Here is a 54,122-nt window from a genome sequence, read left to right as displayed (position 1 = left end):
CGATGCCGCCGATCTGCTCTCGGTGGCCCGCGCCATCGTCGAGCACATCGACCGGGCACTCGAACTGAAATACGCCGACCGCGCCCATGCCCTGCGCCTGGCCGCCGGCAAGGACACCGGCATCGTGCATTTCGATGACGGCCACGTGCGCGTCACTGCCGACCTACCCAAGCGGGTCGAGTGGGATCAGCGGCGCCTTGCCGAGGTCGTTCGCCGCATCGCCAACGGCGGCGAGGACCCGGCCGAGTACGTCGAGATCAGCTATCGCGTCTCGGAAACCAAGTTCAACGCCTGGCCGGAGTCGCTGAAGAGCGCCTTCGCGCCCGCACGCACGCTCAAGACCGGCAAGCCCGGCTTCCGCCTCGCCCTGATGAAGGAGTGACCGCCATGTTCAAGAACCGCACTTTGCTCGAGAAGCTGAAGAACAAGCATCCCTACCTGCTGGACGAGTTGCCGGCCACGGTCCGCGTGGATGGTATCGAGATGCCGCTCGAAAGCGCCACCCTGGACCAGATCGCCTTCGCCGTCATCGCCCTCGAAAACGAGGTCCGGCCCATCAGCCGCCGCATGAACGCTCTGCGGGAGCTCTACGACCTCGCCCGCAAACACGGCGCACTCGGCGCACACCGGATCGGACACGCGTTCGCCGACAAAGGAGGCCGCTCATGAGCCTCCCCATCATCTCCGCCGACCAGCGTCTGGCCGAGAAGCGCGGCGTGAAAGGCGTGCTGGTCGGCAAGAGCGGCATCGGCAAGACCTCGCAGCTCTGGACCCTGGCGCCCGAGGCCACCTTGTTCTTCGACCTCGAGGCGGGCGACCTCGCCGTCGAGGGGTGGGCCGGCGACACCATCCGCCCGCGCACCTGGCAGGAGTGCCGCGACTTCGCGGTGTTCATCGGCGGTCCGAACCCGGCGCTGCGCGAGGACCAGCCCTTCAGCCAGGCCCACTTCGATGCCGTCTGCGCGCGCTTCGGCGACCCGTCCGTGCTCGACCGCTACGACACGGTGTTCGTCGACTCGATCACCGTCGCCGGGCGCCTGTGCCTGCAATGGTGCAAGGGCCAGCCGCAGGCCTACTCGGAGAAGACCGGCAAGCCGGACACACGCGGCGCTTACGGCCTGATGGGCCAGGAGATGATCGCCTGGCTCACCCACCTACAGCACACCCGCGGCAAGAACGTGTGGTTCGTCGGCATCCTCGACGAGCGTCTCGACGACTTCAATCGCCGCGTCTTCCAGCTGCAGATCGACGGCTCCAAGACCGGGCTCGAGCTGCCCGGCATCGTCGACGAGGTGGTGACGCTGGCCGAGCTCAAGGCCGACGACGGCAGCGCCTACCGCGCCTTCGTCTGCCACACGCTCAACCCCTGGGGCTACCCCGCCAAGGACCGCTCCGGCCGCCTCGACCAGATCGAGGAACCGCACCTCGGCCGGCTGATGGCCAAGATCGCCAGCCCCGCGCGCCCCGCCCTCGAACGCCTCGACTTCGCGCGCCCCGCGCCTTCCGAACCCGTACAGCAATAAGGAGCCACGACCATGAGTTATTTCGATTTCAACGATGCCAACGAGCAGTCTTCGTTCGACCTGATCCCCAAGGGCACGCTGGTGCGCGTGCGCATGACCATTCGCCCGGGCGGCTTCGACGATGCGAGCCAGGGCTGGACCGGCGGCTACGCCACCCGCAACGACAACACCGGCTCGGTGTACCTCAACTGCGAGTTCGTGGTGATGGAGGGTGAGTACGCCCGTCGCAAGCTGTGGTCGCTGATCGGTCTCTACAGCCCCAAGGGTCCCGAGTGGGCCAACATGGGCCGCGCCTTCGTCAAGGCGATCCTGAACTCCGCGCGCGGCGTCCATCCGGGCGACGCCAGCCCCCAGGCCCAGAACGCGCGGCGCATCGCCGGGTTCGCCGACCTCGACGGCATCGAGTTCCTCGGTAAGGTCGATTGGGAGAAGGATCAGAACGGCCAGGACAAGGCCGTCATCAAGCAGGCGATCCAGCCCGATCACAAGGACTACGCCGCGCTGATGGGGGCACCGCGTGCGCCGGCGCCTTCGGCCACCACGCCCAACGCATATGCCCAAGCCACGGGTCGCGCTCCGGTCACGGGCCGTCCGAGCTGGGCGCAGTAAGGGGGACTGCCGGCATGATGCTTCGTCCCCGTCAGGCCCTGCTGGTGGAGCGCTCGCTCGCCGCGCTCTACCTGCACGGCAACACCCTGGCCATCGGCCCGACCGGCTCCGGCAAGACCATCATGCTGTCGGCGGTCGCCGGCGGCGTGTTGGAGGAGCCCGACGCGAAGGCCTGCATCCTCGCGCACCGCGATGAGCTCACCGCCCAGAACCGGGAGAAGTTCGGCCGGGTCAATCCGGGCGTCGCGACCTCGGTGTTCGATGCCAAGGAGAAGTCCTGGGCCGGGCGCGCCACCTTCGCGATGGTGCAGACGCTCTCACGCGACGCGCATCTCGACGCGATGCCCACGCTCGATCTGCTGGTGGTCGACGAGGCGCACCATGCCGCCTCGCCGTCCTATCGGCGCGTGATAGATCGCGTGCTGTCGCGCAACCCCAGGGCGCTGATCTTCGGCGCCACGGCCACGCCCGCACGCAGCGACGGCAAGGGGCTGCGGGAGGTCTTCAGCAACGTGGCCGACCAGATCACCCTGGGCGAGCTCATCGCCTCCGGCCATCTGGTGCCGCCGCGCACCTTCGTCATCGATGTCGGCGCGCAATCGGCCCTCGCCCAGGTGCGCCGCACCGCCACCGACTTCGACATGACCGAGGTGGAGGCGATCCTCAACAGGACGCCGATCACCGACGCGGTGATCCGTCACTGGCGCGAGAAGGCGGGCGAGCGCAAGACCATCGTGTTCTGCTCCACCGTGGCCCACGCGCAGTGCGTGGCCGACGCGTTTGTCGCCGCCAGCATCCGCGCCGTGCTCATCCACGGCGAGTTGTCGGACGCCGAGCGCAAGGTCCGGCTCGCCGAATATGAAAGCGGCGAGGCACAAGTAGTCGTCAACGTGGCGGTGCTGACTGAAGGCTACGATTACACACCCACCTCCTGCGTGGTGCTGCTGCGCCCGAGCTCGCACAAGTCGACGCTGACCCAGATGATCGGGCGGGGGCTGCGCACCGTCGATCCGGCCGAGCATCCCGGCGTGGTCAAGACCGATTGCATCGTCCTCGACTTCGGCACCGCGACCCTCATGCACGGCTCGCTGGAGCAGGAGGCCAACCTGGACGGCCACCAGCACCAGGGGCAGGCGCCCACCAAGGAGTGCCCCTCCTGCGAGGCGACGGTGCCGCTCGGCTGCCGCGAATGCCCACTGTGCGGCTTCGAGTGGACCATTGATCCGGCCGAGCAGGCGGAAGCCATGGACGACTTCGTCATGACGGAGATCGACCTGCTCAAGCGCTCCAACTTCCGCTGGTGCGATCTCTTCGGCTGCGACGATGCCTTGATGGCCACCGGCCTCCAAGCCTGGGGCGGCATCTTCTTCCTCAACGGGCGCTGGCACGCGGTCGGTGGCGGCCGGAGTCTTCCGCCCCGTCTGCTGGCGGTCGGCGACCGCAGCGTCTGCATGGCCAAGGCGGACGACTGGCTCAACGACAACGAGTCCCTCGACACCGCCCACAAGACCCGCCGCTGGCTCAACGAACCGCCCACCGAGAAGCAGCTGCGCTACCTGCCGCAGGCCATGCGCGCCGACTTCGGGCTCACCCGCTACCAGGCCTCGGCGCTGCTCGCGTTCCAGTTCAACAAGTCGTCGATCCATCGCCTTGTGCTGGCAGCCAACGACGAACACCGGAGGGCGGCGTGATATGCGCGATCTGCGGACGAGAGGGACGCGGCTTCTGCTGGCTGTCGCCGAGGAACGGCTCGCGTGCGCCGGACGGCAAGCGCCTGTTCAAGCGCTTCTGCTCCATGCGCTGCCAGGACATTCATCTGCAACGACTGAAGGCGGGAGGCGGTGTCGTGATCGATCCCACCCATAACGAGAAGGCCGCGATGGAGGCGGTCCTGCCCTCGCTCGGCGAGTACGTGGCGTCCATCGGCATGGACCGGTCGCTCGCGAGCTACACCCGGGAAGAGGTCCTGCAACTGGTCGATGTGGTGCTCACCGCCTACTTCGACAACCTGCGGGAGCGCACGCCCGACGATGTGCCGTTTTGAGGAGGCGGTGATGCTCGATTACAACCACCGCCCCAGGTTCCACGAGCGCGTCAACGCTGTCATCGACGAAGCGCTGGCGCGTGAACGGGCAGCACAGGTATCTCGGACCTACCTCGGTGCCTCCCGGCTCGGCGTGGCCTGCGAGCGCGCCCTGCAGTACGAGTACGCCCAGGCCGCGGTCGATCCGGGGCGCGAGCTGCCCGGGCGGGTTTTGCGGGTGTTCGAGGTCGGCCATGCCCTGGAGGATCTGGCGATCCGCTGGCTGCGCCTCGCCGGCTTCGAGCTCTACACCCGCAGGGCCGATGGGGAGCAGTTCGGTTTCTCCGTCGCCGGCGGACGCATCCAGGGGCACGTCGACGGGATTCTCGCCGCCGGCCCTGCCGACATCGAGCTTGCTTATCCCGCGCTGTGGGAGTGCAAGACGATGAACGACAAGTCCTGGCGCGAAACCGTCAAGCAGGGTGTGGCGCGCGCCAAGCCGATCTATGCCGCGCAGATCGCCGTCTACCAGGCCTACATGGAAGGCGCCGTGCCGGGCATCGCGAGCAATCCCGCGCTGTTCACCGCCATCAACAAGGACAGCGAGGAGATCTGGTTCGAACTCGTACCGTTCGATGGCGGGCTCGCGCAGCGCATGTCGGATCGGGCCGTGCGCGTCATCACCGCCACCGAGGCGGGCGAGCTGCTGCCCCGGCACGCCACTACGCCGACCCATGTCACATGCAAGTCGTGCCCTTGGCAGGACCGGTGTTGGGGGTCGGCTTGATGGCAGACGTCATTTGGCTCGACTACAACGACGCACCCGAACAGCAGGGAATGGCACTCCCCGATACCGATTCGCTGCGCCGAGGCCTGCTCGAGCGCCTGGAGGCGGTGCTGCTCTACCTGTTCCCGCAGGGCCGCATCCGCGGCGGTAAATTCTATGTCGGCGATATCGACGGCAATCGCGGCAAGAGCCTGGTGGTCGAGCTCGATGGTGAACGGCGTGGGCTGTGGAAGGATTTTGCGACCGACGAAGGCGGCGACGTCATCGATCTGTGGGCCCGTTCCCGTGGACTCTCCGCCCGGCACGACTTCCCCCGGATCGCGGAGGAAATCCGTCAATGGCTCGGGCTTGCACCATCCATCGGTCACACCCCGGAGCGATCGAATGCCCGCAGCGCCCCCGTCGACGAACTCGGCCCTTATACCGCCAAGTGGGACTACCTCACGGCGGATGGCAGACTGATCGCCTGCGTCTACCGCTACGACCCGCCCACCGGCAAGGAGTACCGCCCCTGGGACGTGCGCGCCCGCATGTGGCGCGCCCCCGATCCGCGTCCGCTCTACAACCTGCCGGCCGTGGCCAATGCGCGTGACGTGGTGCTGGTCGAGGGCGAGAAGGCGGCTTGCGCCCTGATCGGGACGGGCATCACGGCGACCACGGCCATGAACGGCGCGCGGGCGCCGATCGACAAGACCGACTGGACGCCGCTCGCGGGCAAGCACGTGCTGGTCTGGCCGGATCGCGACGTCCCGGGCTGGGACTACGCGGAGAACGCCGCCCGTGCCTGCGTGACGGCGGGCGCGGCGTCGGTCGCCATCCTCGTGCCGCCCATGGATAAACCGGACAAGTGGGACGCGGCCGATGCCGTGGCCGAGGGCTTCGACTGCGCCACCTTCATTCGTGAGGGCGAGCGCAGGGTCGTCAAGGGGGCGGCGCCGACACTGCCGACCTTCACCCTGGGTGCGCTGCTCGACGACGACTCGCCGTTGCCGCCCGATCTCATCGCACCGCGCGTGCTCACACCCGGCGGCCTGCTGGTGTTCGGCGGTGCGCCCAAGGTCGGCAAGAGTGACTTTCTGCTCGCATGGCTCACGCACATGGCGGCGGGCGCCACCTTCCTCGCCATGACGCCGCCGCGCCCGCTGCGGGTGTTCTATCTGCAAGCCGAGGTGCAGTACCACTACCTGCGCGAGCGTGTGAAGGAGATCCGCCTACCGCCCAGTCGCATCGGTGAAGCGCGCGTCAACTTCGTCGCCACGCCGCAGCTGCGGCTGATCCTGGACGACGCCGGCCTCGCCCAGGTCATCCCCGCGATCAAGCAGGCCTTCGGCGACGAGCTGCCGGACATCATCGCCATCGACCCCATCCGCAACGTCTTCGACGGCGGGGAGTCCGGCGGCGAGAACGACAACGCGGCGATGCTCTACTTCCTGTCGCAGCGGGTCGAACGCCTGCGCGATGCGGTGAACCCGGACGCCGGCATCGTGCTGGCCCACCACACCAAAAAACTCGGCAAGAAGCAGTTCGAGGAGGACCCGTTCCAGGCGCTGGCCGGGGCCGGCAGCCTGCGCGGTTACTACACCACCGGCATGCTGCTGTTTCGACCGGACGAAACGCGAACCACGCGCCAGCTCTTCTTCGAGCTGCGCAACGGTGCCGCCATCCCGTCGATGCACGTGGACAAGATCCGGGGCGAGTGGCGGGAGGTGGATGCCAACGCGCGGCTGGTGATGAGGGACTATGGCGAGCGCCTCGATGCCGAGCGCCGGCGCAAGCGCGACGCCATCCTGCAGATCCTGTTCGACGAGGCGGCCCAGGGGCGCTGCTACACCGCCAACCAGTTCGCGGAAAGCTTCGAGGGCAAGGCGGGGCTCGGTGGCGAGCGCACCATCCGCGAGCGCCTCTCTGCGCTTTCGACCCAGGGTTACATCAAGTACTTCCGCAACGCACAGGACTATGGCCTGCCACGCATCGGCCGCACCAAGTACGGCTACCTGTGCGTCGAGGGCATGGTGCTGCGCATACCGGCGGGCGAGCCCGATCCCGACACCGGCGAAGTGCCGCTGCGCGAGCTACCGGTATTACCTACCCACTTCAAATGCCCGCAATCGGGGGCCGCATTGCCGGTCGAGAACCCCGAGGTGTGGGTTTACCAAGACGACTTCATCGACCCGCAGGAGGACGCATGAACACGCGCAGGCAAGTTGGCAAAAATTCTGCCAACTGGAACCCGAATTTTGCCAACTGGATTCAGTTGGCAAACGTCTGCCAACTGGAAAATCAAAAAAATCAATGCATTACAGATCAGTCGGCAAGTTGGCAGTTGGCAACGCCTGCCAATTTGCCAACTGAGCTAACACCATGTTTTTACTTACCTTTCGGGGATTTCCCAGTTGGCGAAAACTCCCTCCCCCCTTCGGGGGGAGAGGACCACGTCGTGTCCTCTCCCCCGACCCGAAGGGGTCTGCCCGGCATCGACGGTCGGGATCGTGAACCGGGCACGGCCATCCTGAGCCTCGACCTCGGCACGCGGACCGGCTGGGCGCTGCTCGGCCGTGACGGCTCCATCACCAGCGGCTCGGAGTCCTTCAAGCCCCAGCGCTTCGAGGGCGGCGGCATGCGCTACCTGCGCTTCAAGCGCTGGCTCACCGAGGTCAAACAATCGGCGGACGGGCTGGATGCGGTGTACTTCGAGGAGGTCCGCCGCCACGCCGGAGTGGATGCCGCCCACGCCTACGGCGGCTTCATGGCCCAGCTGACCGCCTGGTGCGAGCACCACGGCATCCCGTACCAGGGCGTGCCGGTGGGCACGATCAAGAAGCACGCCACCGGCAAGGGCAACGCCGGCAAGCAAGCGATGGTGGCCGCCATGCAGGCCCTGGGTTTCCGGCCCGAGGACGACAACGAGGCCGACGCACTGGCGCTGTTGCTCTGGGCCCTCGAGCTTCACGACGCGGCGCAGGAGGACTGAGATGATTGTTCCGACCCCTCGCTACCGCTGCCCGCTCGGCCGGCTGCAACCCGAGTCGATGGACGTGGAGGCCGTCAAACGCCGCGGCTGGCGCGAGCAACGCCTGCTCGTCGTCTGCCTCGACGACGACCGGCTCGACTGGATGGAACGCGAGCTGATCCGCCGAATCGGCGAGCGGCTCTACGGTGCACGGGAGGCGCGCCATGGCTGAGTGGACCGTCGAGCGTGTGGCCGAACGCTTCCGGGAGGCGGCCATCACCGCCCACCGCCTGCCGCCCGTGCGCGTGCAGGGCTACTTCAACACCTGGCCCGCGATCCGGCGCATGCCCTGGGAGACGCTGGGGGCCGAACCCTCGATCCGGCGCTTCCCGCCCGCACCCGAGACGGTCGAGCGGATGCTCGAGACCATGCGCTGGGTCTTGTGGCTGGAGGAAGAGGAACGGCATCTCGTGTGGATGCGCGCCGAGCACCACCGCTGGCGCGACATCTGCGCCCGCTTCGGCTGCGACCGCACTACGGCCTGGCGGCGGTGGCAGAAGGCGCTCGACATCGTCGCCTGCCGTCTGAACGAGCAGACCCGCCGGACCGTGGCCAGCCTTTCATGAGTGAAGTTGCGGGTCGTTTCCAAAGTGATCCAAGCCATGCGGGCGGATGCGGAACGATGCCGGTTTCGAGCCATTTTGGACGTGCAACACTTCACCCGTTTTTGCGCTAGGATTTCGCTAACCTCGCGAGAGAAGCATGTGCGAAGGCCACGGAGCGATCCGTGGTCTTCGTCGTTTCTGCCTTCGCGATCCGACCCGCCGAGCGCGATGGGTCCTTCCTGGCCGAAAAGCCATGCGGGGGGCGCGAGCGCGGCGCTTCGATAGCGTCAGGGTGCAAACCGAGGTTTGCAGGGTTTGCGGTTTGCAGCCCTCCAGCCCGAGACCTTCTCCCCGACACTCCCAGCCCGCCCACGGTCCGCCGTCGGCGGGCTTCTTCGTTTCCGAGGCACCGATTCTGGACACGCTCGCCGTCACGTACCGCAAGGTCGAGACGCTGATCCCCTACGCCCGCAATCCGCGCACGCACAGCGACGAGCAGATCGCGCGCATCGCCGCCAGCATCGCCGAGTTCGGCTGGACCAACCCGATCCTGGTCGATGGCGAGCACGGTGTGATCGCCGGTCACGGCCGGCTGCTGGCCGCACGCAAGCTGGGGCTCGCCGAGGTGCCGGTGATCGAGCTTGCGCACCTGACGCCTGCGCAGAAGCGCGCCTACGTGATCGCCGACAACCGGCTCGCGCTCGATGCCGGCTGGGACCAGGCGATGTTGGCGCTGGAGTTCGCCGAACTGGCCGACGCCGGCTTCGATCTGGACCTGACCGGCTTCTCTGCCTCCGAGATCGAAGGCCTGCTCGACCACATCGAGGAGACGGAACCGTCCGCCGATGAGGACGAGCGTGCGCCGGAAGGCGACGCGGACGAGGACGACGTCACGCCGCCCACGGTTGCGGTCACGCGGCCCGGCGACTTGTGGCTGCTGGGCGAACACCGGCTGCTCTGCGCCGACAGCAGCGACGCGGCCGCCGTCGCGCGCCTCATCAATGGCGAGCGCGCTCACCTGCTCTTTACCAGCCCGCCCTACGCGAACCAGCGCGACTACACCACCGGCGGAATCGTTGACTGGAACGCGCTCATGCAGGGCGTGTTCGGCGCCGCCCGCAGCGCGCTGCACGAGGACGCGCAAATCCTGGTCAACCTCGGCCTGGTCCATCGCGACGGCGAGTGGCAGCCGTACTGGGACGGCTGGATCGAATGGATGCGCACTCAGGGCTGGCGCCGCTTCGGCTGGTACGTCTGGGATCAGTCGGTGACCGTGCCCGGCGACTGGGCCGGGCGCCTCGCGCCGCGCCACGAGTTCGTGTTCCACTTCAACCGCCAGGCGCGCAAGCCGAACAAGATCGTGCCCTGCAAGTGGGCCGGTCACGAGACGCATCTGCGCGCCGATGGGTCATCCACCGCGATGCGCGCCAAGGATGGCAAGGTCGGCGAATGGAACCACGCCGGACAGCCCACGCAGGAGTTCCGCATCCCGGATTCCGTCGTCGAGGTGACGCGCCAGCGCGGCCGCATCGGTGATGGTATCGACCATCCGGCCGTATTCCCGCTGGGCCTGCCGAAGTTCTTCATCGAGGCCTACACCGACGTGGGCGAGATCGTCTTCGAGCCGTTCTCCGGCGGCGGCACCACGCTGCTGGCCGGGCAACTCACCGACCGCAGGGTCCGCGCCATCGAGCTCGCGCCCGAGTACGTCGACGTCGCGCTGCGCCGCTGGCTGCAGCACCACCCGGGCATGGAGCCCGTGCTCGCGGCCACCGGCCAGCCCTTCGCCGAGGTCTCGGCCGAGCGCTTGGGCGAGACGGCGGAGGCGGCCGCGTGAACTGGTTCGCCGAGCGCATCGAGCACTGGCCGATCGACAAGCTACTGCCCTACGCGCGGAACGCCCGCCAGCACTCGGACGAGCAGATCGCCCAGATCGCGGCCTCCATCGCCGAGTTCGGCTTCGTCAATCCCTGCCTGGTCGGCGCCGACGGTGTGCTGGTCGCGGGCCATGGGCGGCTCGCCGCCGCGCGCAAGCTGGGCCTGTCCACCGTGCCGGTGGTGGTGCTCGATCACCTGACGCCGACGCAGCGCCGGGCGCTGGTCCTCGCCGATAACCGGCTCGCGGAGCTCTCGACCTGGGACGATGTGCTACTGCGCATCGAACTTGAGGCACTGCAGGACGAAGGCTTCGACCTCGATTTGACCGGTTTCGATGCCGATGCGTTGGCCGAGCTACTGGCCGGTGAGGAGCCAGAGCACGAAGGCCAGACCGAGGACGACGCCGTCCCGGAGATTCCGGAAGAGCCGGTGTCCAAGCCGGGCGACGTCTGGCGGCTCGGGCCGCACCGCCTGGTCTGCGGGGACGCGACCACCACCGAGGCCTACGCGCGCCTGTTTCCGGACGGCGAGCGGGCGGACATGGTCTTCACCGATCCGCCCTACAACGTGAACTACGCCAACAGCGCGAAGGACAAGCGGCGGGGCAAGCACCGCCCCATCCTCAACGATGCGCTGGGCGAAGGCTTCTACGATTTCATCTACGACGCGCTGGCGCTGATCATGGCGCACACCCGAGGCGCGATCTACGTCGCCATGTCCTCCAGCGAACTGGACACCCTGCAGGCGGCGTTCCGCGCCGCCGGCGGTCATTGGTCCACGTTCATCATCTGGGCGAAGAACACCTTCACGCTGGGCCGCTCGGACTACCAGCGCCAGTACGAGCCGATCCTCTACGGCTGGCCCGAAGGCGCGACGCGCCACTGGTGCGGCGACCGCGACCAGGGCGACGTCTGGCAGATCAAGAAGCCAGCGAAGAACGATCTGCACCCGACCATGAAGCCGGTGGATCTGGTCGAGCGGGCCATCCGCAACTCCAGCCGCCCCGGCGACGTGGTGCTCGACCCCTTCGGCGGTTCCGGAACGACACTGATCGCGGCCGAGAAGGCCGGGCGCGTGGCGCGGCTGATCGAGCTCGACCCGAAGTATGCGGACGTGATCGTGCGGCGCTGGCAGGACTGGACGGGCAAGCAGACCACCCGCGAATCGGATGGCCTGGCGTTCGATCAGGCGGCGACTTCCTCCTCGACGATCTCGCAGTGAATCACGAACCCGGTCAGATAAGGAAGCCCGCGCGGGATACCGTAGTCCTTACTGGTGCGGCGTCCGATGGTCCATTCCATCCACTGCCGGGTGGCGGCGCGGATCGCGTCGTGGAGGGCATGGCCCGCATGCTTGCGGTTGAGGACTTCGTCCGCGAAGTGGCGTCCGTGGCGGCTGTCGAGGAAGGCCCGCACCGCTTCGAAGGGCTGTCCCGTGGCGTCGGAGATGGCGTTCATCGCGATGGGCCAGGCGGATTGCGCGTGCGCGTCCATCGTGCCCCAGAAGCCCCAGGCTTCGTTGCGGGTGGCGGGGATCGTTTTGGCTGTGGTCATCGTTGTCTCCTTCGTTGATCGTTGCGACACACGTATGAACGCGCTGTTCGATCAGGAAGCCAAGCTCAATCTCAATCATCTCGCGTCGTCTGTTGGCGACCGGTTACGGCGGCCAGCTTGGCGCGGGCCGACGCGCTTTCCCAGTGGCAGGGTCCGTTGCCGTGCGCAGCCTCTTCGCTCCAGCGGGCCAGGATTTCGTCATCGCTCCAGCCCTTGGCGGTGAGGTAGGCGTAGTCGTCGGCGTCGTAGTTGCTGTGGGTGAGGATGGCGCGGGTGGGTTTCATGCTGTGCTCCTTGGCGTGGATGGTTGCGACACCCGTATGAACGCGCTGCCGGCGCGGGAAGCCAAGCGTTTTCTGCTTGGCTTCCCTTTCCGCTCGAATCACGCGATCCGGTAGATGCGCTCGCCGTCCTCGGGCTTGTCCGAGGTGATGGTGAGGCCCAACTTCTTCTTGAAGGCGTTGGCGAAGGTGCCGCGCACCGTGTGCGCCTGCCAGCCGGTGAGTTCGCAGATCTGGCGTACCGTCGCGCCCTCCGGGCGCCGGAGCATCGCGATGACTTGGGCCTGTTTGCTGTTCTCGCGGGTGCGGGGCTTGGTCTCGGCGCGCTGCTGTGCCCAGGTGGCTTCGGCGGCTGCGACCTCCGCCTCGAGATCCGCATCTGCCTCCACCGAGGCCGGCGCGGGACGCGGGCGCCCCAGGGCTTCGTAACCTTCGGCGGCGACGGACCAGTCGGTGCCGTCGGTGGTGATCAGGGCCCGATTGCAGAGACCGTCCAGTACCTTCTTGCGGGCGCCGCCTTTCACGTTGTCGGGGAACCACTCGATCTTGCCACCGGTGTGCTCGACGGCGTAGGCCAGGATGGCGTGCTGGGCGGGGGTGAGTTGGATGGTGCTCATTCGATGCTCCTTCGTGGTGGTTGATGGTGTGGTCATGAACGCGCTGTTCTCTGGAGAAGCCAAGCGCTTTCCGCTGCTTTCTCAGCCCTGCCGCGCGGCCTGCCGGCCCGCCTGGTAGGCGGCCATCAAGGCGCTCTTGACTGCCCAGACGCTGACCTCGTGGAAGTCCAGCCGGTCGCTGTTGCGGGTTTCCAGGGTGTCGATGAACAGGTGATCCAGCGCGATCTGCTGCAGCTGCCGGTCGATGTCCTTTTCGGCTTGCTCGGTCATGTGCTTCTCCTCGGGGTGTCGTTGATGGTGATGACATGAACGCGCTGTTCCCGAGCGAAGCCAAGCGGAATCCGAGCGGGACGGCGCCAATGCTTGATGGAGACCATGGGACTGTCGATTCGCGCCTACGCCCGCCACCGTGGGGTGTCGGACACCGCCGTACACAAGGCCATCCGCGCCGGGCGCATCACGCCCGAGGCGGACGGCACGATCGATCCGGACAAGGCCGACCGCGACTGGGCAAGGAACTCCGAGCCGCCCAAGGAAGGAACGAGCGCCAAAGCCGCGAAGGTGCGGGTGTCGGACGATCCGGCCCCGAACCTCGCCGCCGGGCTACCCGCGGGCGGCACCTCGCTCTTACAGGCGCGCACGGTCAACGAGGTGGTCAAGGCGCAGACCAACAAGGTGCGCCTCGCCCGCCTCAAGGGCGAGCTGGTCGATCGCAACCAGGCCATCGCGCATGTGTTCAAGCTCGCCCGTACGGAGCGCGACGCTTGGCTCAACTGGCCGGCGCGGATCTCGGCGCAGATGGCGGCCCGGCTCGGCGTGGAGGCTCACACCCTGCACGTGGCCCTGGATGCCGCCGTGCGCGAGCACCTCGCCGAGCTCGGGGAACTCAAGGTTCGGGTCGATTGATGGACGAGTTCGCCTATGAGGGCTGGGACGTCATCGAGCGCGCTTGGCGCGAGGGCCTCACGCCGGACCCGCTGCTCACCGTCTCCGAATGGGCCGACCGTCACCGGGTGCTGTCGAGCAAGGCCTCGAGCGAGCCGGGGCGCTGGCGCACCAGCCGCACGCCGTATCTGAAGGCGATCATGGACTGCCTGTCGCCGACCTCGCCCATCGAGCGCGTGGTGTTCATGAAGGGCGCGCAGGTGGGCGCGACCGAGACCGGCTCGAACTGGATCGGCTACGTGATCCACCACGCCCCCGGGCCGATGATGGCGGTGTGGCCCACCGTGGAGATGGCCAAGCGCAACTCCAAGCAGCGCATCGACCCGCTGATCGAGGAGTCGCCGGTGCTCTGCGAACTCATCGCCCCGGCGAGAAGCCGCGACTCGGGCAACACCATTCTGGCCAAGGAGTTTCGCGGCGGTGTGCTGGTGATGACGGGCGCGAACAGCGCGGTGGGCCTGCGCTCGATGCCGGTGCGCTATCTCTTTCTCGACGAGGTGGACGGCTACCCGCTCGACGTCGAGGGCGAAGGCGATGCGATCTCGCTGGCCGAGGCGCGCACCCGCACCTTTGCGCGGCGCAAGATCTTCATCGTCTCGACGCCGACGATTGCGGGTGCCTCGGCCATCGAGCGCGAGTACGAGGCCAGCGACCAGCGCCGCTACTTCGTGCCCTGCCCGCATTGCTCGCACCGGCAGTGGCTGCGCTTCGAGCAACTGCGTTGGGAGAAGGGACGGCCCGAGACGGCGGCGTATGTGTGCGAATCATGCGAGACGGCGATCGCCGAGCACCACAAGACCTGGATGCTGGAGCACGGCGAGTGGCGCGCGACGGCGGAAGGCTCGGGCAAGACGGCGGGGTTTCATCTGTCGTCGCTGTACAGCCCGCTGGGCTGGCGCGCCTGGTGCGAGATCGCCGCTGCGTGGGAAGCCGCCGTCAGTAAAGAGTCGGGATCGGCCGCTGCCATCAAGACTTTCAAGAACACCGAGCTCGGCGAGACCTGGGTCGAGGAGGGCGAAGCGCCCGACTGGCAACGCCTGCTGGAGCGCCGCGAGGACTATGCCATCGGCACCATTCCCGCAGGCGGCCTGCTCCTCACCGCCGGCGCCGACGTGCAGAAGGACCGCATCGAGGTCTCGGTCTGGGCCTTCGGGCGTGGCAAGGAGGCCTGGCTCATCGAGCACCGGGTGCTGATGGGCGACACCGCACGGGATGCGGTGTGGAAGGCGCTGGGCGGGATGCTCGCCGAGACCTGGACCCATGCCTCGGGCGCGGCCATGCCGCTGGCCCGCTTGGCGCTGGACACCGGCTTTGCGACACAGGAGGCCTACGCCTTCGTGCGCGCCTGCCGCGACGCGCGGGTGATGGCGGTCAAGGGCGTGCGGACGGGTTCGATGGGGGGCGCAGCCCTGATCGGCACACCGACGGCGGTCGATGTCTCGCAGGCGGGCAAGAAGCTGCGCCGGGGCATCAAGGTGTATGCGGTTGCGGTGGGGCTCGCCAAACTCGAGTTCTACAACCACCTGCGCCAGAGCGCGGAGGTGGCCGACGACGGCGTGACGGTGACCTACCCGGCCGGTTTCGTCCACCTGCCCAAGATCGACGCCGAGTTCCTCCAGCAGCTCTGCGCCGAGCAACTGATCACCCGCCGCGACAGGAATGGCTTTCCGGTGCGCGAGTGGCAGAAGGTGCGCGAGCGCAACGAAGCGCTGGACTGCTACGTCTATGCCCGCGCCGCCGCTGCGGCCTCGGGGCTCGACCGCTTCGAAGAACGCCACTGGCGCGAACTGGAGCGGCAACTGGGGCTGGCCAGTCCGCCAGCCCTTGAAACACCTACTGAATCGATCACCGAGGCCACCCATCGAGGTGGCCTGGGTGTTTCTGCCACCCGAACCACCGGCCGGCGCGTGATCAAGAGCCGCTGGCTGTCCTGACGAGGAGACGCTATGTCACTGACCACCCGTATCGAGAGCCTGGTGCTGCGCGTCGCGCAGGAGTTCAACGACGTCCGCGCGAAGGCCGGGAATCTCGCCAACCTCACCACCACCGACAAGTCGAGCCTGGTGGCGGCCATCAACGAGCTGAAGGCCGCGGTGGTGGCCTCGGGTGCGATCGACGACACCCAGGTCGCCACCACCAGCACCTACTCGTCGAGCAAGATCGTCACGCTGCTCGACACGCTCAAGGCCGAGATTCTGGGCGGGGCCGATGCCGCCTACGACACGTTGCTGGAGATCCAGCAGCTGCTGCAGGATGGCACCAGCGTCCTGGATGCCTTGCTCACTGCGGTGAACCACCGCGTGCGCTTCGACGCGGCGCAGACCCTCACCGCAGCCGAGCAAGCCCAGGCGCGCAGCAACATCGGCGCCGTGGCCGCCGTCGAGGTGGGCGACACCGACACCGACTTCGTCGCGATCTTCGAAGGGGCCCTGGTCTGATGAGCCTGGCCTCGCGCATCGGCGCCTTGGCCAGCCGCATCGGCCTGGAGGTCAAGACCAAGATCGATGCCAGCCATCCGGGGCTGGCGCGCGCCTGGGTGTGCTTTGGCCATGTCGGCAACCAGATCGTCGTGCGGGCCGCGCACAACGTCGCCTCGGTCACGCGGCTCGCCCCAGGGCGCTACCGCGTGAGCTTCGCCAGCCCGCTGCCGGACGCGAACTATGCCTGGGTGGGCGTGGCCCGCAGCAGCACCAACAGCGGCACGCAGCGGCTGCTGATCGTGCGCGCGACCGCCGACGAGAAGACGCCGACGCACGTCGATGTGGGCTGCGCGACCACCGCGGCGTCCTTCGCCGACTCCCCCGAGATCGACCTCGTGGTCTACCGCTGATGGCCTACACCCAAGCCGACCTCGAGGCCCTGCAAGCCGCGCTCGCCAAGGGCGAGAAGCGCGTGAGCTTCGGCGACAAGACGGTCGAGTACCGCAGCGTCGAGGAACTGCAAGCCGCCATCGCCGCCGTGAAACGCGACCTCTTCGAGCAGGCCGTAGCCACGGGCCTATGGCCCGGCGCGCCGCGACAGATCCGCCTTCACACGACCAAGGGGACGTGATGGGCTGGTGGCATACCCTCAAGCGCCGGCTGCTCGGCACCAGCCCCACCTACGACGGCGTGGGCGGCGGCCGCAGGGCCGTGGCCTGGCAGGTCGGCAACCCCGGGGCGGTCGCGGCGCTGGCTTTCACGCAGAACGAACTGCGCGCCAAGAGCCGCGATCTCGCCCGGCGCAACGCCTGGGCGGCCGCGGGCATCGAGGCGTTCGTCGCCAACGCCATCGGCACCGGCATCAAGCCGCAGAGCATGGTCGAGGACGCCGCGGTACGCGAGGCCATCCACGCCCTGTGGTTGGACTGGGTGGAGGAGGCCGATGCGGCGGGCTTGACCGACTTCTACGGCCTGCAGGCACTCGCCACTCGCGCGATGCTCGAAGGCGGCGAGGCGCTGGTGCGCCTGCGCTGGCGCCGTCCGGAGGACGGTCTGCCGGTGGGCCTGCAGCTGCAGGTGCTCGAGCCCGAACACCTGCCGACGACGCTCAACCGCGACCTGCCCTCGGGCCACGTCATCCGCGCCGGCATCGAGTTCGACCGGCTCGGGCGGCGCGTGGCCTATCACCTGACCCGCTCGCACCCTGGGGATGGAAGCCTGGCGCCGATGTCGGGCACGGGTACCTCCGCGGGAGGTCTCGACACCGTGCGCGTGGGTGCCTCCGAGGTCATCCACCTGTTCCGCCCGCTGCGCCCGGGGCAGATCCGCGGCGAGCCCTGGCTCGCGCGGGCGCTGGTGAAGCTGCACGAGCTCGACCAGTACGACGACGCGGAACTGGTGCGCAAGAAGACCGCGGCGATGTTCGCCGGCTTCATCACGCGGCTCGCCCCCGAGGACAACCTGATGGGCGAAGGGCTGCCGGACGCGCAGGGCGCGGCACTCGCCGGGCTGGAACCCGGCACCTTGCAGATCCTGGAGCCGGGCGAGGACATCAAGTTCTCGGCGCCGGCCGACGTGGGCGCGAGCTACGGCGAGTTCATGCGCCAGCAGTTCCGGGCGGTGGCCGCCGCCATGGGCATCACCTACGAGATGCTCACCGGCGATCTCACCCAGGTGAACTACTCCAGCATCCGCGCAGGGCTGCTGGAGTTTCGCCGCCGCTGCGAGGCCATCCAGCACGGGGTGATCGTGCACCAGCTGTGCCGCCCGGTGTGGCGGGCCTGGATGGAGCAGGCCGTGCTCGAAGGGGCGCTGAGCCTGCCCGGCTACGCGCGGCGCCCTCGCGCGTACCAGGCCGCCAAGTGGATCCCGCAGGGCTGGCAGTGGGTCGATCCGCTCAAGGAGTTCAACGCGCTCAAGCTCGCGATCCGCGCCGGGCTGATGAGCCGCTCGGAGGCGATCTCGGCCTACGGCTACGACGCCGAGGACATCGACCGCGAGATCGCGGCGGACAACGCGCGAGCGGACGACCTCGGGCTGGTCTTCGACTCGGATCCGCGGCACGACAGGCGGAGCGACACCGTCACTCCGCTTGCGGCGGAGGCTCACGTGAGCGAAAGCGAACGTGAAGCGATGCGTGAAGCGATGTGATCCTCTCCGGGCAGACGAGTCGGCGCGGCAACGCCGTGCCCGACGTCGGACCTCGCCGCTGCGGCCCCGGCTGCCTGGCGCGGACGACCCCGGGACTACTCGCCGTCCCAGTAGTCCAGACCGTCCTTCACCCGCCCCATGTAGGCGAAGCGGTGCTCCGGGTCCAGCACGCCGAACTTGCCGGAATCGGGGTAATGGCAGACCTCGGGCGTGCGCGCAGTGCTCACCGCCAGTACCTTCAGCTCGGCGGTGCCGGTGTTGACGATCTGGTGCGCGGTCTCCGAGCCGCCGGCCGGGCAAGCAATCACGTCGCCCGCGCGGATCGGATGCGTCTGCCCACCGACGCGCAGCACGCCCTGGCCTTCGATCACGAAGAACATCTCCTCGTTGACGGTGTGGCAGTGGTAGGGATATGCCCGCTTGCCAGGCGCGATGACGGTGACGTTGTAGCCGAGCTGGCGAGCGCCGAGCGCGCGGCCGATCAGCGCGGTTCGGCCGCCGTAGCGCTCGGCCGGCATCTCGGAGCCCCAGAGACGGGAGAGGTCAGCGAGGTCGGTGTAACTCGCGTCGTTGATGTTGAGGATGGGTCGGTCCATGCGTGGCCTCCTGGCGTTGGGTGGAGCAAGGCCTGCAGCCTACTTTAGGATTGCGGACAGTTTCGGTCCTCATTCGAAATCTGCATGCTGCCCGCCTCGTCCCGCCTCCTGAGGCTGCTCGGCCTGCTGCAACAGCGCCGCTCTTGGAGCGGGCCGCAGTTGGCCGAGCGGTTGGGTGTCACGACGCGCACCGTCCGACGGGATGTAGAGCGACTGCGCGGACTCGGCTACCGGGTGCGGGCGCTGCCAGGTGCCGAGGGCGGCTACCACCTCGAGGCAGGCACCCAGCTCCCGCCCCTGGCCTTCGAGGAGGACGAGGCTCTCGCGCTCGCGCTCGCATTGCGAAGCGCTGCCTTGGGCGGCGTGCGCGGCTTGGAGGAGTCCGCTTTGGTGGCTTCGATGAAGCTCGAGACGCTCTTGCCGGCGCGGCTGGCGCGCCGGCTCAAGAGCCTTTTCGATGCGGTGCAGCCACTGACGAACGCAGCACCGGCCGCCGACCTGGGCCATCTCGCTGCGCTGGCCGACGCCAGCGAGCTGCAGCAGGTGGTCGAGCTGCGCTACCGCGACGTACAGGGCCGCTCCAGCGTTCGTCGGATGGAGCCAGCTGGCCTCGTGTGTGCAGAGTCGCGCTGGTATCTCGTCGCCTGGGACCGCGGACGCGCGGACTGGCGCACTCTGCGCGTCGACCGCATCGAGGACGTACGCACAATGGGGGACGCCTTTTCCCCGCGCCCCCTTCCCGCCGAGGACGGCGTAACGGGCGGCAGCCGAGGCAAGGCCTCTGCCCGGCCACCGACGCGGGCCGATCTGGCCGCTTTCGTCGCACGCCGCATCTCCACCGACGTCTACCGCGTGCAGGCGCGGGTAGTGTTGCATTCGCCCGTCGACGCCGCGCAAGAGCAGATCTCCCCGTTGGCCGGCCGCCTTGAGGCGCTCGGGCCGGCTCGCTGCCGGCTCGTCACGGGCGCCCACCGGGTGGCGGCGCTGGCCGCTTGGCTGCTCAGCCTGGACATGGACTTCGAGGTGGAGTCGCCGCCCGAACTGCAGGCCTGCCTGCGCCGCATGCAGGCCCGGCTCGAACGCACGCTGGCACCTTCCTGAACGAGCGACCGACGGGCAGCTCGGAGAGGGCATTCCAGCGTCCTCCACGCGCTGGCCGAACCGACGCGTCGCGCAAGGCTTGTGGGCGCGGCAGCCGGCCCGCACAACGTCGGCGAATCGGCCACATCGTTCGAGATTTCGCAACTGGTTTTGGACTCCCCGCGGCACGACAACCAGAGAGACACCGCCGATCCGGTTGCGGCCGCCGGTGCCACAAGCCAAACACCGAATCGCAGGACTGACACCGATGCTGCCCCATCTCGCCTCCCGGCTCTTTGGCACGCCCTTGCTCGTCCAGCGCGCCAAGCTCGACGTGATCCTCGCGGTGCTCTCCGACCGCCTGAATCTCGCCGCGCCGGACGTCGAACTCGCGCCGCCGCTGCCTCGGGCCCCGAACCCTGCGGCGTCTGCGTCAAGCTCGATCGCCGTCCTGCCGATCCACGGCACGCTGGTCAAGCGCACGCTGGGGCTGGAGGCGGCCTCGGGGCTGACAAGCTACGCCGAGATCGGCGCGCGGCTGGAGGCAGCCCTTGGCGACCCTCTGGTCGCCGGCATCGTGCTCGACATCGATTCGCCCGGCGGCGAGACCGGCGGCTGCTTCGAACTCGCACGCCGCGTGCGCGAGGCGGCGGCCGTGAAGCCCATCTGGGCTGTAGCCAACGACGCCGCCTTCTCCGCGGCCTACGCCATCGGCTGCGCGGCCGAGCGGCTCTTCGTCACCGAGACCGGCGGCGTGGGCTCGATCGGCGTGATCGCGCTGCACGTCGACCAGTCGGTCAAGGACGCCCAAGACGGCTACCGCTACACCGCGATCACCGCGGGCGAGCGCAAGAACGACTACTCGCCGCACGAGCCGCTTGCGGACGCCGCCCGCGCGGCGCTCCAGGCCGAGGTGGACCGGCTGCACGCGCTCTTCGTCGCGCACGTGGCGGCGATGCGTGGCCTGCCCGAGGACGCGGTGCGCGCGACCGAGGCCGCGCTCTTCTTCGGCCCGCAGGCCCTCGAGACGGGGCTGGCCGACGGGGTGGCCACGCTCCCCGCGGTGCTCGCCGAGTTCGACCGACATCTCTCTGCCGCGCGGCGTCCGTCTTCCCCGCCGCGCCCAGCCCCGACCGGGAAGGCGACCGTTCTCCGAGGAACCCCCACCATGACCGACACCCCGCCCGAGACCCTCGGTGTGGATGAGGCCGCCGCCCTGGTGGCCGAGGCCCGCCGCGAAGTGGCGCAGTCCGCGAAAGTGATCGCGGAACTGTGTCTGCTCGCCGGCTGCCCCGAGCGCGCCGCCGAGTTCATCGCCGCCGGCCGCACCGAAGCCGAGGTGCGCCGCGCCCTGATCGAGGCGCGCGCCGCCCACAGCATGGAGTCAGCCGTGCGCTCGACCCACGCGCCCAACGATTGGGCCACCCCCGGCGCCGATCCGGCCGCCTCGCCCGTGGTCGCCGCCGTGAAGAAGCTCGTGACCCGGGAGTGAACCATGCCCACGCTCACCCAAGCCCCCAACCTCGGCGACCTGCTGAAGTACGAGGCGCCGAACCTGTATTCGCGCGAGCAGGCAACCGTGGCCGCCGGGCAGAACCTGCCGCTCGGCGCCGTGGTCGGCCGCGAGACGGCCACAAGCAAGCTCAAGGCCCTCGACCCCGCGGCCGGCGACGGCAGCGAAGTCGCCGTGGGCGTGCTCGCGCTGGCCGTCGATGCGACGTTGATCGACCGGGAGGACGCGATCCTGATCGCCCGCCACGCCATCGTCGCGCGAAACGCGCTGGTCTGGCCCGCGGGGATCACCACCGCGCAGCAGCTCGCTGCGATCGCCCAACTCGAAGCGCGCGGCATCGTGGTGCGCGACAGCGCCTGATTCCGCCCCTCCCCACACCTCGGACGACCCGCCATTCGGCGGGTTCGTCGTTTCTGGAGTCTCCCGATGCTCAACCCCTTCGATTCCCCCGGCTTCTCGATGGCGAGCCTGACCGCCGCCATCAACCTGATCCCCAACCGCTACGGGCGGCTGGAAGCCTTGAACCTGTTTCCGGCCAAGCCCGTGCGCACGCGCCAGGTCGTCATCGAGGAGTACGCCGGGCGCCTGAACCTGCTGCCCACCCGGCCGCCCGGCTCGCCCGGCACGGTGGGCGAACGCGGCCAGCGCCGGCTGCGTTCCTTCGTCATCCCGCACATCCCGCACGACGACGTGGTGCTGCCCGAGGAGGTCCAGGGCATCCGGGCCTTCGGCTCGGAGACGGAAATGGAGGCCGTGGCCGGCGTGCTGGCGCGGCACCTGGAGACCATGCGCAACAAGCACGCGATCACCCTCGAACACCTGCGCATGGGCGCGCTCAAGGGCCAGATCCTGGACGCCGACGGCAGCACGATCTACGACCTGTTCGACGAGTTCGATCTCAGGCAGACCACCATCGCCTTCGATCTGGCCAATGCCGCGAGCGACGTCAAGGGCCACTGCTACGAGGTGTTGGCCCACATCGAGGAGAACCTGAAGGGCGAGTTCATGACCGGCGTGCACGTCCTCTGTTCGCCCGAGTTCTTCCGTCAGCTCACCGGCCACAAGTCGGTCAAGGAAGCCTACGCGCAGTGGCAACAGGGCGCGATCCTGATCAACGACGTGCGCGCGGGCTTCGTCTTCGCCGGCATCACCTTCGAGGAGTACCGCGGCCAGGCCACCGACGCCAACGGCAACGCGCGCCGCTTCATCGCCGCGGGCGAGGCCCACGCCTTCCCGCTGGGGACGGTGGACACCTTCGCCACCTACTTTGCCCCGGCCGACTTCAACGAGACGGTGGGCACCCTCGGCCAGCCGCTCTACGCCAAGCAGGAGCCGCGCAAGTTCGAGCGGGGGACCGATCTGCACACCCAGAGCAACCCGCTGCCGATGTGCCACCGACCCGGCGTGCTGGTGAAGCTCACCGTCTGAGGGTCCTGTCCGATGGTCCGTGTAGAGGATCTGTACGACGCCGCCGAGCGCGCGGGGCTCTTGACGCCCGTCGTGGTGGGCACCACCACCGTGCACTGTGCGTTCCGTGCGCCGGACGAGACGGTGCTCGACGGCCTGGCGCTGGCGCGGGACTTCGAGCTCGAGTACGCGGCCTCGCGCCTCGCGCTCGCACCGGGCGACGTGGTCACCATCGCCGGCGAGTCCTACCGCGTGCGCGAGGTGAGGGCGCTCGGCGACGGCCGCGAGTGCCGGGCGAGGCTCGCGAGGCTGCCATGAACTCGGTGCGCGAGCGCCTGCTGCGCATCCTGATCGATCGCCTCCTTGCGGCCCTGGCCCCGGTGCCCGTGCTGCGCCAGCCGGCGACACCGCTGCCCCGCGAGGCCGGCCCTGCGTTGCTCGTCTCCGTCGAGGGCGACGCCCTCATCGCGCACGCCAACCGGCTGGTGGACCGGGCACTCACCGTGCGCCTGGTCGCGCTCGCGCGCGGCGCGGACGCCTTCGACGCGGCCGACCGGCTGATCGTCGCCGCCCACGCCGCCGTGCTCGCGGACCCGAACCTGGGCGGCCTGGCGCTCGCGGTGCGCGAGCTCGACGCCGACTGGGACGCCGACGACCTCGATGCCGGCACGGTGATGCTGCCGGCGCGCTACGAGATCCGCTACCGCACCGCCCTGACCGACCTCACGACCCCGGGATGACCCCCATGCCCATCGAACTGCTCCAACCCCACACCCACGCCGGTCGGCGCCTGCCCGCGGGCGCGCGGCTGGACCTGCCCGAGGCCAGCGCGCGCTGGCTGATCGCCCAGGGCGCGGCCCGGCTCGTCACGCCGGACTCCCCGGCGCCATCCCTCAAACCCTCGCGCCGTGACGGTTCCGCCGCCGCGGCAACCTCCACGGGAGACTGACCATGGCCTACTTCTGGCTTCGGCCGCTTCGCTTAACGCCCGCTACGCGGGCATTAGCCTTCGCCGCAACGCGCCGACACGGCGCGTTGTCCGGACACATCGCCGATCGCTGAGGAGGCGCGGCAATGGCTTACTTTTCTGGACAGGGACGCGTCTACATCGGCGCGCGCGACTCGGCCGGCAACCCGGCAGGACTCACCTTCGTCGGCAACGTGCCGGAACTGAAGGTGTCGCTGTCGGTGGAGACGCTGGAACACCAGGAGGCGCAGTCCGGCCAGCGCCTCACCGACCTGCAGCTCATCAAGACCAAGAAGGGTGAGTTCGCCTGCACGCTGGAGGAACTGAGCAGCGGCAACCTCGCGCTCGCCCTCTACGGCCACTCGACCACGGTGGCACCGGGCACGGTCACGGGCGAGACGCTGCCCAACCCGGTCACCGCGGGCAGCCTCTATCCGCTCGCGCACCAGAACGTCTCGGCGGTGCAGATCCAGGACGGCAGCAGCCCGCCCAAGCCCCTGCCGGCGACGCAGTACCAGGTGCACGCGAGGCACGGCTCGGTGCTGATCCTCGACGCCACGACCGGCGGCCCCTATGTCGAGCCCTTCACCGTGGATTACGCCTTTGGGGCCGCGCAGAGCACGGCGATGTTCACCCGGCCGCTGCCCGAGCGCTGGATCCGCTTCGAGGGCCTGAACACCGCCGACGCCAACCGCGAGGTGGTGATCGACCTCTATCGCGTGGCGATCAACCCGGCCAAGGAGCTCTCGATCATCACCGACGAACTGCTGAAGTTCGAACTCTCCGGCCAGGTGCTGGCGGACCTCTCCAATCCCGCCGACGGCGAACTCGGACAGTTCGGCCGTCTCGTGCTCTTGTAAGGGGATGGCGATGACCCACACGCGCACCGACTTCCAGACCTTCCCGCCCGTGCCCCAGGTGGTCACGGTGGCGGGCGCCGCAGTGGAACTCACGCCGATCCGGCTGGGCGAGTTACCCCGGATCCTCGCCGCGGTGCGGCCCATCGCCGCCGACCTCTCGACCGAGCCGGATTGGCTCGCGCTGCTCGCCCGGCACGGCGAGGCGGTGCTGGAGCTGCTCGCGCTCGCCACCCGGCGCGACCGCGCCTGGATCGAAGGGCTGGCGCTCGACGAGGCCGTCACCTTGGCCGCCGCCGTGTTCGAGGTGAACGCGGATTTTTTCGTGCGGCGGGTGGCGCCGAGCATCGCGCGCTCGGGCGAGCGGCTGGCGCCGATCCTCTCGGCTGGGACGATGCCGTCGCCCGGCTCGTCGCCTGCGGTCACCGCCCCGCCGAGGTGATGGGCTACACCCTCGCGCAGGCGCGGGGCTTCCTCGCCGCCCACGGTCGGCTGGAAGGTAGGCAGAACGCCTTGCGGCTGGCCTTGCACGCGGTGGCGGCCCAGGGCGACCGGGCGGCGATCGAGCGGCTGCAGCGCGAGTTGTGGGAGGACGTGCGGCCATGAAACTGACGCTCACCACCGAGGGACTGCTCGATCCGAGGCGGCTCTCGGCCTGGAGCGCCGAACGCCGGCGGGCGATCCATGCGGCGGTGGCCAAGGGGATGGCTGTAGGCGGCCGCGAGGTGCGCGAGGCCGCCCGCGCCCAGATGCGCAGCGCCTTCCAGGTCAGGCGCGCGAGCTTCGTCGCCTCGCTGCAGGCCAAGGTGTTCGACAAGAAACCCGATCGCCTGCCCGCGCTGTGGGTGGGAAGCCGAATCCCCTGGCTCGGCATCCACACGCACGGCGGCACGGTGACGGGCCGGATGCTGATCCCGCTGCTGCCCACCCGCATCGGCCCCAAGCGTTTCAAGGCCGTGATCGACGGCCTGATGCGCTCGGGCAACGCCTTCTTCGTCGAGAAGAACGGCCGCGTGCTGCTGATGGCCGAGAACATCCGCGAGAACGCCGCGCAGCTCAACCGCTTCAAGCGCGCCGAGCGCGAGCGCAGCGGCGTCAAGCGCCTGCAGCGCGGCCAGGAGATCCCGATCGCCGTGTTGGTGCGGCGGGTGGATCTGAAGCGCCGGTTCGACCTCGCGGCAGGCGTGCAACGTGCGTTGCCGACCTTGGCGCGCGCGATCGAGCGGGAGTTGGGGCGCAGTCGATGAACGACGGACTCAGAACAACAGCTTTCCGATGTCACTGGCTGCGTTCAGTCCGCCTCGCCAATCGCTACCGCTCTTGGACAGCGTGTAGGTGTATCGGTCGTCTCCCTGAAAGACGAGCTTGAAGTGCTTCCCGTCTTCCGAGATGGAGAAACCCATGTCCTCCAACTCGCGTCGCAATCTTCCGTCGATGGTGCTCGTCCCTCGCAGCAGTCTCTTCAGTTGCTCGCGACGACTTTCAAGGGGATTCTCCTCCAGCCGGTTGGCTTCGAGGATCGACGTCAGCACATGTTGTCGGCGACTGTCGTGCTGAACCCGGGTGGCGGCATCTTCGATCGCGTCGAGGAGTATGCCGAGGATCTCGTTCGGATAGAGATCTCGCTCCCGCCCAAGCCTGAGCAGGCCACCACTCGCGGTCCCTGCGCGAGCCTCATGCACCCGGAGTTCGTTGCGTAGGCGTTGGATCTCCCTTTCGGCATCTTCGAGGCGCTGGTTCTTGGCCTCGATCTCTTGGTCGAATGTCTTGACGTAATCGTCGATCGCCTTGGAACCCGAGGCCTTGAGCGACTGGATGGCCTGTCGGGACGCGGTCTCGCGGACGTAGGCCCAAGTGCACCGGGCGATCGGACGTCGATTCAGTAACGCAGCCCGGACTTCATCTTTGATGGCGCCCGCCAGATGACCCGGTGTCGAGTAATCGCCGCCCAGGAAGAAGGCTCGACGCCCGCCACCCTCTGGCCAGTAGATGCCGATCGTGCCGCCATAGACGTTCTCGGAATCGACTTCGAGTTGCAGGCGCACGGAAAACGGCCTGTTGGGCTCGACGACGACATGCGCCATGCCGGACAGGTCTGCCGCGAGACGATCGACGTCGAGAATGTACCCGCCTTGAAACCGTGCGCTGACGTAGACGATGGGCAGTCGGCAGCCGGCGTCGCCGCGAATCAGCTTGGCGGCAAGATCGATGTCGGTATTGGCCAGTATGTGCGCAGTATCGCGAATCGGCAGAGGACCATCTGCTGCTCCGCCAAGGGATTCCAGCACGGTCCTCACCACGACAGGTTTCTTCGCCGACGGCAGCCGAGCCGCGGCATGCTGAGACTCGCACTCGACGCGGATGCCCACCCAAGCGTCGGACGACGTTCTCGAAAACACGACGGTCGTCAGCCATTCCAGATCATCGTCGTGCCTGCTGTAGCGGATGCCTGCGAGATCGACGTCGGGAGATCTGGCGACGAGCGACTGAACTTTCTCGTTGCCGTTCTCGACATGCGCCTCGTCCTTCTGTGGCAGATCACGAAGCATTTCGGCAGACAAGCCAGTATGCGGAGACCCGGATATCCAGGTCACCATCGCCCGAAGGAAGTCCGCCGTGGTTCGGTCCGGGTCGACGGGAAACTCGGTGGCAAACGAGAGCATCGGACCTCCTTCTCGGTGATTACTGACTGGCTGATGGTGGCGTCAGGTCGTCACGGTCGACTCTCAAGCCACGGATCAATGACGGAAACACCCGCAGCGGCAAACGGCGCCGTGTCGCGCGTGGCGACCGTCATGCCATGGGTCCTGGCAATCGCCGCGATCAGCCCGTCGGCCATGCCGATGGGCTGCCCGGCGGCCTGCGCCTTGGCCATCAGGTCGGCGTAAGCCTGGGTCGCCGGCAGGTCGAAGGCCAGTATGCGACTGGCGAAGGCGGGCAGCACCTGGGTCTCCAGGCGTTCGACGAGCGCCTTGCGCCGGCGACCGTTGGGCAGGCGGGCCACCCCGTAGCGCAGCTCGGCCACGGTGACGACGGACAGGAACAGCGTCTCCAGCGGCTGGGCGTCGAGCCAGGCGACGACACGCGGCTCGGGCGCGGAGCGCAGCGGCTCGGAGATGAGGTTGGTGTCGAGCAGGATCATTCCAGATCCACTGCACGGGGAGCCGACTTGTCGCGCTGATTGAGCAGCGCGACCTCCTCGTCGCTGAGCCGGAGGTGCCGGCCGATGTCGGCCAGCATGGATCCCAGCTTCAACCGCCCCTGCGGCTTCACCGCTTCTTCAAGAATGGCGCGCACCTCCGCCTCGGTGCTGCGCCTGTGCTGGGCCGCACGCAGGCGCAAGGCGCGATGCACCTCGTCGGGCAGATTGCGAACCGTCAGGATGGCCATGACGACACTCCAAAACACTGAAATCAGTGCAGTCATTTTAATATACTGCATTCATCACGGCAACCGGGGTTCGGGCCAGCGTCACAACCGGCCGGAGGCACCATGACCGCCCGCGCCCAAATCCTCATCCGCGCCGTCGACGAGACGCGCGCGGCCTTCGGCTCGATTCAACGCAACCTCGGCGGCCTGCTTGACGCCGCGCGGCGGGTCAACGGCGTGCTGGCCAACCTGGGGGTGGCGTTGTCGGCGGCGGGTTTGGCCGCGATGGTGAAGTCGGCGCTGGACTCGGCCGATGCGCTCAACAAGCTCTCGCAGCGCGTGGGCATCACGGTGGAGTCGCTCTCCACCCTGGTGCCGGCGGCGGAACTGTCCGGTGTCTCGGCGCAGACCTTCGAGACGGGGCTCAAGAAGCTCGCCACCACGATGTTCGAGGCGGCCACCGGTTCGGAGGAGTCCGCCCGGCGCCTCAAAGCGCTGGGTGTCGAGTTCAAGAACCAGGACGGCACGCTGCGCGCGACCGATGCGGTGCTGCTCGATCTGGCCGACCGTTTCCAGGCCATGCCCGACGGCGCGCAGAAGTCGGCGCTGGCGGTGCAACTGTTCGGCAAGAGCGGCGCCGAGCTCATCCCCTTCCTGAACCAGGGACGCGAAGGCATCGCGGCCCTGACCGGCGAGATGGAAGCGCTCGGCGTGCAGATCGGCGGCGACACCGCCGCGCAGGCCGAGGTGTTCAACGACTCGCTGGCCAAGCTGCGGCTTGCCGCGACGAGTCTGGCCAACCGGGTGATCGAGGCCTTCCTGCCGGCCCTGAACGAGATGGCCGGCGGGATGGTCGAGTCGGCCAAGCAGGGCGGTGCCTTGCGCGCGATCCTGGACGGCGTCGTGCTGGTGCTCAAGACCCTGGCGCTGGGTGCCGCCACGGTCGGCAAGGCCTTCGTCGCCCTGGGCGAGGCGATCGGTGCCGGCGTGGCCGCGGCCGTGCAGGCCCTGCAAGGCAACACCGCCGGGGCTAAGGCCATCATCGCCGAACTCAAGGGCAGCCTCGTGCGGCGCCTGGACGAACTGGCCGAGTTCCGGGACAGCCTCTTCGACCCCAAGCCCATCGAGGTGCAGGCGCCCAAGGTGCAGGCCGACCCGGCGCTGCTGCAGCGGCTCACGGCTCCGGGCAAGACCCGCGACACGGCGAGCGCTCAGGCTGCGTTGATGAAGGCTCGGCTCGACGCCGAGTTCGCCTTGCTCGAGGACGGATTGGCCCGCCAGCAGCGCGCGCTCGACGCGGCGCTGCAAGACCGGCTGGTCTCCATCCGTGACTACCACGCGCAGAAGACCGCCCTCGAGCAGCGCGAGATCGACGCCGAGATCGCCCGCCGCCGGCAGGAACTCGTCGCGCAACAGGTGATCACCGCCAATCCGCGCGTCTCCGAGTCCGAGCGGCTGCGCGCCCGGGCCGAGGTGGCCAAGCTCGAGGCCGACCTCATCGTCCTCAACGACCGCCGCGCCGACATCGAACAGGCCAACGCCCGCGCCGCCGCCCGGGCCGAGCGGGAACTGGCCGAGGCCTTGGCCCAGGCACGCGAGGAACTCGCCCAGCTCACCGGCACCGACACGGCGGAAGACCGGCGTGCCGCGATCGAGCGCAGCTACCGGGATCTTCGCGCACGCCTGGCGGCCGAGAACGACGCCGCGGGCGTGGCGCTGATCGACCGGCTCATCGACGTGAAGGCCGCGCAGGCCAACCTCGCCGCACTCGAAGCCGAGTGGCGTCTCGTCACCGAGCGGCTGCGCAACGCCCAGGAGGCGATCCAGATCCAGAGCCAAGCGGGGCTGCTCACCGAAGCCCAGGCCCGGCAGCAGATCGTGGTCTTGCAACAGCAATCGGCGGCCGAGATGCAGCGGCTCCTGCCCGCAATGCAGCAGGCCGCGCAGGCGATCGGACCGGAGGCGGCGGGCCGCGTGGCCGCCTGGCGCAACGAACTGGAGCGCACGCGGCTCGTCGCCGACCAGTTGGCTCCCTTGTGGAACCGCATCGGCGAGGGCTTCGGCAACGCCCTGCAGGGCATGGTCACCGGCGCGCAAAGCTTCCGCGAGGCGCTGTCGAACCTGTTCCGCCAGGTGGCCGACGCCTTCCTGCAGCAGATGGTGATCCAGCCCTTCCAGCAATGGGTGGCGATGCAGGCGCGGATGCTGGCCCTCAAACTGGGCTTCCTCCAGCAGGAGCAGGCCATCGAGCAAGCGGCGGCGGCCCAGTCGGTCGCGCAGAAGTCTGCCGAGACCACGGCCAAGGTGTCGATGGATGCGGCCCAGGCCGGCGCGGGCGCGGCGGCCTCGCAGGCCTCCATCCCCCTCGCCGGGCCGGCGCTGGCCATCGCCGCGATGGCGGCGATGGTGGCCGCCGTCATGGCGCTGCTGGGCAACATCAAGAAGTTCGCCTCTGGAGGCTACGTGTCGGGCCCCGGCACCTCGACCTCGGATTCGATCCCGGCGCGGCTGTCGGCCGGCGAATACGTGGTGCGTGCGGCGGCGGTCCGGCGTGTCGGCGTGGCCTTTCTCGATGCCCTCAACGATTTGTCCGCCCCGCCGGTGTGGGACGGGCGGCGTCTGGCCCTGGCCGCAGGCGGCCTCGTGCCCCAGGTCCAGGTGCAGCCGGCCGCCCCGCAGGTCCATCAGGCCGTGCGCATCGTCAACGCCATCGACCCGGGCGTCACCCACGACCACCTGCAGACCCCCGCCGGCGAGCGGGTGATCCTCAACATCATCGGGCGCAACGCGCGCGCGGTGCGCGCGGCGCTCCAGGGATAGCCATGGCCTTGCTCTTCATCGACGGTTTCGATCACTACGACCCGCAGGCACTCGACCCCTTCGGCGATCCGTGGCTCGCGCGCGGCAAGGCGGCGTATCTGTCGCCGCAGGCCACGCGCATCCCCGGCCGGCGACCCGCGTCCTATGCCTTGCGCCTGCCGGCAGGTGCCGGCGGCGGCTACGTCAAGAACCTGGAGACCGGGCGCACCAGCCTCATCGTGGGTGCGGCGCTGCGCGTGGCGCCGTTCGAGAACACCGGTGAGGAGCCGGTGCTGCTCGGCGTGCGCGACACCACCGCGCAGGTGGCGCACCTCGTGCGCATCGGCGAGGACGGCCGGCTCAAGCTCTACCGGCGGACGGGATCGGGGATGAGCGGCTGGGACCAGTTGATCTCGACCTCGGTCACGACGGCGGCCGTGCGGGGGTGGCACTACGTCGAACTGCAGGTCGTGCAGGGCACGAGCAACGGCACGTTGAACGTGCGCCTCAACGGCGTGCTCGCGATCACCCTGTCGGCGCAGAACACCACCCAGGGCGGCGGGCCGCTGCTCACCGCCTTCGCAGGCAGCGTGCCGGGGCAACCCTGCCCGGTCACCGTCGATGTGGACGACCTCTACCTCGCCGACACCTCGGGCACGATCAACAACACCTTCCTCGGCGACGTGCGGGTCGATGCCCTGAAGCCGCAAGCGTCTGGGGCACTGAACCAATGGACGGTCGAGCCCGCGGGACTGCCCGCTTGGGCTGCGGTGAGCGACGGCGATGAGACGACGGCGCTGCGCGCGGCCACGGCGGGCCTACGCCAGACCTTCGACGTCGAGGCGCTGCCCGTGATGAGCAGCCCGGCCATCCACGGCGTGCAGGTGACCCTGCTCGCGCGCAAGACGGATGCGGGCACCGGCCGCGTGCGTGGGCTCGTGGCGAGCGGTGCGCAGACGGCGGTGAGCGCCGACCTCGTCCTGCAAGAGCAACTGGCCTGGCACACGGCGTTGTTCGAGCGCAACCCGAACGGCAACGTCCAGTGGACGGAAGGCGCCTTCAACGCGGCCGAGTTCGGGCTGGAGTCGGCATGACGGATCGGGTCCTGCCTGAGGTGGTGGCCGAGGTCGGTGGCCAACCCACGCCGGGGGTGAGCGTTGTCGAGCAACGGGCCGAGACGATCTCGCGCGCGGCCTTCGGGGCGCTGGCCGCCACCGCGCTGGCCGAGACCTCGGCCCAGCCGCTGCCGGCCGCCCATCTCTCGACGCTGTGGGCCGAGACGCTGGCGGAGCACGCACCGCCGCTGCACGCCCCGGCCCTCTGGGTCGAGGTGTTGCGCCGCGATACCGCCGCGGCGGCGATGGTCACAGAAGCGATGGACGCCTTCGGCGAGACGCCCTGGCCCGAGGCCCAGCGCGGGGTGTTCGCCTTCCGCCACGACTGGACCGAGCCCCTGGTCGAGCGCCTGCAATGGGCCACCGGCGTGGCGCGGCTCGCCTCGGGCAACGAGGCGAGGCAGGGGCGGCGGCGCGTGCCGCGGCGCTTCCTGACCTACCACGTGGGCCACGGGCGCGCGAGCGACGCGCTGGTGGCCGAGTGGCTGGCCGACCATCTGGGCCGGCTCGCGTGGTGGCCCCTGCCGCAGCACGTGGCGAGGCTGACCTCGGCGGCGGACACCGGCGCACGGGCGTTGGCGGTGACGCCGGTGGATGAGGCGGGCTTTGCGCCGGCCGCCGCCAAGCTGCGCCTGGAGGAAGACGGCCTGCACTGGCCTGCGGATCGGCGCTTCGCGCTGCTGATGGCCCCGGACGGCTGGCAGGCGCTGGCGCTCACCGAGGTGGAGCCGGATCGCCTGTGGCTCACCGAGCCCTTGGCGCGGGCCGTCCCCGCGGGCGCGACCGTCGCTCCCCTGGTCGAGGGCGTCGCGCTGGAGCCGGCCGAGTTCGCGCAGTGGGTGCCGGGCATCATTGCCGGCAGCGTCACCGCGCAGGTCGCCTTCGAGCCGCTGCCCGACGAAGGGCTGCTCGACGATCCCTGGCTCGACGGCCTGCCCGTCTGGCCCGACGGCAACTGGCGCGACGACCCTTCCGTCACGGCGCAGGGCGTGGTCACCCGGCAAGACCTCTCACCCGCAGACCCTTGGGTCCGCCGTGACGACCCGTGGCCGACGACGACCTTCCAACGCCGGTTTCTGGCTGCAGGGCGTGAAGACATCGCCCGCTGGCGTGCGCGGCTGTACCGCGCCCAGGGGCGGCTCGGTGCCTGTTGGCTGCCCGACGGTCTGGCGTCGGTGTTGCGCGTCGCCGCCCCCGCTTCGGCCGACGATGGTTTCCTGCGCGTAGAGGGTGACGGTCTGGCCGCCTTCTGGCACCGCCCGGCCGGTGCGCTGATCGTGCATCCCGACGGCCAGCGCCAGCACGTGCTCACCGCCACCTGCCATCAGGACGGCGGCGGCGCCATTCAAGCCCCCACGCTGGCCGCTGGCGCGGCTGCGCTGCCCCCCGAGGGGGCGCAGCACGCCTTGGGGCGGCCCTGCGGCGTGCTGGTGCTGCGCTCCGGGCTGGAAGCCCCCGTCCCGGCCGGCAGCCGCGTCCTGCGTCTTGCGCGCTGCCGGCTCGACCACGACGCGGTGGAGCTCCACTGGCACACCCCCGAGCTGGTCGAGATGCCCCTGACCCTGCGCCGGCTGCCCGAGCCGCGCGGCAACGATCATTTCAACTACACCCCGTCCTGACCATGAGCGAGGGCCCTCTGTTCGAGGTCGAGCTCTACGCCTTCGAGGGCACGAGCGGCACTTTCCGACTCACCCCGCACGAGTTCGACGTGGAGATTGGCGGGGAGCGCTACGAGCGCTGCCCCCTCGAGCGCAGCGCGCTGGCGCTCGGCGCCGAGGCGGCCAAGTCGGCGCTGGAATTGACGCTGCCGCCCGACCACGCGCTCGTGCGCCATCTGCTGCAGGCGACCCTCATCGGCGAGGCGACCGCGGTGCGACTGCGTATCGCCCGACGTAACGCCTGGGGCGATGCCTGGTGGCTTTCCGGCACGCGCTGGATGGGCCGCGTGCTCGGGGTGGAGGTGGCCGATGACGCGGCGCGCATCCGCTGCGAGTCTGCCCAGGTGAGCTTGAAGCGCATTGGTCTGCGGCGGCTCTACAGCCGCGCCTGCTCGCACGTGCTGTATTCGGCCGCGTGCGGGGCGACGCCGATCTCGGCCACCGCGGAAGTGGTCCGCTCCGAAGGCCGCCAGGTGGCACTGGCGAACCTCCCGCCCGAGGTGGCCGGCATGCTCGCCGGCGGCTGGTTGCAGACGCCGGCAGGCGCGCGCCACATGATCGTGAGCGAATCGACCGCGGGCGTGGAACTGCTCTACCCGGTGGGGCTTGCGCCGCAGACGCTCGTCGACCTCGTGGCCGGCTGCGATCACAGCGTGCCCACCTGCGCCGCGCGCTTTGACAACCTCGCCAACTACGGTGGCTTCCCCTTCATCCCGTCGAAGAACCCGTTCTCCACGGGCGTCTTCTGAAATCCGCAGAACCTCCCATGTGGTACCTGGTCGTCATCGTCGTGGCGGCGCTGGTCTCCGTCGCCCTCGCCCCCAAACCGCCCGCCCCGAAACCCGCCGAACTCTCCGACCTCGACGCGCCCACGGCCGAGGAGGGCCGACCGATCCCGGTCGTCTTCGGCGCGGTGCTGCTGCGCGGGGCCAACGTCGTGTGGTACGGCGACCTGGAGGCCGAGCCGATCAAGAAGAAGGGCGGCAAGAAATGAGCATCGACGTCCTCGTCACCATCGCCCACGTGCGCGCCGCGGGGCTCTGCGTGCACGGCACGCGCACCTGGTTCGCGCGCCAAGGCCTGGACTTCCGGGCCTTCCTCGCCCGGGGGCTTCCCGCTTCGATCTTGCTTGCCACGGGCGATGCGATGGCGCAGCGCGTGGTCGAGGTCGCCCGGCAGTGTCATGAGGAGCCGCGCTGATGGGCGGCCGCCGCAAGAAGCAGACCGTCGGCTACCGCTACCGGATCGGGATGCACCTGGTGCTGTGCCAGGGGCCGGTGGATGCGGTGCAGGAGATCCAGATCGGCGACCGCACCGCCTGGGGCGATGCCAGCCGCGCGCCGCTGCCGAGCGGCCATGGGCTGGGGCGCCTGCGCATCGATCGGCCCACGCTCTTCGGCGGCGACGAACGCGAAGGCGGCGTGGTGGGCGACCTCGACGTGCTCGCAGGCAGTGCCGCGCAAGACCGCAACGACTACCTGATGAGCCGCCTGGGCGCGGCCATCCCGGCCTTTCGCGGGGTGTTGTCGATCGTGGCACGCAAGATCCTGTTCGCCGCGAACAACCCCTACCTCAAGCCCTGGGCGGTGCGGGTGCGGCGCTTCACGGCGGGCTGGCACGACGAACCCTGGATGCCCTGGAACGCCGAGGTGCGGACCTGGGATGCCGACACCGGCACCTCTCTCACCGTCGGCATGAACCCGGCCCACATCCTGGTGCAGTGCCTCACCGACCCGCACTGGGGCATGGGCTATCCGCCATCCACCCTCGGCGCGAGCTTCTGGAACGCGGCCTGGGCGCTCGACGCCGAAGGCTTCGGCCTGAACCTCGTCTGGACGCGCCAGCAGCCGATCGAGGCCTTCATCGCCCAGGTGCTCGACCACGTCGGCGGCATCCTCTACCTCGACCCCGAACGGGGCCGCTTCGAGCTCAAGCTCCTGCGCGACGATTACTGGATCGAGGGCCTGCCGCTTCTGGGCCCCGACGAGATCGTGCGCATGGAGCGCTTCGAGCGCGCGCAGTGGGGGGAACTGCCCAACGAGATCACCGTGGTCTACACCGACTGGGCCACCGGCAAGGAGGCCACCGTCACGGTGGAGAACCTCGCCGCGATCCAACTGCAAGGTGGCGTCATCAACCAGCGGCGCGACTATCCGGGCGTGAACTTTGGTCCGCTGGCCGCGCGGCTGGCGCTGCGCGACCTGCGCGCACTGGGCTCGCCCCTGGCGCGCATGACCTTGACCATCGTCCCCGGCGCCCTGGAGCGTCCGCCCCTGCCGGGGGACGTGTTCCTGCTGCATTGGCCACGCCTCGGCATCGAGCGCATGGTGGTGCGCGTGACCGGCATCGACACCGGCACGCTGGGCGCCACCGAATGGCGCATCGAGGCCGTGGAGGACGTCTTCGGCATGGGCCAGACCGTGCTCACGCCCACCCCACCGCGCCTCGAGGAGCCGCCGCTGGAGGCGCTGCCGCCAGCCCTGGTGCTGGCGGTGGAAGTGCCGTACTGGGAACTGGCGCGCAACCTGAGCCGGGCCGATCTGGCCCAGATCACCGACACCGACACCTACGTCGGCGCGCTGGCGGCCGCCGGTGGCCAAGGGCAGCTCAACTGGCAACTGGCCACCGGCGCCTCTAGCGGCGATCTCGCGCCCGTGACGGGCGAGGACTACGCGCCGCTGCTCACGCTCGATGCGGCACTGTCGGCGAGCGAGGCCGATGCGCTGGCCGTGCCGGTGACGGCCCTGGCCCAACCCGAGCGCCTGGCGGTCGGCGACTACGCCTACCTGCTCGACGCCAGCGGCGCGATCCGCGAAGCCGTGGCGATCCTCGCCTTCGATGCCACCGCGGGCACGGTGGATCTCGCCCGCGGGGTGCTCGACACCACGCCGCAGGCCCATCCGGCCGGCACGCGGCTGGTGGGCGTGGGTGAGTGGCTGGCCGCAGAGACCATCGAGCGCGCGCCGGGCGAGTCGGTGTTCGTCGCCGCCATCCCGCGTACCTCGGGCGCCGAAGGGGATGCGGTGCTGGCTGCCAACGGTGCGCCCCTCGTGCTCGCGGGCCGCCAGGCGCGGCCGTACCCACCGGGGCGAGTGCGGCTCAACGGCCAGCGCGAGCCCGCCGTGGTCGCCGGCGACCTCACCCTCACCTGGGCGCACCGCGACCGCACCCTGCAGACCGCCTACCTCGTGCACCAGGACGAGGGGGACATCGGCCCCGAGCCGGGAACCACCTACGCAGTACGCCTCCGTGACCGCAACGGCACCCTCGTGCGCAGCGAAACGGGCCTCGCCGGCAACACCTGGACCTGGGACTTGGCCAGTGCCGCGATGGACGCCGGCGTCGCGGGCGACCGCGTCACCGTCGAGATCGAGGCCGAGCGCGACGGGCTCGTGAGCTGGCAGGCACAGGTGCGCACCGTCGAGCGCGCGGGCTATGGCTTGCGCTGGGGGCAGCACTGGGGCGGGGTGTGATGAGCGCGCGCATCGACGTGCACCTATTGACGCTCGATGAGCCGACCGAATGGCGCGAGGCCTGCATCGCGAGCCTCGCCGGCGCGCCGATCCGCCTGCACCTGCTGCCCGGCCTCCCGGGGCGTGTCGGGCAGGCCCGCGCGGCAGGCTTCGCGCGAGGGAGCTTGCCGCTCGTGTCCTTCGTCGATCCCGACGACCGCTACGAGGCCGGCGCCTTCGCGCATCTGGCCGATGCGCTCGAGGCCTGCCCCTCGGCGGTGCTCGCCTACACCGACGAAGCCCTGATCGACGAGCAAGGCCGCCCCGTCGGCGTGCGGCGGCTGGCCTACAGCGCCTTCCAGCACGCCCACTCGGCCAGCCACGTCCACGGCCTGATCGTGATGCGCCGAAGCGCCGTCGAGCCGGTGCTGACACGCATCGCCGATCTCGACGCCGGCGCCGAATGGCTGCTCACCCGCCTCGTGGCCAGGCAGGGCAGCGTGCTGCACCTGCCCCTCGTCGGCCGCCACTGGCGGCAGCACCCGAACCAGCACCACCGCCGTGCGCGCAGCATGGCTTCCGGGCCACTGCCGAATCTTGCGACACCTTGAGGAGATGAACCGATGCCACAGCTCGATCCGAACCTGGGCCTCGCCTACGGCTGGACGCTGGGCGAGTCCGGCTGGCACACCGGGATGGACGCGAACCTAAAGCGCCTGGGCGCTGTCGTGGGCCTGTCGGTGACGAGCCGCACCGTGACCACGCCACCCGCAAGCCCCACCGACGGAGATCGCTACATCGTGCCGGCCGGTGCCACCGGCGCCTGGGCTGGCAAGGCCGACCAGATCGCGCTGTGGATCGACGGCGCCTGGGAGTACCACGTCCCGAAGGTCGGCTGGCTGGCCTTTATTGCCGCCGAGGACAGACTTGCCGTCTACAAGCCCACCGGTTGGAGCGCCGGCGTTCCCATCTGACCCCGCACCCCGTCCGCCACCCCCGAACCCGCCCGCGTGGCGGGTTTGTCGTTTTTGGAGAGCCGCCCATGACTGAACCGACCCAAGCCCCCGCCCTCGTCGAGAACATGCTGCTCCTGCGCCGCGATGACTTCGAAGACCTGCTCGACCGCGCTGCTGAGCGCGGGGCCGAGCGGGTGCTCGCGCACCTGGGCCTCGAGAATGGCCACGCCGCCCGCGACCTCCGCGAGCTGCGCGATCTGCTGGAGGCGTGGCGCGACGCGCGCCGTACCGCGTGGCAGACCACCATCAAGTTGCTGACGACCGCCATCCTCGCCGCACTGCTGGTCGGGGCCGCCATCAAGCTCAAGCTGATGGGAGGTGGCCAATGATCGAGACCTTGCTCGGCGGCCTCCTGGGCGGAGCCTTCCGCTTGGCGCCCGAGGTTCTCAAGTGGCTCGACCGCAAGGGCGAGCGCAGCCATGAACTCGCCATGCAGGACCGGCTGCTTGCGTTCGAGAAGCTGCGCGGCGCCCAGCGCATGGCCGAGATCGGCGCCGGGGCCGATGCCGCCTGGAACGTGGGCGCCCTCGAGACCTTGCGTGAGGCGGTGGCTGCCCAGGGGCAGCGATCGGGCGCCCGCTGGGCCGATGCGCTGTCGGCGAGCGTGCGGCCGATGATCACCTACTGGTTCATGGCGCTGTACTGCGCGGCCAAGACCGCCGCCTTCGTGGGTGCCATCGAGGCCGGGGCGGACTGGATCCCGGCCATCCAGGCGGCCTGGACCGAGGCCGACCAGGCCCTGTGGGCCGGCGTCCTGAACTTCTGGTTCCTGGGCCGCGTGTTCGACCGGGTGCGGTCGTGATCGAGGTACCCCAGGCGGCCATCGACCTGGCCAAACGCTTCGAGGGCTTCCACCGCGTGCCCAAGCACGACCCCGGTCGCGCGCACCCGTACGTGTGCCCGGCCGGCTACTGGACCATCGGCTACGGGCATCTGTGCGATCCGAAGCACCCGCCGATCACGAAAGGCGAGGCCGAGGCCTACCTCGCCCAGGATCTGAAGGTGGCGCTCGCCGCCACGCTGCGCTACTGCCCGGTGCTGGCCGCCGAGCCGGAAGGGCGGCTGGCCGCCATCGTCGACTTCACCTTCAACCTCGGCGGCGGTCGCTTGCAGACCTCGACCCTGCGTCGGCGGGTCAATCAGCGGGACTGGCCGCGCGCGGCCAAGGAACTGCGCCGGTGGGTGTATGGCGGCGGAAGAGTTCTGCCGGGGTTGGTGGTAAGACGAGAGGCGGAGGCCGTTCTCGTCACATCAGCCACTTCAAGAGATAAGGCGGGTAGGCGTCCAACATGCCTACGCCATGCTAACGACGGATGAAACTTGGTCCACGCCGCGACTCACATGAACAGACGATAAGCGTAGGTGTTGCCCGGAAGTGTTGGCTCGTTGGCGATCGTCCTCGCCAGCCGTTGCGAGTAGCGGATGGTGACCGGTACAGGATCATAGAGCGCATCGTTGTTCCAGTCCATCTTCGTTAGAGCCAGCGCCTCGAGGGCGGTCAGCTCCATCGGGCCAACGCCCGCGTGCCGCGTGATGTTGATTGGGCGTGGAATGCTCTTCTTGCCTTGGTAGTAGTCATTTCTCAACGATGCGCGCGGCGCGTTACCGGCAACCCAAACCAAGGCGGATGTCCCTGAACGAAACAGCACAGTCCCGCGTGGAACGGGATAGTTGTCAGGCTCGCTTCGCTGACCCTCAATGCGGCTCTCCTTTAGCCAAACGCCACGCCAGCCCGGACTACTGGCAACCTCCACACATTCAACCTCGGGGACGGCGGACAAGGCATCAAGAGCACCTTCCAGCTCCTCGGGTTTGAATGAGGTGGTCTTGTGAACGACCAGTCGCCGGGGCAGCAAACCTCCGTTGCGGCTTTGATAAAGATTGAGGCTACGAGCCAGCACTGCTCGCATGTCGTTGCGACTAAGGAATGGGTTGCGCCGAGCTTCCTCGATATCGCTTACAGGATCACGGGCCTCAAACGCCACGAACTGCATCCCGCCACCGTCCGCGTCGAAGACCTGCGAGCAGCAGGTTACATAGTGCGCCTCCTTCGGATCACCTCGCAGCGCATACGCCAGACCGATGTAAGCCGTGTCCTCGGGTACCCCTGGCAGGGGCGCCAGCTTCCATGGGATCCCTCCCGCCTTTACGTACAGTGCAATCGACAGGCGCCAGGCCAACGATGCCTTGTAGCCAAAAGTGAAGACTCGGTCGTTGATGACCTGCGTTGGAATGCTGTGGGCAGCACCAAGCGCTTTGAGAGCATCATGCGCATCAAAGCCGGGCGCCCGGAAAGCGACTTGCCATGCATCGGGTAGATGCACTAAAGCCACGTCAAACTGATCGCGCACTAACGCCAGACGACTCATACCATCGCGCAATGCGTGCAGCAATCGAGCGTGGGGCGGACCGGCAGGGCCAAGGGAGTCAAGGTCATCAGGCCACTTGATGTGCGCCAAGGGGGTCTGTGCTCCGACTAGAGGAACGCCAAAAACCTTCTCGAAACCCCGGAACGCCGGCACATACTCCTTGCGGTCTCCAGGCGCATGATGCGACCGCAGTGTTTCAATCAAGTCCCGCACACGGCTCCGTCCGCCGGCTGGGCCGAGGCTTGCCAACCGCAGTGCGGGTGTGTAGGTCGCAAACGTCGCGCTGCTGTAGGCACCATAACGGTCAAGCCCTCGCAACGGATTCACGTCCAGCGACATATTGTCGGAACTGAACGCCAACTGCGGCTCATCAAGCAATGAGAACGGTGGCAGCTTGGAAGCGTTGTAGCCGCTCATAGCCCACCTCGCAGGAAATAGTCGTGTTCATGGCTCGGTCGACTCCACCCTGTTACCGGTGAGAGTTGGAACACAGCGTCTACCCCCGACTCATCTTGCAAGCCAAGGGCACACAGCGTGTCGCCATCTTGGCCAGCCAGCAAATCTGCCCACGCGGAGATTATTCGAGCCCATACGGGGTTGTAACGCGTCGCCCACCGCTCACGTACCCAGTCAATCACTGGGTCTCCTTGTCGAAGTGACATTGGCGCAGAGTCCGGGGATGCATCATCGGCGAGCCCTTCCTTCCCATCCGGGCGCGGCGTCTCGACATGCGTTGTCGGTTCAAACACGCACCACCAACGACCGGCGGCCTGATCCAACCGGAGTTTCACTCCTTCGTTGAACGGATGGTTGTGGTTCGGTACCCTGCCAACTAAGGCTGAGGAATAGGCTTGTTTTAGACGCGACAACTGCGCGTTCCGGAGATCGGCATTTGCCTTGCTATCCTTCGGCGAGCCGTTCGCCACCAGCACGAAATGCCCCTTGCGGCGCATGCGCGCGAACAATGGTCGTCCCTGGCACACTGCGCGGGTCAGCGCATCGTAGACCAGACCCAGTGCCCAGCTGTCCCTGTCGGGACGCAGCTCGTGAGTGCCAGCCAACCGACCGCCCACAGATGCAAAGGCCCGCGCTAGATCTTCGTCTGCGCCAAACGCTACGATGTCTCGCCCATTGCTGACGGCCAGCGCCTTCACCTCTGATTCGCGCAGTAGTTCGCGGACGCGGACGGTGGTTATGGGCGCATCGACCTCGACTCGGCGCGCTACCGTTGGCATCGATAGAATCGGAATCGCTGAGCATTGCAATACGGGGAAAAGCCGCCTTTCCTGCGTGGGAAGTGGGACATCGCGCAGAACCGGGTCCGGCCGAGATTGGTAAACATGGTTGAAAAGCTGAGACGGCAGGGCAATGCCATCGATAATGTCGGCGGCCAATTCGTCGAACGTCTGCGACTCGACAATCGTCGCCGATATACCCGCCTGCCTCGCTGCTTCGAGAAATGTGGTCACTGCAGGAAGAACGGCACGGGCAGATCGGGCCACCCAGAATATTCCGCCGGGAAACGCATCTGGTGCTGCTAGCGCTTCGGTCAAAGCGTCCATCACAGAGGCGTCGCGCCCGCTGTAGCCAATGACCACGAGGCCAAATCGCGCGCACGCGGCGGTCAGGACTCGCCGCATCTTGGCGTCCTGCTCCTTCAGTTCATCAGTAGTATTTTTCAGCTTGACGGACTGGAAGTCGCCGTGGAGTTTTGCCAGCAACGGCCAACGCGACTCACGCAGGCACAGTTCGGCGCGATCGGCGTTGTCGATCGCCGCCACTGTCATGTACACACGGTCATTGGCCTCCATTAACTGATCAGTCAATGTGGTCGCCGTCTCGACAAGGGGATCGAAGTTCGTAGTGAAGACACATGGCACGCGCCGGGTGGTCAGGAGCGATGCGAGTACCCGATGGGCAAACGACGGCGTGCCTTTCTTGATCGCATCCTCGATGTAACTGCGGCGAGCCTCTGGGGTCGGATACACAGCCTCAAAGGCAGCCGCGTACTCCGTTGGATCGTCGGGAGGGGGGAGCACCGCGCGCCTGCTGAAAAACAGGTTAATCCGCTCTATCCAGATAGGATCATTGGCGTCCACTTCACGCTGTTTAACCCCAGACAACTGACAGAACAACCGTTTCTTGAAGTCCTGGATCATTGCGTAGCCGGTTGGAATGCCGGCGGATGCAGACGCCCCGGCCCCAAGGAACCAGGCAAGCTGCTGCGGCCTCAAGCAAAACGTGCTTGCAAACTGCGGCCCTGTCAGTGTCTTTATCATCTTCTCACTACCTAAGGAAGGTCTGAACAACCCGCCCTGACGCCTCGATCTCGGTCTCCCAAGGCAGATTTTTGTCTCGAATGCCGTTCCAATGCCCTGTATACGCGCCGTTTCCGGCGCTTTCAGGCGGGTTTCCCCGCCTTACAGGCGCACCAACCCTGTCGCCGGCAACAACCGCCGGCGCGCCATCCACAGGTTCGACAGCGCAAACAGCGTCAGCACCTGGGCCGCGTTCTTCGCGATGCCGCGGTAGCGCACCTTCATGTAGCCGAACTGCCGCTTGATCACCCGGAACGGGTGCTCCACCTTCGCCCGCAGGCTCGCCTTGTAGCGCTCCCAGCGCTCGGCGTAGCGCCGCTCGCGCTGGTTCTTCATCGCGCGCAGCTTCGACGGCTTCTCCGCGATCAGGAACGCCGCCGCCACGTCCCGCAGCTCCTCGCGCTTCTCGGCACCCGTGTAGCCGCTGTCGCCGCAGACGGTGTCCTCCTCGCCGTGCAGCAGCTTGTGCGCCTGCGTCACGTCCGCCACGTTCGCCGCCGTGCATTCCACGTGGTGTACCAGACCGGACACGTCATCGACGCCAATGTGCGCCTTCATCCCGAAGTACCACTGGTTGCCCTTCCTGGTCTGGTGCATCTCCGGGTCGCGCTCACCGTCCGCGTTCTTCGTCGAACTCGGCGCGTTGATGATCGTCGCATCGACGATCGTCCCCGCGCGCAGGCTCAGACCCTTGCGCTGCAGGTGCGCGTTGACCTGCGCAAACAGCTTCTCGGCCAAGCCGTGCGTCTCCAGCAGGCGCCGGAAGTTGAGGATCGTCGTCTCGTCCGGGATGTCGTCCAGACCGCCAATCCCGGCGAATCGCCGCATCACCGGCGTATCCACCAGCGCCTCTTCCATCGCCGAATCAGACGGCGCGTACCACTGCTGCAGGAAGTGGATGCGCAGCATCGTCGCCGAGGGGTAGGGCTGTCGGCCGGGACGACCCGATTGCGGGTAATGCGGCTCGATCAGCGCCAGCAGCGCCTTCCACGGCACCACTTGGTCCATCTCCGCCAGGAACACCTCGCGCCGCGTGCGCTTGCGATTGGTCAAGGACTCGGCATCACCGAACGACAGCTGCATCACGCCCCCCTCAAGTGGTGCGGCATTCTCACCGAAAGTGGCGGAGTTGTTCAGAGGTTCCCTAAGGAAGATCTGCACAACACCCGCCGCAGCGTGAGTTGATGCACTTGATTTCGGATGGTGCCGGTTCCCGGCCCGCAAGGTCGGTTTGAAGGCCGATTTCCCCCCGTTTGGCGGCCCTCTGGCCGCCTGCAGACGCACTCATCCCCGCATCTCCTGCAGCAACGTGCGCCGCACCATCCAAAGGTTGGACAACGCAAACAGCGTGTGCAGCTGCGCCGTGTTCTTGGCCAGACCCCGATAGCACACCTTCACATGCCCGAACTGGCGCTTGATCACCCGGAACGGGTGTTCGACCTTGGCCCGGATGCGCGCCTTGGTCTGCTCCAGCTTGTCCAGGATCGCGCCCACTGGCGTACTTTTGTCCAGCACCCTGCGCTCGCCCGGTCGCATGGCCACGTGCCAGTTGACTTCGATGTCCTGCGTTTCATCGCGCTTGCTCACGCCCTGGCAGCACGCGTCGGCAAAGACATCGGTTTCCTCTCCATGCACCAGCGCGTGCGCCGACGTCACGTCGTTGACGTTGGCCGCGGTTCCCACCACCGTGTGCACCAGGCCCGAGTCCGCATCTACGCCGATGTGGGCCTTCATGCCGAAGTACCACTGGTTGCCCTTCTTGGTCTGGTGCGTCTCGGGGTCACGCTGGCCGCTGCGGTTCTTGGTGGAGCTGGGCGCCGCAATCAGTGTGGCATCCACCACGGTGCCGCTCTTGAGCAGCAGGCCGCGCTCGCTCAGCATGGCGTTGACGCGCTCGAGTATCTGGCGGGTGAGGTCGTGTTCCTCCAGTAGGTGGCGGAAGCGCAGGATGGTGCTCTCATCCGGAATCACGTCCACCCCCAGGTCCAACCCAACGAACTCACGCAGCAGCGGCGTGTCGTACAGGGCTTCTTCCACCGCCGAGTCCGACAGGCCAAACCACTGCTGCAAGAAGTAAATGCGCAGCAAGGTCTCAACCGCAAAGGGCGTGCGACCACCTTTTGGCCCCGGCTTGGCCGCGTAGGGTTCGATGAGCGCGACTAGCAGGCTCCACGGCACCACCTGCTGCATCTACTCCAAAAACTCGCGCTTGCGCGTCTTATTGCTGCGGCGCTCAAAGCCGCTGCCCATCGCACTGGCCAGGCTCATCTGCTTCATGGCGTGACTGTCGCACAAAACGAGGGGGTTGGGGTGGGGTTGTGCAGACCATCCCTTGTAAGCACGGCTTGCTCCTGAGAGAATCAAAGGTTGAACAAGATTCCCGAACGTGGAGCGGGATAAAGGCAGTGCTCTCGCACTATCGGTCCTAATCATCCACTCCCGAAAATCAAGAACCAATGGCCACCGGTACTCCAACCGATCCCAAACGCTACGTGGAGGCAATCCGCGCAGAGGGCTTGAGCATCTACGATCCGATTGCGGTTGGAGATCCGGTTCTCTGGATTCCCACTCCGGAGTTGCAAGCACTTCTGGATACTGGTCTTCGCGGCTTGTCTCTAAATGGATTGCCGCTGCGGACACGTTCGAAAGTTGTCAAGACGCGCATTTGCGAAATTTTGGGTTATCCCGTCCCCAACTCATTCCGGAAGACGCAACCCCGCTTTCTAGGGCAAATGTTTGACACCTACACGCAGAAATCCAACAACTTGCAAGTCTGGAATGAAGAACTCTCGGCGTCGCGCCGGTATGTGATCATCCGCGTTTCGGAGGCGGATGTGATCACTCGGGTTAAGGTGGTGACTGGCGACACGCTGGCGCTGCTAGATACTACCGGAACGCTGACCCGCAAATACCAAGCGCGATGCATCCCCGGGTCGCAAGCTATAGAGTTGATCGCTGCGCAGGATACAGAGCGGCTTTTGCCGTTCGTGACTCCAGATGTCGATCTGACCAAGATCGCTACGCCCGTTTTGCATCCGGCGGCAGGACAGATTTTGGCAATCGACACAGTATTCAAACGGCTGGCGCCCCTGGTTGGCCAGCGTTTTGCAGATACCGGTGCGGATCAGGAGCGCAATCGAGGTGCGGCACTGCACCGGCTGGTCTGCGCGGCTCTAGGCTACCGCTCCTATCAGGACGATGGGCAGTTCCCGGATGTGCGGCACCAGCTTTTGGAAGTCAAGCTGCAAACCTCGCCGACCATCGACCTCGGCCTCGTTACACCCGAAAGCGTCGAGCCGCTTGACGTGCCTTTGGTCGGCGGCCAGCAAGTTAGGCATTGCGATGTACGATACGGAATATTTTACGGCGAAGTCGCCAACGGCTCAGTCACGTTAACCCATTTCTTTCTGACGACAGGGGCGGCTTTCTTTACGCGCTTCCCTCAGTTTCAGGGAAAGGTTCTAAACGCTAAGCTCCAGATACCCCTACCGGCGGACTTCTTCGATACCTAATCCGAAAGCCCGCCAGATCAGCTCATCCAGATCGCGCTCCATCTCCTTCACCTCCGGCGCATGGTTGGCTTTATAAATCGCCTTGGCGCGGGTGATAATTTCCTGTGAAAGCGGCAAAGAAGGATCAGGCAAAGGAAACTGCTCGACATACTGCGTGATGAAGCGGCGGCGTCCAGCATAGAGTTTGTTGTTAAAGCGGTGGTCATAAAAAGATTCAGCAAAAGTCGAGTTCGCCACCGCGCAAGCGAGCCAGAGCAAATCGGTGTCATCCTCCCGGCTTGTCGCAAGCCAATAGCAATCGCCGTTCACCACGGTACCGTCGAGATCGATCCAGAAGGTTGGACGCTCGCAAATGTCACGGAAGACGAGTTTGGGCGCGCTCCATGCCTGCGGGTCCTGCGGGACCCATATTTCATACCAGCTACGTCCAGCCTCCATCACATAGGATCGTCCTTCAAGCGCCAAACGATGCTTTTCCAGATACGCACGACTCTTGGGGAAATTCTCAATTGGGATTGCCTGTCTCTTTCCTTGCACGACTTCGTGGGGATAAAGAATTGCGCGACCTTTCTTCGGGGTTGACGCCCGAAACCGTCCCGCTGCGTGATGGGTGGTCAACGGACGCAATAACTCGGGCTTTTCTGCGCCAAAGGCGCTGTCCCAATCGTGCCGAATGAAGACTTTGTCCGCACAGGTCTTGACGCCAACACGGATTTTGCCGATCTCACCAAAACGCTTCCAGGTTTGGCGGTCTACCATGGCCAACCATTCATCACCGGATTCGGACGCTAACCGCCACACATTGCCAACACCACTGGAAGAATCCAGCGTGCCGTGGCGCACTCGGAATCGTCGTCCGTCTGCTACGACCACGACACCCGTGTATCTCAATGCCTCTAATGGATCGGATGCTTGGGCTTCGGGTTCGTCCTTGACTTCGTAGATGGATGTAAAGCGCGCGGCACCGGCAGAAGCTGATGCCCTTCCCCGAGCAACGAGAACAGCGGGAAGGACGGCCGCACTAAAGAGTTTAGTGTCGCCAAGATCCCAAATTTGGCGAAGGTCGAAACGCTCGAGCAGCGCCGAACGCAACGCACCGCCGCCTTTTGTTGTCATAAAGCGATTCGAGACGATGATGCCCGCCGTTCCGTTCGGGGAGAGAACCTGCGCCATGCCCAGAAGGAACGCTTGATACAAATCCACGCAACCCGTGAGACCAAAGGCGCTGGCGAGTTGCTGCGCGCGCTCCGCTCCCATGATCTGAGTGCGAACGTATGGGGGATTAGCAATAATAAGATCGAACACTTTGGCTTCACTGCAGGAAAACAGGGACGGCACTGCCCTATTGGTTCCCGCTTTCAGCGCAAAATCTAGAAAGTCGCCACGCATGAGTTCCAGTTGCGCTTTTGGGTGCGCCGCGCGGATGCGCCTGGCTGACTCGTCGAGCGCTGAAACGTTGGTGTCGAATCCGCGAATGCTCAGCAATGCGCCGGTCTTGTGCTTCAATGCGTCCAGTAGCGCCAACACAAGCGCCCCGTCTCCAATGGCCGGATCGAGGATCGTGATCAACTCGCGGCCTTCAAGTTCGGCGTTTTCAACGATACGCTCGGCAACAAATCGAGCCAAGTTATCCGGTGTATAGGTTGCGCCGTGTGCTTTTTTTGCTTCAACACTTTGATAGCGTTGGGTGGTGTCTTGTATGATGATCTGATGCATGCGGATCCCTAATCTCCGTGCTGCTCGTAGCGCCTTTATCTAGAAGGATTGCCCAAGCATGAGGCTACGGTTTTCTTGTTTCCGTATCCGATATCTTTAAGGTCGGCGAACACTCGAGAACCCGATCGGGAGTTCCAGGGGAACTAGCAATTCCTGCAAGCGGAAGAGCCATTTGGCCATTTGCGCCTGAGAGATATTGCTCAGCGGCTCGAAGGAACCATTCCTTTAGAGTGGACCCCTCTTGAGCCAGTGCTGCATAAAGCGCCCGCTTAGTCGCTGGCTCTACTTCGATGACAATCCGGCCGCTGTTTCCGATGCTCATGGGGTAGGTGGGGAGCAATATGACGTTACGAATGTAACATTACACCGAATGTGACGCGATGCCAACAGGCAATCTTTTTCCCGTTGACGGTTGTATTGCGTGGACGTCGTAAGGGGTGGGTTCCTGAGGAACTGGCCGAGAGATTGGATCTCGAGGTGTTTTCTATCCTGTTCCATGGCCAGGTGCCGAGGTCTGGGGTGCCCTGCGTACCGTTGAGCAGCGCTACGTTCAGAACGGGCAGAAGGACACCTTTGAGGACGTCGTCGGCAACTCGTCGCGGAGTTGAAGCGCACAGTTGCGACGACGGTGACGGCAGGCAAGTAGCAGTAATGAGTGCCCCTGAAAAATTGTCATGTCCCGGCTGATCGATAGGCCTCTTGTGGAACAGCTCCGGCCTGCCCTGGAGCACTGTTTCATCGCTTACATGGGTGTGCGGCCGCCGAGCGCGGACTGGGGCAAGTGCTGTTTATACAGCCAAGCATAGCGCTTGAGCGTCGTCTCAAAATCCTCGCCACTGACGAAGCGGTGCGAGCGCAACACCTCCTCGATGCGGCCGTTGGAGCGTTCCACCATCCCATTGGTCTGCGGGCGGCGCACGCGCGTGAGCCGATGCTCCATGCCGAGTGCTGCATACAGCGCGGCGTGCTGCCCCGCTGGGGTGCGCTCGCCCGTGGTGATGAAGCGGTCAGTGAACTCCTTGCCATTCTCGGTGAGGTGCCACACCGGTGCCAAGAGGGTCATCCTCGCAGGCCTCAACCTCATGAGTTTGACCAGGCAGCTTTCACTGCCACCATGCATATAGGCGGCGTCGGTTCATCGGCCCGAACTCACGCTCTAGCCCCTTGGCTTGCTATCTTGTTCGGAATCCGGGTTGTGCTTTGGCGGCGACTCCACCACCAATACCCAAAATCCCAACCCTCATCGGTTGGGATTTTTTTTGCCCGTTCCCCCAGTGTTGGCGCGGTTTCCGGGCCTGGCCTTGCGAGCGCCACCCCTGCGAAGTCGGCGTTTTTGCCCCCACCGACGCCTCTCTGTTCTCCGTTTTCTCTGGTGGCCACGCGAGCGTTCTCGAGGCCATTTCCTTTGCTGGCGCGGGTTTAGAGGCGGTCGGTTGTGGTTGGCAACTCCTGTAGCGGTGGCGACCGAGTGCCAAGCGGCCACAAAAAAACCGCCCGCAGGCGGTTGCTGGCGCTGGGTGTGACGCGCTCACCCGGGTGGCGCGAGCACGCGCATCTGGTCGCCCCAGGCGTTGGGCCAGGGGCGGCGCATCACCTTCTCCAGCACGGCATTGGGCGAGCCAACCAGCCGTTCCACGACCTCCGGGGCCAGGAGCGTCAGCCGCATGACCCGGCGCACCTGTGTCACGTCCATGCCTTCGGCCTCGGCGATCTCCGCCACCGACGCGGCCCGCTGCTCATCCAGCAGGCGTTGCCAGTGGTGTGCCAGTCCGAGCGCCCGCATCAACGCGGTGTCCTGCGCGGCCGACCGCGCTTCCCGCTCCCGGGTGGCCTCGGACAGGAATTCCTGTGGCGCGTCCAAGGGCGTGATGACCTGCTTCTTCAGCCCCCGCTTCACCAGCGTCCAGGGCACGAAGGTTTCCAGTTGCACGCCGCCTGCCGGGTTCGGCAGTTGATAGGTGACCGGATCACCCTTGAACCGGCCCCGGTGCTTCTTGCTCATGCGTCCTCCTCAAAGCGCTTCACGATCTGGCGTTGCGCCTCCCAATCCACCGGCAGCGGGTTGCGCTGGAACCAGATCAGGTTCATCCGGCGAGGCTGCCGCCCGGCCATTAGCAGTTCGAGGATGTCAGGCGCGAGCAGGGTCAGGCGCATCAGCTCGTTGGGCACCGAGGGGTGCAGTCCTTCGGCCCGGGCAATGTCTGATCCACTCTTCATCACACCGGTGTCCACGAGGTGCTGCCAGTAGAAACCGCGTGCCACCCCCTCCAGCAGCGTCACATCGTGAACGTGGCGGTCGTCGGCGGCCACCCGCCGCGCGCCCCGGCGACGGAATGTCAGGGGCACAAAGGTTTCTAGTGTGTCGTCCATCAGGCTTCGACCTCCACCAGTTCCGCGCCGATGCCTCTCGGGGCGAACTCGCCGATCAGGGCGTCCCAGCCCAGTTCCCGCCACTTCACCTTGATGCCCTGAACCTCGCCGATGTGGACGAGGTCGATGCGCTCGATCATCAGGTTGGCGATGCGGTGGCGCTCGACCGGGAACAGTTGATCCCACACGTCGTTGAGCCGTCCCATCGCCATCACCGTGGTGGCCTCGTCGATCTGGGCCCCATTGCGCTGGATGTGGCGCACCACCGATGCGATGGATTCCGGGCTGGTCAGCACCGTGCGGATCTGGGCCACCACCGCTGCCTCGATCTCCGGCGCAGGCAGGCGCTCGTAGCTCTTGCCTGGTGCCCCGAACCGGCTTTCCGACTTGGACACGTAGTAGTGGTACTTGCGCCCGTTCTTGCGCGAGTAGGTCGGGTACATCCGTTCGCCCGAGGGGGCGTACAGCAGGCCGCGCAGCAAGGCGTCAGTACGCGACCGGATCTTGGTTTCCACCGACCGGGCGTGCCCATCCCTGGCCAGCACCGTGTGGACCTTGTCCCAAAGCTCCTGGTCGATAATCGGCGGGTGAGCGCCGGGGTACCAGTTCCCCTTGTGCGATAGCTCCCCCAGGTAGATGCGGTTGCGCAGCAGCTTGTGCAGGTACTTCTTGTCGATGCGCGTGCCGCTGCGGGTCTGGCCCTCCTGTGTCGTCCAGGCCTTGGTCGTGATGCCGTCGGCAGTCAGATTGACGGCGATCTGGGTCGGCGAGCCGACGGTCAGCATCTCCTCGAAGATGCGACGCACCACCGCCGCCTCGGCCTCGTTGATGACCAACAGGCGGTTGTCGACGTCGTAACCCAGGGGCGGGACGCCGCCCATCCACATCCCCTTGCGCTTGGCGGCGGCGATCTTGTCGCGGATGCGCTCGCCGGTGACCTCGCGCTCAAACTGGGCGAAGGACAGCAGGACGTTGAGCATCAGCCGACCCATCGAGGTGGTAGTGTTGAACTGCTGGGTGACCGACACAAAGGACACCCCGTGGCGTTCGAACACTTCGACCATCTTGGAGAAGTCGGCCAAGCTGCGCGTCAGGCGGTCGATCTTGTAGACCACCACGATGTCGATCTGGCCGCGTTCGATATCCGCCATCAGGCGTTTCAGCCCCGGCCGATCCGTGTTGCCGCCAGAGAAGCCGGGGTCGTCGTAGTCGTCGGCCACCGGAATCCACCCTTCGGATCGCTGGCTGGCCACAAAAGCGTGGCCCGCCTCCTTCTGCGCGTCGATGGAGTTGAACTCCTGGTCAAGCCGTTCATCCGAGGACACCCGGCAGTAGACGGCGCAGCGCTTGCGGGCCTTGGTGCTGGCGATCTCGCTCATCGCGCACCTCCCTTGCTCAGGCCAAAGAACAGCGGCCCCGACCAGTGCGCGCCCGTGATGTGGCGGGCCACCGCTGTCAGGCTCTTGAAGTTGCGCCCCTGGTACTCAAACAGCCCCTCGGCGGTGACTGTCACCCGGTGTTCGCGCTCGCCCCATTCGCGCAGCAGGATCGTGCCCGGCGCGAAATCGAACTCGCGCGGCTTGGCCCGCAGCTTGATCTTGGAGTGTTTTGCGCCGATGGCTTCCAGGCGCTGGCGGGTTTCGGGCGCAAGGCCACCGAAGGCTTCCTCCTGCAGCTTGTAGGCGAGGCGAGACTCGACGTGCGTGCGGTTGGGGTAGTCCGGGCGGCGCGGGAAATACCGATCCCACACCGTCCAGAGCTCGGGCATCGGCAGGCAGGCCAGTTCGGCGATCCGTGCGGCGACGGATGCTTGTTTTTCGTTCATCACAACTTCTCCTGTTGATAGGGGGTTGTATGAACGCGCTGGTCGGGCAGGAAGCCAAGGCCAACTGCTCTCTGTTTTGGCTCATCCGCAGCAAGGGTGCGGACGATGGCAGCCGCAAGGATGGCGGCGATTTCGCCAGCGCGGGCGCTGGCGCTCATCTCCGGGGGAGATGCGAGTTCGAGGTTCTTCATGACGGCTCCGAGGAATTGCAACCGTCAGGAATGGTGGGCCCGATTGTCCGAAGCGGATCTCAACGCAGATCAATCGGGGGGCTTCAGCTCGATAGCCGGGTGCGACCGCTATGCCTTGACGAACGGAGCCAACACCAGTCGAAGAAGATGGCGCGGCGGTGCCTCAGCCAGAATCGGCGCGAGTAACGCCGACAGTGTCCCATGATCGACGCCCGCATGGATGCTGGCCTGCTGCAAGACGTGGGCCGCGTCCTGGATGTCCACGCCGGTGATCTCGTAGCCGTGGCCCCGTGCGATCCAGCGCAGCGCCGATAGGGCCGCATGGATGGCGAACTGCGGCTGGTCGACGGCGAAGTCCCTGGCGGCGCGGGTCAAGGTCCGGGGATCGGTGGGGCTTTTAGTGGCGAGTTCAGCGGCGAGGGTGAACAGTCCCGCCTCCTTGGCCGCAGCGAACCACTTGCCTTCCGTGCCGGGCGTACTGGCGATCAGGTCCCGCAGAACTTGCTCTGCTGGAATCTCCGGGTATTTTTTGGTGATGGCGCGGAACGTGGCCAGGTTCGTGCTGCCCTGGTTGGCCTCGATGGCATAACGTCGGTAGGCCTCGTCGACCAAGCCCGAAGACAACAGGATGCCTTCGCAGGCCTCGGCGATCTGCCAGCCCGGATCATTGAGCCCGCGCGAGTCTTCGGCATAGCGGACCGCCTCCGCTTTCCTGCCCATGGCAACCAGTGCCTTCACGCCCCAGAGACGGTCGTGCCACCACTTGAACCTCGCCTTGTCGATCAGGGCGAGCAACTCGTCATGGCGGCCCGCCGCGAACAGCGCAGAGAAACAGGCGCTGGTGCCCTTGAAGTAGCCATGGCCCGATGCAGCGGGGCTCCACACGCGTTCAACGACGGGCATGAAATCGTCGGCCCATCGAGAGGCCAGTTCCGGCGTCACGCACAGTTCGCCCCAGTAGTCGCCCAGCAGCTCGATGTAAGGCATTTCATCGTCCTGCAATGCCTGCCACAGGCGGCCCAGCCAGCGCTGCCGCTGCTTGGGTTCGACGTCGGCCTCGATGATGATGGGCACGAGGGTATCGATGGCTTTGTTGACCGCCGAACCGAGGGCTCCGGAGGAACTGTCCACCTGCTCGAGTGCGGGCGACAGCTTCTCCAGCAAGGTCACGGCACCCTCGGCGGCCAGTACCGGCTCCTTGCGGGCCACCTGCTTGATCTCGGCGAGGGCTTCCTTGATCCGCTGGATGGGTGTGTCGGAACGCCAGCCGAAGGCGTGACGCCGAAAGCGTGGCGCAAACTGCCATTTATGTGCGCCGCTCATCACGCGTTTTCCGTGATTTCGGCAGCGGAATGCGGCAGATCATCGTCCTCGATGGCCGCATCAGCGGTCGGCAGATTCAGCTGCCAGGCATGTGAGCCTTTGACCCGGATGAGGTAGTTGCGCCACGGCGAGTGCTTGCTGGTGAACAAATTGGATGGCGAGGCGCAGCCCGTGTCCTTCATCAGCTTCTTGGTGTTCACATGCGGCGAGCCAGCGGCATAGGCATCGACCAAGCGTTGCAGCACCAGGATCTTGGCTTTGTTCGTCACCTTGGGTTCTACCCCGTTTTCACGGACGGTTGTAAAAGGCTCAAGAATTTCTGATCCT

The 54,122-nt window shown here is 67.1% G+C and carries 62 protein-coding genes and 2 pseudogenes (1 of these 64 running past the window's edge); 43 read left to right on the top strand and 21 right to left on the bottom strand.

Annotation, left to right across the window (positions count from 1 at the left end):
* From V6D91_RS00320 to V6D91_RS00260, 13 genes are all read left to right on the top strand, one after another.
* Positions 1-382, top strand: the 3' portion of a protein-coding gene (locus V6D91_RS00320) for a hypothetical protein (protein ID WP_024892259.1). It extends 89 nt beyond the left edge of the window; the window shows 382 of its 471 coding nt (coding positions 90-471); the start codon falls outside the window, past its left edge; its stop codon occupies positions 380-382.
* 5 nt (positions 383-387) lie between these two features.
* Positions 388-669, top strand: coding sequence for a hypothetical protein (locus V6D91_RS00315; protein WP_347317201.1), 282 nt, complete (start codon positions 388-390; stop codon positions 667-669).
* Positions 666-1,523, top strand: a complete 858-nt coding sequence (locus tag V6D91_RS00310) for an ATP-binding protein (protein ID WP_127476611.1) — start codon at positions 666-668, stop codon at positions 1,521-1,523. The genes V6D91_RS00315 and V6D91_RS00310 overlap by 4 nt, the downstream gene beginning before the upstream one ends.
* Positions 1,524-1,535: 12 nt before the next feature.
* On the top strand, positions 1,536-2,132 hold the full coding sequence (locus tag V6D91_RS00305) for a hypothetical protein (protein WP_102042183.1): 597 nt from the start codon (positions 1,536-1,538) through the stop codon (positions 2,130-2,132).
* A 14-nt stretch (positions 2,133-2,146) separates the two neighbouring features.
* On the top strand, positions 2,147-3,823 hold the full coding sequence (locus tag V6D91_RS00300; protein ID WP_102042184.1) for a DEAD/DEAH box helicase: 1,677 nt from the start codon (positions 2,147-2,149) through the stop codon (positions 3,821-3,823).
* Entirely contained in the window at positions 3,820-4,176 is a 357-nt protein-coding gene (locus tag V6D91_RS00295) for a DUF6511 domain-containing protein (protein WP_127478525.1), read from the top strand. The genes V6D91_RS00300 and V6D91_RS00295 overlap by 4 nt, the downstream gene beginning before the upstream one ends.
* 10 nt (positions 4,177-4,186) lie before the next feature.
* Entirely contained in the window at positions 4,187-4,942 is a 756-nt protein-coding gene (locus V6D91_RS00290) for a hypothetical protein (RefSeq protein ID WP_347317200.1), read from the top strand.
* Entirely contained in the window at positions 4,942-7,131 is a 2,190-nt protein-coding gene (locus V6D91_RS00285) for an AAA family ATPase (protein WP_347317199.1), read from the top strand. The genes V6D91_RS00290 and V6D91_RS00285 overlap by 1 nt, the downstream gene beginning before the upstream one ends.
* Before the next feature lie 248 nt (positions 7,132-7,379).
* Complete coding sequence (locus V6D91_RS00280; RefSeq protein ID WP_347317198.1) at positions 7,380-7,913, top strand: hypothetical protein; 534 nt, start codon at positions 7,380-7,382, stop codon at positions 7,911-7,913.
* Position 7,914: 1 nt separating this feature from the next.
* Positions 7,915-8,124 (top strand): hypothetical protein, encoded by a 210-nt coding sequence (locus V6D91_RS00275; protein ID WP_102042187.1) that lies wholly within the window; start codon positions 7,915-7,917, stop codon positions 8,122-8,124.
* On the top strand, positions 8,117-8,518 hold the full coding sequence (locus tag V6D91_RS00270) for a DUF6362 family protein (protein ID WP_102042188.1): 402 nt from the start codon (positions 8,117-8,119) through the stop codon (positions 8,516-8,518). Before V6D91_RS00275 ends, V6D91_RS00270 begins: the two co-directional genes overlap by 8 nt.
* A 271-nt stretch (positions 8,519-8,789) precedes the next feature.
* Positions 8,790-10,334 carry a site-specific DNA-methyltransferase gene (locus V6D91_RS00265; RefSeq protein ID WP_347317197.1) on the top strand — a complete coding sequence of 515 codons (1,545 nt, stop codon included), beginning with the start codon at positions 8,790-8,792 and terminating at the stop codon, positions 10,332-10,334.
* On the top strand, positions 10,331-11,596 hold the full coding sequence (locus tag V6D91_RS00260; protein WP_347317196.1) for a site-specific DNA-methyltransferase: 1,266 nt from the start codon (positions 10,331-10,333) through the stop codon (positions 11,594-11,596). Before V6D91_RS00265 ends, V6D91_RS00260 begins: the two co-directional genes overlap by 4 nt.
* On the opposite strand, the gene V6D91_RS00255 is transcribed toward V6D91_RS00260, so the two are convergent.
* The 4 genes from V6D91_RS00255 to V6D91_RS00240 all read right to left on the bottom strand — a co-directional run bounded on the left by V6D91_RS00255 (position 11,560) and on the right by V6D91_RS00240 (position 13,096).
* Positions 11,560-11,928, bottom strand: coding sequence for a hypothetical protein (locus tag V6D91_RS00255; RefSeq protein ID WP_347317195.1), 369 nt, complete (start codon positions 11,926-11,928; stop codon positions 11,560-11,562). The two genes, V6D91_RS00260 and V6D91_RS00255, sit on opposite strands and share 37 nt — an antisense overlap.
* A 71-nt stretch (positions 11,929-11,999) precedes the next feature.
* A complete protein-coding gene (locus tag V6D91_RS00250) occupies positions 12,000-12,212 on the bottom strand; it encodes a hypothetical protein (protein WP_024892309.1) in 213 nt (70 codons plus the stop codon).
* Positions 12,213-12,310: 98 nt separating this feature from the next.
* On the bottom strand, positions 12,311-12,826 hold the full coding sequence (locus V6D91_RS00245) for a DUF3489 domain-containing protein (RefSeq protein WP_131111637.1): 516 nt from the start codon (positions 12,824-12,826) through the stop codon (positions 12,311-12,313).
* A gap of 81 nt (positions 12,827-12,907) precedes the next feature.
* Positions 12,908-13,096 (bottom strand): hypothetical protein, encoded by a 189-nt coding sequence (locus V6D91_RS00240; RefSeq protein ID WP_017364484.1) that lies wholly within the window; start codon positions 13,094-13,096, stop codon positions 12,908-12,910.
* Between the two features lie 105 nt (positions 13,097-13,201).
* Between V6D91_RS00240 and V6D91_RS00235 the strand changes: the two genes are divergently transcribed.
* Genes V6D91_RS00235 through V6D91_RS00210 form a run of 6 tightly spaced genes read left to right on the top strand, consistent with a single transcriptional unit; the run spans position 13,202 to position 18,342 of the window.
* Complete coding sequence (locus tag V6D91_RS00235) at positions 13,202-13,732, top strand: elements of external origin (protein ID WP_347317194.1); 531 nt, start codon at positions 13,202-13,204, stop codon at positions 13,730-13,732.
* Entirely contained in the window at positions 13,732-15,705 is a 1,974-nt protein-coding gene (locus tag V6D91_RS00230) for a phage terminase large subunit family protein (protein WP_347317193.1), read from the top strand. The genes V6D91_RS00235 and V6D91_RS00230 overlap by 1 nt, the downstream gene beginning before the upstream one ends.
* Positions 15,706-15,717: 12 nt before the next feature.
* Positions 15,718-16,209 (top strand): hypothetical protein, encoded by a 492-nt coding sequence (locus tag V6D91_RS00225; protein WP_347317192.1) that lies wholly within the window; start codon positions 15,718-15,720, stop codon positions 16,207-16,209.
* Complete coding sequence (locus V6D91_RS00220; RefSeq protein WP_347317191.1) at positions 16,209-16,601, top strand: hypothetical protein; 393 nt, start codon at positions 16,209-16,211, stop codon at positions 16,599-16,601. The genes V6D91_RS00225 and V6D91_RS00220 overlap by 1 nt, the downstream gene beginning before the upstream one ends.
* The gene (locus tag V6D91_RS00215) at positions 16,601-16,822 is read left to right on the top strand and encodes a hypothetical protein (protein WP_347317190.1); all 222 of its coding nucleotides are present in this window, start codon (positions 16,601-16,603) and stop codon (positions 16,820-16,822) included. Before V6D91_RS00220 ends, V6D91_RS00215 begins: the two co-directional genes overlap by 1 nt.
* A complete protein-coding gene (locus tag V6D91_RS00210) occupies positions 16,822-18,342 on the top strand; it encodes a phage portal protein (RefSeq protein ID WP_347317189.1) in 1,521 nt (506 codons plus the stop codon). Before V6D91_RS00215 ends, V6D91_RS00210 begins: the two co-directional genes overlap by 1 nt.
* 95 nt (positions 18,343-18,437) lie before the next feature.
* Here V6D91_RS00210 and V6D91_RS00205 read toward each other — a convergent pair whose 3' ends face one another.
* Positions 18,438-18,938, bottom strand: coding sequence for a cupin domain-containing protein (locus V6D91_RS00205; RefSeq protein ID WP_062196837.1), 501 nt, complete (start codon positions 18,936-18,938; stop codon positions 18,438-18,440).
* An 84-nt stretch (positions 18,939-19,022) separates the two neighbouring features.
* Here V6D91_RS00205 and V6D91_RS00200 point away from each other — a divergent pair, with 84 nt between their 5' ends.
* The 11 genes from V6D91_RS00200 to V6D91_RS00150 all read left to right on the top strand — a co-directional run bounded on the left by V6D91_RS00200 (position 19,023) and on the right by V6D91_RS00150 (position 26,009).
* The gene (locus V6D91_RS00200) at positions 19,023-20,039 is read left to right on the top strand and encodes a WYL domain-containing protein (RefSeq protein ID WP_333839973.1); all 1,017 of its coding nucleotides are present in this window, start codon (positions 19,023-19,025) and stop codon (positions 20,037-20,039) included.
* A gap of 247 nt (positions 20,040-20,286) precedes the next feature.
* Positions 20,287-21,510 carry a S49 family peptidase gene (locus V6D91_RS00195; RefSeq protein WP_347317188.1) on the top strand — a complete coding sequence of 408 codons (1,224 nt, stop codon included), beginning with the start codon at positions 20,287-20,289 and terminating at the stop codon, positions 21,508-21,510.
* A 3-nt stretch (positions 21,511-21,513) separates the two neighbouring features.
* Complete coding sequence (locus V6D91_RS00190) at positions 21,514-21,891, top strand: head decoration protein (RefSeq protein ID WP_104302190.1); 378 nt, start codon at positions 21,514-21,516, stop codon at positions 21,889-21,891.
* Positions 21,892-21,957: 66 nt separating this feature from the next.
* Positions 21,958-22,959 (top strand): major capsid protein, encoded by a 1,002-nt coding sequence (locus V6D91_RS00185; protein ID WP_347317187.1) that lies wholly within the window; start codon positions 21,958-21,960, stop codon positions 22,957-22,959.
* A gap of 12 nt (positions 22,960-22,971) precedes the next feature.
* A complete protein-coding gene (locus tag V6D91_RS00180) occupies positions 22,972-23,256 on the top strand; it encodes a hypothetical protein (protein ID WP_347317186.1) in 285 nt (94 codons plus the stop codon).
* The gene (locus tag V6D91_RS00175) at positions 23,253-23,678 is read left to right on the top strand and encodes a hypothetical protein (protein ID WP_347317185.1); all 426 of its coding nucleotides are present in this window, start codon (positions 23,253-23,255) and stop codon (positions 23,676-23,678) included. Before V6D91_RS00180 ends, V6D91_RS00175 begins: the two co-directional genes overlap by 4 nt.
* A gap of 5 nt (positions 23,679-23,683) precedes the next feature.
* Positions 23,684-23,887 (top strand): hypothetical protein, encoded by a 204-nt coding sequence (locus V6D91_RS00170; protein ID WP_347317184.1) that lies wholly within the window; start codon positions 23,684-23,686, stop codon positions 23,885-23,887.
* A gap of 125 nt (positions 23,888-24,012) precedes the next feature.
* Positions 24,013-24,765 carry a hypothetical protein gene (locus V6D91_RS00165; protein ID WP_347317183.1) on the top strand — a complete coding sequence of 251 codons (753 nt, stop codon included), beginning with the start codon at positions 24,013-24,015 and terminating at the stop codon, positions 24,763-24,765.
* 10 nt (positions 24,766-24,775) lie between these two features.
* Positions 24,776-25,204: a DUF6631 family protein gene (locus V6D91_RS00160; RefSeq protein WP_347317182.1), complete on the top strand. Its 429-nt coding sequence runs from the start codon at positions 24,776-24,778 to the stop codon at positions 25,202-25,204.
* The gene (locus tag V6D91_RS00155; RefSeq protein ID WP_347317181.1) at positions 25,204-25,368 is read left to right on the top strand and encodes a hypothetical protein; all 165 of its coding nucleotides are present in this window, start codon (positions 25,204-25,206) and stop codon (positions 25,366-25,368) included. The genes V6D91_RS00160 and V6D91_RS00155 overlap by 1 nt, the downstream gene beginning before the upstream one ends.
* Complete coding sequence (locus tag V6D91_RS00150; RefSeq protein ID WP_347317180.1) at positions 25,365-26,009, top strand: DUF6441 family protein; 645 nt, start codon at positions 25,365-25,367, stop codon at positions 26,007-26,009. The genes V6D91_RS00155 and V6D91_RS00150 overlap by 4 nt, the downstream gene beginning before the upstream one ends.
* A gap of 9 nt (positions 26,010-26,018) precedes the next feature.
* On the opposite strand, the gene V6D91_RS00145 is transcribed toward V6D91_RS00150, so the two are convergent.
* From V6D91_RS00145 to V6D91_RS00135, 3 genes are read right to left on the bottom strand one after another with little or no spacing between them, the layout of a single operon-like run.
* On the bottom strand, positions 26,019-27,425 hold the full coding sequence (locus V6D91_RS00145) for a hypothetical protein (RefSeq protein WP_347317179.1): 1,407 nt from the start codon (positions 27,423-27,425) through the stop codon (positions 26,019-26,021).
* A 50-nt stretch (positions 27,426-27,475) separates the two neighbouring features.
* Positions 27,476-27,904, bottom strand: a complete 429-nt coding sequence (locus tag V6D91_RS00140; RefSeq protein WP_347317178.1) for a type II toxin-antitoxin system VapC family toxin — start codon at positions 27,902-27,904, stop codon at positions 27,476-27,478.
* Positions 27,901-28,152, bottom strand: a complete 252-nt coding sequence (locus tag V6D91_RS00135; RefSeq protein ID WP_347317177.1) for an Arc family DNA-binding protein — start codon at positions 28,150-28,152, stop codon at positions 27,901-27,903. The genes V6D91_RS00140 and V6D91_RS00135 overlap by 4 nt, the downstream gene beginning before the upstream one ends.
* A 264-nt stretch (positions 28,153-28,416) precedes the next feature.
* Between V6D91_RS00135 and V6D91_RS00130 the strand changes: the two genes are divergently transcribed.
* The 12 genes from V6D91_RS00130 (at position 28,417) to V6D91_RS00075 (ending at position 39,488) form a co-directional block, all read left to right on the top strand.
* Positions 28,417-30,951, top strand: coding sequence for a hypothetical protein (locus tag V6D91_RS00130; RefSeq protein WP_347317176.1), 2,535 nt, complete (start codon positions 28,417-28,419; stop codon positions 30,949-30,951).
* Between the two features lie 2 nt (positions 30,952-30,953).
* The gene (locus V6D91_RS00125) at positions 30,954-32,024 is read left to right on the top strand and encodes a hypothetical protein (protein ID WP_347317175.1); all 1,071 of its coding nucleotides are present in this window, start codon (positions 30,954-30,956) and stop codon (positions 32,022-32,024) included.
* Complete coding sequence (locus V6D91_RS00120) at positions 32,021-33,664, top strand: hypothetical protein (protein WP_347317174.1); 1,644 nt, start codon at positions 32,021-32,023, stop codon at positions 33,662-33,664. Before V6D91_RS00125 ends, V6D91_RS00120 begins: the two co-directional genes overlap by 4 nt.
* A 2-nt stretch (positions 33,665-33,666) precedes the next feature.
* Complete coding sequence (locus V6D91_RS00115) at positions 33,667-34,452, top strand: DUF2163 domain-containing protein (protein WP_347317173.1); 786 nt, start codon at positions 33,667-33,669, stop codon at positions 34,450-34,452.
* 17 nt (positions 34,453-34,469) lie between these two features.
* Positions 34,470-34,697 carry a hypothetical protein gene (locus tag V6D91_RS00110; RefSeq protein ID WP_019562227.1) on the top strand — a complete coding sequence of 76 codons (228 nt, stop codon included), beginning with the start codon at positions 34,470-34,472 and terminating at the stop codon, positions 34,695-34,697.
* Positions 34,694-34,903 carry a hypothetical protein gene (locus V6D91_RS00105; protein WP_347317172.1) on the top strand — a complete coding sequence of 70 codons (210 nt, stop codon included), beginning with the start codon at positions 34,694-34,696 and terminating at the stop codon, positions 34,901-34,903. Before V6D91_RS00110 ends, V6D91_RS00105 begins: the two co-directional genes overlap by 4 nt.
* A complete protein-coding gene (locus V6D91_RS00100) occupies positions 34,903-37,176 on the top strand; it encodes a phage tail protein (protein ID WP_347317171.1) in 2,274 nt (757 codons plus the stop codon). Before V6D91_RS00105 ends, V6D91_RS00100 begins: the two co-directional genes overlap by 1 nt.
* Before the next feature lie 17 nt (positions 37,177-37,193).
* Positions 37,194-37,766: a hypothetical protein gene (locus V6D91_RS00095; protein ID WP_347317170.1), complete on the top strand. Its 573-nt coding sequence runs from the start codon at positions 37,194-37,196 to the stop codon at positions 37,764-37,766.
* 12 nt (positions 37,767-37,778) lie between these two features.
* On the top strand, positions 37,779-38,129 hold the full coding sequence (locus V6D91_RS00090) for a DUF2793 domain-containing protein (RefSeq protein WP_347317169.1): 351 nt from the start codon (positions 37,779-37,781) through the stop codon (positions 38,127-38,129).
* A 68-nt stretch (positions 38,130-38,197) separates the two neighbouring features.
* Positions 38,198-38,500 (top strand): DUF6127 family protein, encoded by a 303-nt coding sequence (locus V6D91_RS00085; RefSeq protein WP_347317168.1) that lies wholly within the window; start codon positions 38,198-38,200, stop codon positions 38,498-38,500.
* The gene (locus V6D91_RS00080) at positions 38,497-38,973 is read left to right on the top strand and encodes a hypothetical protein (protein ID WP_347317167.1); all 477 of its coding nucleotides are present in this window, start codon (positions 38,497-38,499) and stop codon (positions 38,971-38,973) included. Before V6D91_RS00085 ends, V6D91_RS00080 begins: the two co-directional genes overlap by 4 nt.
* Complete coding sequence (locus V6D91_RS00075) at positions 38,970-39,488, top strand: lysozyme (RefSeq protein ID WP_347317166.1); 519 nt, start codon at positions 38,970-38,972, stop codon at positions 39,486-39,488. Before V6D91_RS00080 ends, V6D91_RS00075 begins: the two co-directional genes overlap by 4 nt.
* A gap of 20 nt (positions 39,489-39,508) precedes the next feature.
* On the opposite strand, the gene V6D91_RS00070 is transcribed toward V6D91_RS00075, so the two are convergent.
* The 4 genes and pseudogenes from V6D91_RS00070 to V6D91_RS00055 all read right to left on the bottom strand — a co-directional run bounded on the left by V6D91_RS00070 (position 39,509) and on the right by V6D91_RS00055 (position 45,135).
* Positions 39,509-40,957 carry a hypothetical protein gene (locus V6D91_RS00070; protein ID WP_347317165.1) on the bottom strand — a complete coding sequence of 483 codons (1,449 nt, stop codon included), beginning with the start codon at positions 40,955-40,957 and terminating at the stop codon, positions 39,509-39,511.
* Positions 40,954-42,819 carry an SIR2 family protein gene (locus V6D91_RS00065; protein WP_347317164.1) on the bottom strand — a complete coding sequence of 622 codons (1,866 nt, stop codon included), beginning with the start codon at positions 42,817-42,819 and terminating at the stop codon, positions 40,954-40,956. The genes V6D91_RS00070 and V6D91_RS00065 overlap by 4 nt, the downstream gene beginning before the upstream one ends.
* 141 nt (positions 42,820-42,960) lie before the next feature.
* Entirely contained in the window at positions 42,961-43,941 is a 981-nt protein-coding gene (locus V6D91_RS00060) for an IS5 family transposase (RefSeq protein WP_347317163.1), read from the bottom strand.
* A gap of 201 nt (positions 43,942-44,142) precedes the next feature.
* Positions 44,143-45,135 (bottom strand): annotated as a pseudogene (locus tag V6D91_RS00055) (IS5 family transposase).
* A 179-nt stretch (positions 45,136-45,314) separates the two neighbouring features.
* Here V6D91_RS00055 and V6D91_RS00050 point away from each other — a divergent pair.
* On the top strand, positions 45,315-46,370 hold the full coding sequence (locus V6D91_RS00050; protein WP_347317162.1) for a hypothetical protein: 1,056 nt from the start codon (positions 45,315-45,317) through the stop codon (positions 46,368-46,370).
* On the opposite strand, the gene V6D91_RS00045 is transcribed toward V6D91_RS00050, so the two are convergent.
* The 9 genes and pseudogenes from V6D91_RS00045 to V6D91_RS00005 all read right to left on the bottom strand — a co-directional run.
* Positions 46,344-48,086, bottom strand: coding sequence for an N-6 DNA methylase (locus V6D91_RS00045; RefSeq protein WP_347317161.1), 1,743 nt, complete (start codon positions 48,084-48,086; stop codon positions 46,344-46,346). The two genes, V6D91_RS00050 and V6D91_RS00045, sit on opposite strands and share 27 nt — an antisense overlap.
* 671 nt (positions 48,087-48,757) lie before the next feature.
* Positions 48,758-49,122: pseudogene (locus tag V6D91_RS00040) on the bottom strand (integrase core domain-containing protein); the annotation flags it as partial.
* A 492-nt stretch (positions 49,123-49,614) separates the two neighbouring features.
* Complete coding sequence (locus V6D91_RS00035; protein WP_347317160.1) at positions 49,615-50,088, bottom strand: hypothetical protein; 474 nt, start codon at positions 50,086-50,088, stop codon at positions 49,615-49,617.
* Positions 50,085-50,456 (bottom strand): hypothetical protein, encoded by a 372-nt coding sequence (locus tag V6D91_RS00030; RefSeq protein WP_045785217.1) that lies wholly within the window; start codon positions 50,454-50,456, stop codon positions 50,085-50,087. Before V6D91_RS00030 ends, V6D91_RS00035 begins: the two co-directional genes overlap by 4 nt.
* Positions 50,456-51,835 carry a recombinase family protein gene (locus V6D91_RS00025; protein ID WP_347317159.1) on the bottom strand — a complete coding sequence of 460 codons (1,380 nt, stop codon included), beginning with the start codon at positions 51,833-51,835 and terminating at the stop codon, positions 50,456-50,458. Before V6D91_RS00025 ends, V6D91_RS00030 begins: the two co-directional genes overlap by 1 nt.
* On the bottom strand, positions 51,832-52,281 hold the full coding sequence (locus tag V6D91_RS00020; protein ID WP_347317158.1) for a DUF2924 domain-containing protein: 450 nt from the start codon (positions 52,279-52,281) through the stop codon (positions 51,832-51,834). The genes V6D91_RS00025 and V6D91_RS00020 overlap by 4 nt, the downstream gene beginning before the upstream one ends.
* Positions 52,281-52,472, bottom strand: a complete 192-nt coding sequence (locus tag V6D91_RS00015) for a hypothetical protein (RefSeq protein WP_347317157.1) — start codon at positions 52,470-52,472, stop codon at positions 52,281-52,283. Before V6D91_RS00015 ends, V6D91_RS00020 begins: the two co-directional genes overlap by 1 nt.
* 108 nt (positions 52,473-52,580) lie before the next feature.
* A complete protein-coding gene (locus V6D91_RS00010) occupies positions 52,581-53,795 on the bottom strand; it encodes a hypothetical protein (RefSeq protein ID WP_347317156.1) in 1,215 nt (404 codons plus the stop codon).
* The coding region (locus tag V6D91_RS00005) for a hypothetical protein (protein WP_347317155.1) at positions 53,795-54,122 on the bottom strand (328 nt) is incomplete at its 5' end. The genes V6D91_RS00005 and V6D91_RS00010, both read right to left, overlap by 1 nt.

Origin of the sequence: Thiofaba sp. EF100 (assembly GCF_039822285.1) — a bacterium.
Lineage (GTDB): Bacteria > Pseudomonadota > Gammaproteobacteria > Halothiobacillales > Halothiobacillaceae > Thiofaba.
The sequence above is the reverse complement of the archived record's forward strand: the minus strand, read 5'-3'. Positions and strand labels throughout refer to the sequence as shown.

Excerpts from the sequence above, each read along its gene's own strand:
- V6D91_RS00315 (WP_347317201.1), top strand. The coding sequence starts at position 388 with ATGTTCAAGAACCGCACTTTGCTCGAGAAGCTGAAGAACAAGCATCCC.
- V6D91_RS00310 (WP_127476611.1), top strand. The coding sequence starts at position 666 with ATGAGCCTCCCCATCATCTCCGCCGACCAGCGTCTGGCCGAGAAGCGC.
- V6D91_RS00305 (WP_102042183.1), top strand. The coding sequence starts at position 1,536 with ATGAGTTATTTCGATTTCAACGATGCCAACGAGCAGTCTTCGTTCGAC.
- V6D91_RS00300 (WP_102042184.1), top strand. The coding sequence starts at position 2,147 with ATGATGCTTCGTCCCCGTCAGGCCCTGCTGGTGGAGCGCTCGCTCGCC.
- V6D91_RS00290 (WP_347317200.1), top strand. The coding sequence starts at position 4,187 with ATGCTCGATTACAACCACCGCCCCAGGTTCCACGAGCGCGTCAACGCT.
- V6D91_RS00285 (WP_347317199.1), top strand. The coding sequence starts at position 4,942 with ATGGCAGACGTCATTTGGCTCGACTACAACGACGCACCCGAACAGCAG.
- V6D91_RS00275 (WP_102042187.1), top strand. The coding sequence starts at position 7,915 with ATGATTGTTCCGACCCCTCGCTACCGCTGCCCGCTCGGCCGGCTGCAA.
- V6D91_RS00270 (WP_102042188.1), top strand. The coding sequence starts at position 8,117 with ATGGCTGAGTGGACCGTCGAGCGTGTGGCCGAACGCTTCCGGGAGGCG.
- V6D91_RS00255 (WP_347317195.1), bottom strand. The coding sequence starts at position 11,928 with ATGACCACAGCCAAAACGATCCCCGCCACCCGCAACGAAGCCTGGGGC.
- V6D91_RS00250 (WP_024892309.1), bottom strand. The coding sequence starts at position 12,212 with ATGAAACCCACCCGCGCCATCCTCACCCACAGCAACTACGACGCCGAC.
- V6D91_RS00245 (WP_131111637.1), bottom strand. The coding sequence starts at position 12,826 with ATGAGCACCATCCAACTCACCCCCGCCCAGCACGCCATCCTGGCCTAC.
- V6D91_RS00240 (WP_017364484.1), bottom strand. The coding sequence starts at position 13,096 with ATGACCGAGCAAGCCGAAAAGGACATCGACCGGCAGCTGCAGCAGATC.
- V6D91_RS00235 (WP_347317194.1), top strand. The coding sequence starts at position 13,202 with ATGGGACTGTCGATTCGCGCCTACGCCCGCCACCGTGGGGTGTCGGAC.
- V6D91_RS00230 (WP_347317193.1), top strand. The coding sequence starts at position 13,732 with ATGGACGAGTTCGCCTATGAGGGCTGGGACGTCATCGAGCGCGCTTGG.
- V6D91_RS00225 (WP_347317192.1), top strand. The coding sequence starts at position 15,718 with ATGTCACTGACCACCCGTATCGAGAGCCTGGTGCTGCGCGTCGCGCAG.
- V6D91_RS00220 (WP_347317191.1), top strand. The coding sequence starts at position 16,209 with ATGAGCCTGGCCTCGCGCATCGGCGCCTTGGCCAGCCGCATCGGCCTG.
- V6D91_RS00215 (WP_347317190.1), top strand. The coding sequence starts at position 16,601 with ATGGCCTACACCCAAGCCGACCTCGAGGCCCTGCAAGCCGCGCTCGCC.
- V6D91_RS00210 (WP_347317189.1), top strand. The coding sequence starts at position 16,822 with ATGGGCTGGTGGCATACCCTCAAGCGCCGGCTGCTCGGCACCAGCCCC.
- V6D91_RS00205 (WP_062196837.1), bottom strand. The coding sequence starts at position 18,938 with ATGGACCGACCCATCCTCAACATCAACGACGCGAGTTACACCGACCTC.
- V6D91_RS00200 (WP_333839973.1), top strand. The coding sequence starts at position 19,023 with ATGCTGCCCGCCTCGTCCCGCCTCCTGAGGCTGCTCGGCCTGCTGCAA.
- V6D91_RS00195 (WP_347317188.1), top strand. The coding sequence starts at position 20,287 with ATGCTGCCCCATCTCGCCTCCCGGCTCTTTGGCACGCCCTTGCTCGTC.
- V6D91_RS00190 (WP_104302190.1), top strand. The coding sequence starts at position 21,514 with ATGCCCACGCTCACCCAAGCCCCCAACCTCGGCGACCTGCTGAAGTAC.
- V6D91_RS00185 (WP_347317187.1), top strand. The coding sequence starts at position 21,958 with ATGCTCAACCCCTTCGATTCCCCCGGCTTCTCGATGGCGAGCCTGACC.
- V6D91_RS00180 (WP_347317186.1), top strand. The coding sequence starts at position 22,972 with ATGGTCCGTGTAGAGGATCTGTACGACGCCGCCGAGCGCGCGGGGCTC.
- V6D91_RS00175 (WP_347317185.1), top strand. The coding sequence starts at position 23,253 with ATGAACTCGGTGCGCGAGCGCCTGCTGCGCATCCTGATCGATCGCCTC.
- V6D91_RS00170 (WP_347317184.1), top strand. The coding sequence starts at position 23,684 with ATGCCCATCGAACTGCTCCAACCCCACACCCACGCCGGTCGGCGCCTG.
- V6D91_RS00165 (WP_347317183.1), top strand. The coding sequence starts at position 24,013 with ATGGCTTACTTTTCTGGACAGGGACGCGTCTACATCGGCGCGCGCGAC.
- V6D91_RS00160 (WP_347317182.1), top strand. The coding sequence starts at position 24,776 with ATGACCCACACGCGCACCGACTTCCAGACCTTCCCGCCCGTGCCCCAG.
- V6D91_RS00155 (WP_347317181.1), top strand. The coding sequence starts at position 25,204 with ATGGGCTACACCCTCGCGCAGGCGCGGGGCTTCCTCGCCGCCCACGGT.
- V6D91_RS00150 (WP_347317180.1), top strand. The coding sequence starts at position 25,365 with ATGAAACTGACGCTCACCACCGAGGGACTGCTCGATCCGAGGCGGCTC.
- V6D91_RS00145 (WP_347317179.1), bottom strand. The coding sequence starts at position 27,425 with ATGCTCTCGTTTGCCACCGAGTTTCCCGTCGACCCGGACCGAACCACG.
- V6D91_RS00140 (WP_347317178.1), bottom strand. The coding sequence starts at position 27,904 with ATGATCCTGCTCGACACCAACCTCATCTCCGAGCCGCTGCGCTCCGCG.
- V6D91_RS00135 (WP_347317177.1), bottom strand. The coding sequence starts at position 28,152 with ATGGCCATCCTGACGGTTCGCAATCTGCCCGACGAGGTGCATCGCGCC.
- V6D91_RS00130 (WP_347317176.1), top strand. The coding sequence starts at position 28,417 with ATGGTGAAGTCGGCGCTGGACTCGGCCGATGCGCTCAACAAGCTCTCG.
- V6D91_RS00125 (WP_347317175.1), top strand. The coding sequence starts at position 30,954 with ATGGCCTTGCTCTTCATCGACGGTTTCGATCACTACGACCCGCAGGCA.
- V6D91_RS00120 (WP_347317174.1), top strand. The coding sequence starts at position 32,021 with ATGACGGATCGGGTCCTGCCTGAGGTGGTGGCCGAGGTCGGTGGCCAA.
- V6D91_RS00115 (WP_347317173.1), top strand. The coding sequence starts at position 33,667 with ATGAGCGAGGGCCCTCTGTTCGAGGTCGAGCTCTACGCCTTCGAGGGC.
- V6D91_RS00110 (WP_019562227.1), top strand. The coding sequence starts at position 34,470 with ATGTGGTACCTGGTCGTCATCGTCGTGGCGGCGCTGGTCTCCGTCGCC.
- V6D91_RS00105 (WP_347317172.1), top strand. The coding sequence starts at position 34,694 with ATGAGCATCGACGTCCTCGTCACCATCGCCCACGTGCGCGCCGCGGGG.
- V6D91_RS00100 (WP_347317171.1), top strand. The coding sequence starts at position 34,903 with ATGGGCGGCCGCCGCAAGAAGCAGACCGTCGGCTACCGCTACCGGATC.
- V6D91_RS00090 (WP_347317169.1), top strand. The coding sequence starts at position 37,779 with ATGCCACAGCTCGATCCGAACCTGGGCCTCGCCTACGGCTGGACGCTG.
- V6D91_RS00085 (WP_347317168.1), top strand. The coding sequence starts at position 38,198 with ATGACTGAACCGACCCAAGCCCCCGCCCTCGTCGAGAACATGCTGCTC.
- V6D91_RS00080 (WP_347317167.1), top strand. The coding sequence starts at position 38,497 with ATGATCGAGACCTTGCTCGGCGGCCTCCTGGGCGGAGCCTTCCGCTTG.
- V6D91_RS00070 (WP_347317165.1), bottom strand. The coding sequence starts at position 40,957 with ATGAGCGGCTACAACGCTTCCAAGCTGCCACCGTTCTCATTGCTTGAT.
- V6D91_RS00065 (WP_347317164.1), bottom strand. The coding sequence starts at position 42,819 with ATGATAAAGACACTGACAGGGCCGCAGTTTGCAAGCACGTTTTGCTTG.
- V6D91_RS00060 (WP_347317163.1), bottom strand. The coding sequence starts at position 43,941 with ATGCAGCTGTCGTTCGGTGATGCCGAGTCCTTGACCAATCGCAAGCGC.
- V6D91_RS00050 (WP_347317162.1), top strand. The coding sequence starts at position 45,315 with ATGGCCACCGGTACTCCAACCGATCCCAAACGCTACGTGGAGGCAATC.
- V6D91_RS00045 (WP_347317161.1), bottom strand. The coding sequence starts at position 48,086 with ATGCATCAGATCATCATACAAGACACCACCCAACGCTATCAAAGTGTT.
- V6D91_RS00035 (WP_347317160.1), bottom strand. The coding sequence starts at position 50,088 with ATGAGCAAGAAGCACCGGGGCCGGTTCAAGGGTGATCCGGTCACCTAT.
- V6D91_RS00030 (WP_045785217.1), bottom strand. The coding sequence starts at position 50,456 with ATGGACGACACACTAGAAACCTTTGTGCCCCTGACATTCCGTCGCCGG.
- V6D91_RS00025 (WP_347317159.1), bottom strand. The coding sequence starts at position 51,835 with ATGAGCGAGATCGCCAGCACCAAGGCCCGCAAGCGCTGCGCCGTCTAC.
- V6D91_RS00020 (WP_347317158.1), bottom strand. The coding sequence starts at position 52,281 with ATGAACGAAAAACAAGCATCCGTCGCCGCACGGATCGCCGAACTGGCC.
- V6D91_RS00015 (WP_347317157.1), bottom strand. The coding sequence starts at position 52,472 with ATGAAGAACCTCGAACTCGCATCTCCCCCGGAGATGAGCGCCAGCGCC.
- V6D91_RS00010 (WP_347317156.1), bottom strand. The coding sequence starts at position 53,795 with ATGAGCGGCGCACATAAATGGCAGTTTGCGCCACGCTTTCGGCGTCAC.